Here is a 54,101-nt window from a genome sequence, read left to right as displayed (position 1 = left end):
TGACCATGGCCGCCGGCTGGACCCCCGACGAGAAGCGAACGCTCGCGCAGATCTGCGCCGCGCATTTCGTCAGCCACGTGCACTACCTGGTCATTCCGCCACTGTTCCCGCTGCTGCGCGAGAGCCTCGGCGTGTCCTATGTGGAACTCGGCCTGGCGCTCACGGCCTTCAACGTCGTGTCCTTCTTCACCCAGGCGCCGATGGGCTTCATCGTGGACCGCGCGGGGCCACGGCGGATGCTGGCGGCGGCGCTCACGCTGGGCGGGCTGTCCTTCATCCTGCTCGGACTCACGGGCACCTATGCCTGGCTCATCGCCGCCGCCGCCATGGCGGGGCTGGCGAACAGCGTCTACCACCCGGCCGACTACGCCATCCTGGGGTCGTCGATCGCCGAGGAACGGGTCGGGCGGGCCTTCTCGATCCATACTTTCGCGGGGTTCCTGGGCGGGGCGATCGCGCCGGCCTTCGTGCTCGGCACGGCAGCGGCCTTCGGCATGCCGGCGGCGCTGATCGCGGCCGGGGCGATCGGACCGATCGCCGCCATACCGCTGCTGTTGGGCCGCGCGCCGGTCGCCGCGCCGCGCCCTGCGGCCGCGAAAGCCGGGGCGGCAGCGGGCGGCGTGCGTGCGGTGCTCTCGCCCGCCGTGCTCGCGATGATGCTGTTCTTCGTGACGCTCGCGCTGTCGAACGGCGCGATCCAGAACTTCTCGGTCGCGGCGTGGGTCGATGGGCAGGGCCTGTCGCTGACCCTGGCCAATGCGGCGCTGACCGCCTTCCTGTTCGCCAGCGCCGGAGGCGTGCTGTTCGGCGGCGTTGTTGCGGACCGCACCCGCAACCACGGGTTGGTGGCCGCGGGTGGCTTCGGTTCCGCGGCCGCACTGGTGCTGCTGGTGGGCAGCGGCGCGGTGCCGGGGCTGGTCCTCGTGCCGGTCATGGCGGCGGCCGGGTTCCTGTCGGGCATGATCATGCCCTCCCGCGACATGCTGGTGCGCGCCGCGGCGCCGCCGGGCCAGGCGGGCGCCGTGTTCGGGATCGTCTCCACCGGCTTCAACCTGGGCGGCATGGTCGGGCCGGTGCTGTTCGGCTGGCTGCTCGATGGCGGGCAGGCGCGCCTGGTGTTCTTCGCCGCTGCCGGGTTCATGCTGCTGACGGCGCTGATGGCGCTCGCGCAGGAATGGCGGCTGCGGCGCCGGCGGCGCATCGCGGCGCTCCCGGCGGAGTGACGGGCCCCCAGCAAGGGCTTGATCCGCGCCTGCCGAATGCGGCAGCCTGATCCGTTGCCGCACGAGCCCGAAGGCCGGGCGGCAGCGACGGGCCGGCCAGGCGCGCCGCGGTGATCATACCGGCAGTGATCGTGCCGATCGCAGCGCAGGGCGCGCCCGCATGACACGCATCGCCGCAGGGGTCGAGGACAAGGGCGGTTGAGCAAAGGGGCATCATCGACCGGACGCAACAGGCCACCGCCGGTCTCCGCGGTGATCGTGTTCGTGCTCGCCGCCGCGATCCCCTTCGCGCTGATGGCCTTGCTGACCATGCAGGACCGCGCCCAGGTGCGCGAGGACGCGCAGCGCCGCGCCGTCGCCGCGGCGACCGTGGCGCGCGAGCAGGCGCTGCGCGTCGTGCAGTCCGGCAGCGCGGCGCTCGACCGGCTGGAGGACCTCACGGGCAGCCTGACCTGGGGCCAGATCCAGGCGCGGCGCGGCACGCTGCAGGCCGACCTTCGGCGGATCGAGAACCAGCAGCCGGACGAGATGACGCTGGTGCTGGTGCGCCCGGACGGTCGCGCGGTGGTTTCGGGCCGTGCGGAGCCGGCACCGCTCGCGGACCTGTCCGGCATCGACGGCATCCGCGCCCTGCGCGAGGGGCTGCGCGGCATGGCCTTCGATCCGGCACCGCGCGACCTGTTCGGCGACTCCGCCGGCGTGCTGATGGCGCGTGGCCGCGCGCCCGAGAGCCGGCCGTATGACGGCGTCCTGCTCGGCGTGCTGAAGGCCGACGCTTTCCTGGCGGAATGGGACCGCCTGCGCCGCGACGGCGGGCGCTTCGCGCTGCTGCGCTGGGACGGGCTGACGCTGCTGCGCCAGGGCGGCGGCCCCTTGCCCTTGCTTGGGCCGCGCGACCCGTTGCGCATCGCGATCGGACAAGGCGACCAGCGGGCCATCACGGCCGACCCATTCGGCGACGGCGCGCCGCAACTGGTCGCCTGGCAACGGGTGGGCGACCAGCCGCTGTTCGTCGCCTATGCCGTGCCGGTTGCGCAGGCCCAGCCGATCATGGGCCCGCAATTCGGGGTTCATGCTGCGCTGGCCGGCGGACTCGCGCTCGCGCTGATGTTCGCGGGCTGGCGGATCTGGCTCGGCTCGCGCAGCGCCACCGAGACGCTGGAGCGGCTGGAATCGAATGCGACGGAACTGCGCGACGAGATCGCGCGCCGCGAGGTGGCCGAGGAAAGCCTGCGCAATGCGCAGCGGATGGAAGGGCTCGGGCGCTTGACCGGCGGCGTCGCGCACGACTTCAACAACCTGCTGACCGCGATCCTGGGCACGGCGCGCGCGCTGGAACGCCACCTGGGCTCGCGCGCGGACGAACGCACCAAGCGGCTGCTCGCCGCGACCGTCACGGCGGTGGATCGCGGCGCGCGGCTGAACGCCAGCCTGCTGGCCTTCGCGCGGCGCCAGCCGCTGACGCTGACCAACGTGGACGCCAATGCCCTGCTGCGGGACTTCCTGCCGCTGCTGCGCCGCGCCCTGGATGAGAGCGTGACGGTCGAACTCGCGCTCGACCAGAAGCTGCCGGCCTGCAGCGCGGATGCCGCGCAGCTGGAAGCCGCGCTGCTCAACCTCGCGATCAATGCGCGCGACGCCATGCCGCGCGGCGGCAAACTGCGCGTGCTGACGCGCCGCGCCTGGCTGCAGGAACAGGCGCTGGCCGGCAATACCGAGGCACAGCCCGGCCCCTATGTGGCGATCGAGGTGCGCGACACCGGCACCGGCATGCCGCCCGAAGTGCGCGAGCGCGCCTTCGAACCCTTCTTCACCACCAAGGGCCCGGGCCAGGGGACGGGCCTGGGCCTGTCGCAGGTCTTCGGCTTCGTGCGCCAGATCGGCGGCCATGTGGCGATCCAGTCCGCGCCGGGGCGCGGCACCACGGTCACGCTGTACCTGCCGCTGGGGTCGGCCACCGACAATGCGGTGGGCGGTACCGCGGCGCCGCCGCGCGTGGCCGCACATTCGGGCATCGGCTGGTCGGTGCTGGTGGTCGAGGACGAACCGGCGGTGCGCGCCGTGGCGGTGGACATGCTGCAGGATGCCGGCTTCGCCGTGCTGGCCGCCCCGGACGGGCCGACCGCAATCGCCCTGCTGAAGGAAGGCGCGCAGGCCGACATCCTGTTCTCGGACGTGGTGATGCCCGGCGGGATGACCGGCGTGGACCTGGCACGCGAGGCGCGCAGGCTGCGGCCGACGATTGGCGTGCTGCTGGCGTCGGGCTACGCGGCCGAGGCGCTGGCCGAACACGGCGGCGCCGGCGAGTTCGAGATCATCGGCAAGCCTTATGACGTGGACACGGTGCTGACGCGGATTGCGGCGCAGCGGCCCAAGCGGGCGCTGCCGGCCGTGCCGGCGGCCTAGGGCGGAACACTCGACCGGGCCACGGCATGCCCGGCGCAGGTTCATCCCCTCGTGCAGGCTTGGGTCGATCGGCAGGCCGCAGCCTCGCCGATAAGCAATACGGCACGAGCAGACTGATACGTGCTGGTAGAAACCCGCCGTTTCCGCTAGAAATACAGTAATGGGAACGCCCAACGACAGATGCGATGGAATCGCGCCAATTCCCTCGGTTCGCTTCAGCAATCTGCATCTGCCGCCGGCGCAGCAGTTCGAAGCCTATCGCGCCGACGCGATCGGGTTTGCCGAACTGTTGCAGCGCACCAGTGGCACCGGTTGCCCTGCCACCTACACGGCCTGGTCGCTGGGACCGCTGGTGATGAAGCGCACCACCTCGCCCCCACTCGACCAGCGCCGCACACCGGCCATGGCACGGCGCGATGGGTTGGACCACTGGCTCATCAGCATTCCTGCGCACAGTCGGCAGCGCATGGAACTCGGCGGGTCGACGCTCGAAGTCTCGGCGGCGCGCCCCATCCTGATGTCCTGCGACCAGCCCTTCACGTTGGAACGCTCGGGCGCCGAACAGGATTGGAGCATCGCCTTCCTCGCGCGCGATGCGCTGCCGGGTCTCGACCTGCCGCGCGGCCTCGATGGCACGCAGGTGCTCGCCACGCCGATGGGCGGGCTGCTCATGGCATTCCTGCGTGAGATGGCCGCGCGGCTTCCCGATATGACGGCTGCGCAGGTGCCCGGCCTGCGCGACGCGACACTGGCACTGCTCCGCGCAGCACTGGTGCAAAGTCCCGACACCCTGGCCGCCGCCCGCCCGCATGCCGAGGTCGTCTTGCGCGCAAGGCTACGCGCCATGATCCGCGCGCGGTTGGGCTCGGCCACCCTCACGCCCGCGCGGCTGTGCCGGGAGGCGGGGCTGTCGCGCAGCGCGCTCTATCGGTTGTTCGAACGGCGTCTACGCGACCATCCAGGCGGAACGCCTGGCGCAGGCGCGGCGGCTGCTCGAGGACACGCGGGAGCGGCGTTCCGTCCGGGAGATCGCCGAGTCGGTGGGCTTCTTCGAACCCTCTGTGTTCAGCCGCGCCTTCCGTCGACGCTACGATGCGACGCCGAGCGACGTACGCGAGGCAGCGCGGGCTGGCCTGCCGCGCGCCACGGGCAGCATCGCCCGCGCCAGCGCGCGCGGCTTCCTGGACCTCGTGTCCCGCCTGGAGGGATAGCATGCGCGCCGCGTGCTTCGACTTGCGCGGCACATGCCATCGGCAAGCCGGATCTGTGCGCCCCGCTTCGACCGGTGCCGTGGGTTCCTGCCGATAGGCGAGCCTGCCGATGGGGAGACCGTGCTGACGCGTATGGTCCGGACGCCTGCCACCACCGGCGTGGGCCCCGGGGTCAGTCCAGGTCGATCGCGTGCGCTTCCAGATGCGCGCGCGTCGTCACCCGCAGCGCCGCCTCGTGCGTCGCCTCGAGCAGCACTGGCGGCGCGGCGCCGGCGCGGCGCGCTTCCTCCCAGCGCGCGGCGCACAGGCACCAGCGGTCGCCGGGCTGCAGACCGGCGAAGCCATATTCGGGCCGTGGCGTGGAAAGATCGTTGCCGGCCGCCTGGCTGAAGGCCAGGAACGCCGCGGTGACCTCGGCGCAGACCACGTGCAGGCCGTGGTCCTGCGGCCCGGTGTTGCAGCAGCCATCGCGGAAGAAGCCGGTCAGCGGCGCGACCGAACACGGCAGCAGCACGCCGCCCAGCACGTTGCGAGCCGCCGGCCTTTCGCCGCGGCCACCACCGCGTGGAATCACGTCATCCATGGCGCGATGATGCCGCGGCACGGGCGGGCACGACAGGCATTCTCATGCCCGCCGCGGCGGCTCGCGCGAGAGGCCGCGCGCGCCGAGTTCAGCGAGATACGTGGACCAGCGCGCCTCCTGCTCGACGCCCAGAGTCCGCAGATAGGCCCATGCGTAGATGCCGGTGTCGTGCAGGTCGTCGAAGACGATGCGCACCGCGTAGTTGCCGACCGGTTCCACGCGCAGGATGCCGACATGCCGCCGCCCGGCGACGATCACCTTCTGCCCTGGACCATGGCCCTGCACCTCGGCGCTCGGGCTCTCGACGCGCAGGTATTCCGCCGGCAGCCGGTACCGCGCACCATCGGGGAAGGCGACCTCCAGGGCCTGCTCGGCGCGCCTGAGGCGGATCTCGGTGGGCGCGGCGGACATGCGCTCAGCCGTCGATCTTGCGCGCCTCGTCCGGCAGCATGATCGGGATGCCGTCGCGGATCGGATAGGCCAGGCCGGCGCGCTCGCTGACCAGTTCGCCCGCGTCACGGTCGTAGCGCAGCGGCCCCTTGGTGACCGGGCAGACCAGGATCTCCAGCAGCCTGGGGTCGACGGCGCCGCCGACCGTAGTCCCTTGGGGCGATGTCTCGGACATGCGTCTTCGTCCTGCTTCGCGGGCCCACGCGGGGCCGGTTGTAGGTGCCGGGGCGGACCCCGGCAGGGTGTCAGCTCGGCCGTCCCTCGGACGAGGGGGCGTTGGCGGCGGCGCCCATGCGCATCAGCGCGACCAGCATCCGCGCGCGCTCGCCAGGGTCGGGTGCTTCCAGCAGCGCCTGCTTCTCAGGCACTTCGAAGGGGCAAACCATCGACAGGGTCGTGACCAGCATGTTGTCGGCGGTCTGTTCCACCGCATCCCAATTTGCCTCGATGCCGCGTGCGCGGAAATAGGGGCGCAGGGCGTCGAGCAGTTCGGTGCGATCCACCCCTGGCGGCGCGTCGCCCTCCTCGACCGCGAGGTCGGCCTGGAACCCGGCATAGTCGGCGCGCACCCGGCGGTAGCCGCCCGGTGCCAGCGGCAGTTCCTCCGCGATGCGGAAGCGCGCCACGCCGGTCAGGGTGATCAGCAGCCGCCCGTCATCCGTCTCGCTGAAGGACGACAGCCGCCCGAGGCAGCCGGTCCGGTACAGCCCCGGCCCGGTCGCGGATTTAGGCGCGCGCGCATCCGCCTGCACCATGCCGAACATGCGGCCATTGGCCAGGCTGTCCATGGTCATGGCCAGGTAGCGCGGTTCGAAGATATTGAGCGGCAGGCGCCCCTGCGGCAGCAGCAGCGCACCCGAGAGCGGGAAGACCGCGATCTCCCCGGGCAGGTCGGCCAGGCGTGGATGGAAGGGGGGCATCGACGCCTGGTGCCCCTTCAGCGGAACAACAGGCCGGCGAGCTTGCGCCGGCCGGCCTTGCTGGCCGGATCGTCGAAGCCCCAGGCCTCGAAGAACTTCAGCAGCTGCTTGCGGGCGGCTTCCTCGTTCCAGGCGCGGTCGCGGCGGATCGCCTCGATCAGCGCATCCACCGCCGCCTCGCGGTTGTCCGCGGCATTCAGTGCGATTGCGAGGTCGATGCGCGCGGCGTGGTCATCGGGGTCGGCGGCCAGGCGGTTCTCGAATTCGGCGAGCATCGACTTGGCGCGGCGGCCTTCGACCTCGAGCTCGATGGCGGAGCGGGCCGCTGTGAGCTCTGCGGCGTCCTTGATCTTGGCGGGGGCGCTGTCGAGCACGGCGATCGCCTGGTCTTCCTCGCCCAGCGCCAGCAGCGCGCGGGCGACGCCGGCCAGCGCCTTGGCGTTCTCGGGCTCCTGCTGGGACAGCGCGCCGAACAGTTCGAGCGCGGCGGCATGGTCGCCGGCGGCGACGGCGGCCTCGGCCTCGGCCATCAGGTCGGCACCCGGCATCTGGCCGCCGGCGGCCTTGAGCAGGCCCTCGACGAAGCGCTTCACCTCGGATTCCGGCAGAGCGCCCTGGAACAGGTCGAGGATCTGGCCCTGCCAGAAGGCGACGACCGTTGGCACGGACTGCAGCGGCAGGCCCATCTGGGTCAGTTGCGCGACCAGCTGGCGGTTCTTGTCGATGTCGATCTTGACCAGCCGGACGCGGCCGCCGGCGGCCTTGGTGACCTTCTCGAGCGCAGGGGTCAGCGTCTTGCAGGGGCCGCACCAGGTCGCCCAGAAGTCGACCAGCACCGGCACCTCGCGGGACGCCTCGACCACGTCCTGCATGAAGGTCTTCTGGTCGCCATCCTTGATGAGGCCATCGGCAGCGGCGCCGGGCCCGGCCTGGCGGGCGGGGTCGAACAGGACTTCCATGGCGGGCATTCCTCTAGTCTTGGCGCATACATGCGCCCTCCGGGGCGTGACGCAAGGCGTTGTGAACCGGCCCGGCCCGCCTGGGAAGCCCGAAGGTCAGCCGAGGTCGAGCAGCCGGGCCTCGTGGCCGCAGCCCGCCAGGAAGCGCAACAGGTCCCCCGGCGCCATGCCGGTGCTGGCGGCATTGGTCAAGGGGTGGACCCAGATTCGGTCGAAGCCCTCCAGCAAGTGCCGGTCCATCACGAAGCGGACCGCCCCGGGCGCCGCATTGACCAGGCCGAGCGGCGTGACCGAGCCCGGCGGCACGCCCAGGGTCGCGACCAGTTCCTCGGCGCTTGCCATGGTGACCTTGCCGGCCTCGGCCAGGCGCGCCAGGGCATTGACCGAGACCTGGCGTTCTTCTTCGAGCGTGGCGAGCAGGAAGGGGCCCTCCCCCTTTGCCGGGCGCAGGAACAGGTTCTTGGTGTGCCCGCCGGGCAGGCTGCCGCGCAGCGCACGGCTTTCCGCCACGGTGAAGACCGGCGGGTGGTGATGTGTCTCGGCCGCGATGCCGGCGGCCGCCAGGCGGGCGAGCAGCCCCTCGGGAGTCTCGGTCATTCAGCGGCGACCGATGGGCCGTGCGCGCCGGTGCGGGACCTTCGAGACACGCAGTCAGTCGAGGCGGATGTTGTTGGCGCGCACCACGCCGGCCCAGACCTCGATCTCCGCATCGAGCCAGGTGCGGAAGCTGTCCGGCCCCTCGGCCTTGTTCACCGCGCCCAGTGCCGTGATGCGTTCGGCCGTGGCCGGCACGGCCATCGCGGCGCGGATGTCGGTGGCCAGGCGGTTGACCATGGCCGGCGGCGTGGCCCCCTGCGCGAGCACGCCCTGCCAGGTGCCCGATTGCGCAGCGGGCCAGCCGAGTTCGGCGAAGGTCGGCACGTCGGGAAAGTCGGCCAGGCGGGCGGGGCCGGTCACGGCGATGGCGCGCAGCGTGCCCTGCTTGCAGAAGGGCGCGGTGGCCGTCGCGCCGTTGATGATCATCTGCGCTTCCCCGGCCGCCACGGCGGTGAGCGCCGCCGCACCGCCACGATAGGGCACCTGCGTGAGGTCCGCCCCCCAGTGCTGCGCCACCAGCAGCCCGGTGAGGTGGTTGCCCACGCCGATGCCGGCATGGCCGATATTGACCCGCTGCGGGTTGGCCTTGGCGTAGGCGACGAGTTCTGCCGCGTTGCGCGCCGGCACGGACGGATGCACCGCGAGGATGTAGGGCGCGTAGATCAGCATGGTGACCGGGGCGAGGTCCCGCTTCAGGTCGAAGGGCAGGCGCGCATAGAGCGAGGGCGCCGTCGCCAGGGTCGAGACGTCGATCAGCAGCAGCGTGTGCCCGTCGGGGGCGGATTTCGCGACCAGGTCCGCGCCGATGTTGCCGCCCGCACCGGTGCGATTTTCGACCACGACGTTGTGGCCGAAGGACTGGGTCAGCGTGGGGGCAAGCAGTCGAGCCAGGATGTCCGACGTGCCGCCCGGTGCAAAGGGCACGACGATGCGCACCGGGCGGTCCAGCGTCTGTGCGCGCGCGGGCAGGGCAAAGGCGCCGGCGGCGAGGCCGAGCAGGGTGCGGCGGTTCATGGTGTTGTCCTCCCGGCGGGGCCGATGGTCGCAGGATCGCCCTGCCCGGGCCGCGGTGTCGAGAGTGTTTCGGCGTCTGCGCCGGGGGTGACTTGCAATGCGCCGCGGGTCATGCCATTAGCGCGGCCCGCTCGGAGCGCGGGCGTAGCTCAGGGGTAGAGCACGACCTTGCCAAGGTCGGGGTCGAGGGTTCGAATCCCTTCGCCCGCTCCATTTCCGCCAATCCATACAGGGGGTTGGCACGATATAAGCTCCCGCATGCTGCGCTTACACGACCCGTCCAAGAGAGCATGTAAGCAGAATGTAGGCAGCTAGCCTCGCGGTGAGCTGCAGTGTTCCGTGCGGGCGGTAGGCGGCGACCCTGGCCCCGGTCCAGTTGCCGTCTCGGCCGTGCGCACCGCGACCCGCCCATCCGAATCGCGCGGAACGACGGCGCCCATCATCGAACCCCCACCCGATCGGTTATCCACAACCGGGATGTGGATAACCTGTGGACAAGTGCTGCCGGTCACGGGACTTCGGGCGCATCCGATATCGGGACTTCAGGCGCACCAGGCACGGGACTTCGGGCGCAGGAATCGCCCGATCCGGAAGCCAGATCAATGCGTTGCGGCAGCCGTAACTTCTCTAACTAGAGTCTAACCTTCATGGAGTGGTTTGGGCCGCACGCCGTCGAGAGTGCGGCCGGGACGAGGGGGCGGGCGCGGCGCCACGGCGCCGCTGGCACGCCACCGGCGCGCCGCCCCGTCGCGAAGGAAGAGCACTCCGCCTCGTGCCCGAGCGGATCGATCGGCCGGACCTCGACCCGTCGAGATCGTGCCGGCGGCGCGCATGACGACGCCTTCGGTGCGGTCGGCAACGTGACGCTGGGCGCCCATGTGCTCCGCCACAACTGCCCCTGGCCCAAGGACAACGGTTCGCTGCGCGCGGCGGACGAGGTCGAACCGACGGGGCTCGTGCCGCCGTATGCTTGCTGCGGCCGATACCGTCTCGCGACGAAGCACGCTGCGGCCGGCCAGCCGGTGGGCGCTTGAACGCGTGACTGTCGGCGAGCCCGCGGACCGCCATCGCGATCGACGTCGATGGCGCGGCTGGCCGCCGTCGCGAGCATCGCCAGGCGCCGACGTCGAGCAAACGTCATGCCCCAGGTCCGAATATGTCGTGCTCGGGGCGACCAGGCTCGACCGGCGCGACGCGCGCTGATCCGTGCCGCTCAAATGCGTGACCCGGGCGCTTCCGTGAACACGGTCCACCCATGGGTGCTGGAACGGGAGCACGACAAGCTCCATCTGCAGATCCCGCCTGGCACGGCACCGCAATGTGTGACTCGCGCCGGATGTGGTGCGCTTCGCCGACCCGGCTGTGGCTCGGCTGTCGCCAGCGCGGAAGCCTGATGACGTCGCGGCGTTGATGCGTCGGTGTCCTACGACGCGGTGCCCACCGTCGATGACCTGTGCGGGCGTGCATGACCCTGAAGCCACTGCCGTCGGGCACTTGGGAGACTACCAACGGCATGTTCCGCGTCACTGCGGCAGTCGGATTCGCGCTGCGCTCCCTACCAGCCCGTGACATGGACGGCGACGTGGCCAAGGTCGCGCCACGCCCTCAAGGTTCCAGCCAAGCATACGGCCGAACAGCATGCTCAGAAGCACGCGGTCGTGCCAGTTGCACGGAGCTCGCGGCGTTCACGCAACGCATCCGGATCAACGGCGGGCGCCCAGCACGAACATCTGAGCATCGGCCCCGTGGTGGCTCTGCCTCGGCGACATGGGTGCAGGCAAACGGCGGCGAGAGCGCCGTTCACACGACACGCCGGCGGCAGATCAACAGCAGGCACTTCGTAGCGCGACGGGAGAGCAACGGGCGAACAATGCGTGCCCAGAGAGCACGACTGACGACAGGGACCACTTGGCTTCGAAGTTCGCAGCACAGCGAAAGCCGTCGTGTCGCGGCGCAGTCTCTCGCGCGCATGGAGATGGTGGCCGGGATCAGGATGGTACCCCCGAATACGACTGCCAGATAAAAGCAGGGCTGGCGGTCGGTCGTAACTGCCTGATCCAGCATTGGAATTCGTGCCCCACGCCAAATAGTCGGCTGGCGCATTCCTACGAATTCCCAGGCAAATCAGGGCCTTTGCCGCCAGCCGGCGCGACGCGAAGCGCAAGAGCCCTTCCGACATGACACCGTCGCCAACCTCAGTTGTTCTGAGCCACACCGGCGCCGTCGTCGATCCTTCGGCACCTGTATCCGGCGCGCTCATCGGACCCGGCGTGCCGAAGACAATGGCTCGCCCCTTCCACAGCGGGCCCGTTCGGAGGCACGGTGCGGCCACGGCGACCGCTGTGTCAGTGGGAACGCGCAATCTCCCGCTCGGTCAGGCGGGTTCTGCCGTCCGCCGAGAAGGCGATGACTTCGCGCAGCCGCACGGAGCAGGCGGCACCCCGAACCACACGTCCGGCGCTTCCCGCAAGCATCGCATCGAGCGACACGCCCTCCCCTTCAAGCACCAAACGCGTACCACCGCGTTCCTCCCGGACCAGCACAACCCGCAATGCGCCCTCCTGCGAGGGCACAGGTGCCGCCACCAAATCCTCCGGGCGCACGAAGACCCGCACCGGCCCTTCGGGCCAGCCGACCTCGCGCGGCGGAACACCAAGGCCAGAAATCTCCAGCCGGCCATTGCGCACGACGCCATCGAGGCTGTTCGCATCCCCCACGAACCCCGCGACAAAGGCGTTCTGCGGCGCGTCCAGCAATTCCCGCGGCGTGCCGAACTGAAGCACCCGCCCGCGATCCATCACCGCGATGCGGTCGGCGAGCTCCATCGCCTCCTCCTGGTCATGCGTGACCAGGATAGAGGTGATGCCGAGCCGATCGTGCAGGCCGCGCACCCAGCGCCGCACATCCTTGCGCACCAGCGCATCAAGCGCACCGAAGGGTTCGTCGAGCAGCAGCAGCTTGGGCTCGATCGCCAGCGCACGGGCCAGCGCCACGCGCTGCCGCTGCCCGCCCGAGACCTGGCCCGGGTAGCGCCGCGCCAGTTCGGGGATCTGCACCAGCTCCAGCAGTTCCGCCACGCGCCGCGCGATCTCGGCCTCCGCCGGGCGGGTTCGGCGCGGGCGCACGCGCAGGCCAAAGGCGACGTTGTCCGCCACCGTCATGTGGCGGAACAGCGCGTAGTGCTGGAACACCACGCCCACGCCGCGCAGGCGGGCGGGGACATCCGCGACGTCCTCGCCCGCGATGCGCACGCTGCCGGCATCGGGGAAGTCGAGCCCCGCCAGGATACGCAGCAGCGTGGTCTTGCCCGATCCCGACGGCCCCAGCAGCGCGGCGAATTCGCCGGGCCGCAGCGACAGGCTCACCCCGTCCAGCGCGGCGGCGGTGCCGAAGCGACGCATCAGGCCATCGATCTCGACCGTCATGCCGCACCCCCGAGGCGCCGTTCGGTGAAGCCTTCGAGCAGCGTCTTGGCCGCCAGCGTCACCACGCCGAGCAGGGCCAGGAGTGCGGCCACCGCGAAGGCGCCGACGAACATGTATTCATTGTACAGGATCTCGACGTGCAGCGGCATCGTGTTGGTCTTGCCGCGCACGTGGCCCGACACGACCGAGACCGCGCCGAATTCCCCCATAGCCCGCGCGTTGCACAACAGCACGCCTGCCAGCAGCGCCCAGCGGATGTTGGGCAGCGTGACGCGACGGAAGGTCTGCCAGCCTGTCGCGCCCAGTGTGGCGGCGGCTTCCTCCTCCTCACGCCCCTGTTCCTGCATGAGTGGGATGAGCGTGCGCGCCACGAAAGGGAAGGTCACGAAGATGGTCGCGAGCACCAGGCCCGGCAGGGCGAAGATGATCTCGATATCGTTCGCGCGCAGCCACGGCCCCAGGTAGCCCTGCGCGCCGAACAGCAGCACGAAGACCAGCCCCGAGATGACCGGCGAGACCGAGAAGGGCAGTTCGATCAGCGTGACCAGCAGGCGCTTGCCGGGGAAGTCGTTCTTCGCGATGGCCCAGGCCGCTGCGATGCCGCCCAGCGTATTCACCGGCACCGAGATCGCGGCGACCAGCAGCGTGAGCCGCACGGCCGCCAGCGAATCCTCCTCCATGATCGCGGCAAGCGCGGGATCGAGGCCGCGGCGCAGCGCCTCGGCGAAGACCGCCACGACCGGCAACACGAAGATCACCACTGCCAGGACCAGCGCCAGCAGGATCAGGGCAACGCGCGCCGCCAGCGGATCACGCGTTGCCGGGCGCAGCGCGCCGCTCATTCATGCCCCCGCCGCAGCCGGCGCTGCCAGACGTTGAGCAGCAGCAGCACCACGAAGGACAGCGCCAGCATCGCCAGGCCAATCGCCGCCGCAGCCGCGTAATTGAACTGCTCAAGCTTTACCACGATCAACAGCGGCGCGATCTCGCTGACCATCGGCATGTTGCCGGCGATGAAGATGACGCTGCCGTACTCGCCGACCGCGCGCGCGAAGCCCAGGCCGAAGCCGGTGATGGTGGCGGGCGCGAGCGCCGGCAGCACCACGCGCAGGATGGTCTGCAGCCGTGTGGCACCCAGCGTGGCGGCGGCCTCCTCGGTATCGAGCGAAAGGTCGCGCAGCACCGGCTCCACCGTGCGCACCACGAAGGGGAGTGCCACGAAGAACAGCGCGACCACCACGCCGGTCGGGGTGTAGGCGACCTTCCACCCCGTCAGCGCCTCGATCGGCGCGCCGAGCCAGCCATTGGGCGCGAACAGCGCGGTCAGCGCGAGCCCCGCCACCGCCGTCGGCAGCGCGAAAGGCAGGTCGAGCACCGCGTCCAGCGCGCGCCGGCCGGGGAAGCGGTAGCGCGTGATCACCCAGGCGAACAGGATACCGATCGGCACGCTCGCCAGCGCCGCCACCGCCGCCCCGCCGAAGGACATGCGCAGGGCGGCGAGGACGCGCGGTTCCAGCAGGGTGTCCACCACGCCCGCCAGCCCGAGCTCCCACGGCTTGAGCGCCAGCGCCGCGAGCGGCACCAGCACGATCAACCCAAGCCACGCCAGCGTGATTCCGAGCGTCAGGCCGAGCCCCGGCAGGGCCTGGCGCGGCCATGTCCTGCCCGGGGCTGCGGCCAGTGTCGCCATGCCTCAGCGGCCCGGCCGATAGATGCGGTCGAACACGCCGCCATCGTCGAAATGCGTGCGCTGCGCCGTGGCCCAGCCGCCGAACACATCGTCGATGGTCACCAGGTCGATGCGCGGGAAGCGCTGCGCATTCGCCGCCAGTATCGCCGCGTCGCGCGGGCGGTAGAAGTGCTTCGCCGCCAGCCGCTGGCCGTCCTCGGAATAGAGGTGGTTGAGGTAGGCCTCGGCCAGCGCGCGGGTGCCGCGGCGCTCGACGTTCTGGTCCACCACCGTCACCGGCGGCTCGGCCAGGATCGAGAAGGACGGGTAGATGATCTCGAGCCCCGCCTGCGCGAATTCCTGGTTCGCCAGGTGCGCCTCGTTCTCCCAGGACAGGAACACGTCGCCTTGGCCACGCTGCACGAAGGTGGTGGTGGACCCGCGGGCACCGGTGTCGAGCACCGGCACCTGGCGAAACAGCTGCGCCACCGCCTGCTCGGCGGTGGCCGCGCTGCCACCCGGCTGACGCAACGCCCAGGCCCAGAAGGCCAGGTAGTTCCAGCGCGCCCCGCCCGAAGTCTTGGGGTTCGGCGTGATAACCGACACACCGGGTTTGATCAGGTCGCCCCAGTCGCGGATGGCCTTTGGGTTCCCGCGCCGCACCAGGAACACGATGGTGCTGATGTACGGGCTGCTGTTGTGCGGCAGGCGCCGCTGCCAGTCGCGCGCGATCAGCCCGCGCTCGGCGATCGCGTCGATGTCGTAGGCCAGCGCGAGGGTCACGACATCGGCGGCCAGCCCATCGATCACGCTGCGCGCCTGGCGGCCCGAGCCGCCATGCGAGGTGTTGATGCCCGGCCGCGGATTGCCGCGCGCCGTCCAGGTGGTGGCGAAGGCCGCGTTGAACTCGCGGTAGAATTCGCGCGTCGGATCGTAGGAGACGTTCAGCAGCGTCGGCGCCTGCTGCGCGCGGGCGGGGGCCACGGCAAGGGCGGCGGTTGCGGCAAGCGCGCTGCGGCGGGACAGGATGGTGGCGTTCATCGCATCAGGCCTCCAGGTCGGAACGATGCACCGGATCGCGGCATAGCGTCCGGCGGATCAAGGGAAGGTGAAGGTCAGGCATCGGCAGGGGTGATCCCGGCGGCCGCAACCACGGCCGCGAAGCGGGTGGCGGTGCCGGACAGCACCTGCGCGAAGCGGTCAGCCGGCGCGCCCACGACGCCGAAGCCCAGGCCAGCCAGGCGTTCACGCACAGTTGCGTCATCGAGGGCGGCGCGCGTGGCGGCGTGCAGGGCCTCCCGCACCGCAGGCGGCGTGCCGGCGGGCACCAGCACGCCCATCCAGGTCACCTGCTCGAAGCCTGGCGCGATGGTCTCGGCCACGGTCGGGATGGCAGGCGCGGAAGGGGCGCGCGCAGCCGAGGTGACCGCAAGGCCCACCAGCCGCCCGTCGCGGATCTGGTCGGCCGCCGCGCCCAGCGTGACCAGCGCCGCATCCACCGTGCCGGCCAGCAGGTCGGCCAGCAGCGGCCCGCCGCCGCGGTAGGAGACGTGCTCCGGCCGCGCGCCGATCGCCTGCGCGATCAGCTCACTGGTCAGGTGATGCGAGGTGCCCCAGCCCGGCACACCGACATTGACGCTGCCCGCACGCGCCTTCAGCCGAGCCGCATAGGCCTGGATATCAGCGATGCCCGATCGCGGATGCGTCACCAGCAGGTTCGGCGCATCGATTGCGAGGGTGACCGGTGCCAGGCCCGGCAGCAGCGGCGTGGCGCCACGCGGCGGCAGCGCCTCCACCGCCGCGAGCGTATCGTTGGTGACGAGCAGCGTGTGCCCGTCCGGTGCGGCGCGCAGCACCGCCTGGGTGCCGAGGCGCGAGGAGGCGCCGCCGATATTCTCGATCACCACCGGCTGGCCAAGCCGGGCCTGCAGCGCAGGCGCGACGGCGCGGGCGAAGACATCCACGCCCCCGCCCGGCGGGAAAGGCACGACGATGCGAACGGGCCGTATGGGGAAGGCCTGCGCCTGCGCCTGCGCGCGCGCCGCAGCAGCGGCGAGCATCGAGGCGACCAGCAGCGTACGACGACCATTCATGGCGTTCAGCCCCCGGCCTGGCGGATGCCGGCGGCGCGCACGACGCCGGCGAAGCGCTGGGTGGATTCCTCGGTCCGACGGGCAAATACATCCGGCCCGTCGGCGACCACCTCGAAGCCGAGGCCGGTCAGGCGGTCGCGCACCGCGGGTTCGCGCAGCGTCGCCGCGATCGCCTCGTGCAGCGTGCCCACCACCGGCGCCGGCACGCCGCGCGGCACCAGCAGCCCCTGCCAGGATTCGACGTCGAAGCCGGGGGCGACGGTCTCGGCCAGGGTCGGCACCTCGGGCAGCGCCCCATCGCGCGCGAGGGTTGTGACCGCGAGCGGCACGATGGCGCCCTGGCGCACCTGCTCGGTGATGGCGGGCAGGGTGATGACCAGCGCGTCGAGGTGCCGCGCGATCAGGTCCGCCGTGGCCGGCCCGCCGCCGCGATAGGTCACGTATTCCACGCGCAGCCCGCCGGTCGCCTGCGAGAGCAGTTCGTGCACCACATGCGCGATGCCGCCCCAAGCCGGCAGGCCGACGTTGAGCCGCCCGGGCCGCGCGCGCACGGCCTCGACATAGCCGGCGATGTCGCGGATGCCGGAGGACGGGTGCGTGGCCAGGATCTGCGCCGCGCGCACCGCCTGCGTCACCGGCGTGAAGGACCCGCGCACGGTGAAGCCGGGATTGGGCGCGATCAGTTCGGCCAGCACGATGGCGTCGCCAGTGACCAGCAGCGTGTGGCCGTCGGCCTCGGCGCGCGCGACCTGCTGCATGGCGATGAGGCCATTGGCGCCGCCCTGGTTCTCGACCAGCACGGTCTGGCCGAGGCGCTGCGACAGCACGGGGGCGAGCACGCGCGCCAGCGTATCGAGGCTCGCGGCGGGTGCGGAGGACACCACCAGGCGCACCGGGCGCGTGGGTGCCCAGGCGGTGGCGCGCGCGGCCGCGGCGGCGCCAAGGCTGGCAAGTGTGGCGCCGATCGCGGCGCGTCGATGGATGGTCATGGCATGGTCTCCGGTGAGGGGTCTGTCGCGGGCATCGCGCCGCGCCGTCAGGCCCCGCGGAGCGCCCCTGGTCAGGCGTCCGCGGGCGGCGCGGCGGGGCGACATCGGGCACCGTCACCAAGCGGCGCCCAGCCGGCCGTGGCGAGGTGGTCCTCGACACCACGGATGACCTCGCGCGGGCCAGCGCCCTGCGCGCGCAGCGTGGCGCGCAGGCTCGCCACTTCCTCGAGATGCGCGGCCCATTCCGGGCCGAAGGCATCCTCGAGCCAGCCGCGGATGGCGGCCGAGAGCGCGGGCGCACCGCCGGCGGTCGAGACCGTGAGCGTGAGACCGCCGCGCCGCACCATGGCCGGCACGTGGAAGTCGCACAGCGGCAGCACGTCCTCGACGTTGACCTGCACCCGATGCGCCCGCGCGGTCGCGGCGAACGCCGCGGAGGCCGCATCGTCGAGCCCGGCAACAAAGAGCAGCCGCGCTGCAGCGATCTCGTGCTCGCTCGGCAGCCAGGGGCGCAGCGCCTCGCCGAGGCTCGCCGCCAGCCCCGCCGACGGGTCGTCGGTATGCACGCGCAGGTCGGTCAGACCCGCAGCGTGCAGCAGGTGCAGGCGCTTCAGAAAGGCCGGCCCGCGCCCGGCGAGGAGCGTCGGCGTCTGCGGCAGGAAGACCAGCGGAAGCATCAGGCGGCCACCCGTGCGGCGAGCAGCGCGCGCGCCGCGTCGGCGCCGATGCGAGTGCAGAAATCACCGAAACCTTCGCCAGCCTGGCGGTCGCGCGCCCACGCGGCGACGACGGGTTCCAGCGTCGCGGCGATCGCCGCCTGCGGCACCTTGTCGGCGAGCTGGAAGGAGAGCCGCGTGCCCTCGAAATCGCCGCCGACGAACAGTGTGTAGAGGCCAGGCGCGCGGCCGACCACGCCGATATCCCCGGCATAGGGGCGCGCGCAGCCGTTCGGGCAGCCGGTCAGGCGCAGGCTGATGCGCTCGCCAGCCAGGCCGTGGCGCGCGAGCACCGCCTCGACATCGGCGACGATCGGCGCGCGCACGCGCTCGCCCTCGGCCAGGGACTGGCCGCAGGTCGGAAGGGCGACGCAGGCGAGCGCCCAGCGCGCCAGCGGGGTCAGGTCCTCGGCGAGCGTCACGCCATGGGCGCGCAGCGTCGCTTCCACTGTGCCGCGATCATCCGGCGCGATATCGGCGAGCAGAAGGTCCTGCTGCGCGGTGACGATGGGTCGCGCATCGAAGCGCCCGATCACATGGCGCAGCGCCACGCGCAGGTCGCCGGCGACGCGCCCGGCGGCGATGGGCAGGCCGAGCCACAGGCGGCCATTGCCCTGCGCGTGCCAGCCGAGCAGCTCGGGCACCTGCAGGCGCGGCAGCGCGGGTGCCGGCGGCAGCGCGCGGCCGAGATCGGCCGAGAGCCTGTCACGCACCCAGTCCACGCCGCGCTCGGCCACGACATACTTCAGCCGGGCATGCTTGCGGTCGGTCCGGTCGCCATGGTCGCGCGACAGGCGCACCACCGCCTTGGCGGTCTCCAGCACATCGTCCGGGCCGATGACGCAGATGGCATCCGCCAGGCGCGGGTAGGTGGCGGGCTTGTTGTGCGTCATGCCCATGCCGCCGCCGACCGTCACGATCCAGCCGGTAAGCGCATCGCCCTCGGTCAGGGCGAGAAAGCCGAGGTCATTGGCCAGCACATCGGGCGTGTTGTCCGACGGATGTGCCAGCGCGATCTTGAACTTACGCGGCAGGTAGGTGGGGCCGTAGAGCGGCTCCTCCTCGACCAGCGGGGATTCTTCCTCGCCCAGGAAGATCTGGTGGTGCGCGCGCGAGCGCGGCAGCAGCTCGGAGGACAGGCGGAAGGCCTCGGCCTCGAGCCGTGCATGGATGGCATCGACCCGCGGCGCGGCGGTGGTCACGACGTTGCGCACAACGTCGCCGCAGGCCGCCAGCGTGGTCAGCAGCGCGTGATGGATGGCGGCGATGCTGCCCTTCAGGTCGCGGCGCGCGATGCCGTGGAACTGCACGCCCTGGCGCGTGGTCAGCCGCAGCGTGCCATCGGCGTGGCTGTCGGCGAGCGCGTCGAGGGCGAGCCACTGGGCGGGCGTGAGACGACCAGCCGGCGCGCGCACGCGCACCATGAAGGACCAGTCCTTGTCCTCGCCGCGCTGCTTGCGCTCGGTCGCGGTGTCGCGGTCGAACTGCTCGTAGGTGCCGTGGAACTTCAGCAGCGTGTAGGTGCCTTCCGACACGCCGCCGCGAACTTCATCGGTGGCGATCTCCGCGGCGATGGAACCGCGCAGCGCGCGGCTGTCCGCTTTGATCGTCTCGGCTCCGCTGGGCTTCCCGGCCATGTCTGTCGAAGGCTCCGCAGCACGTTGTGCACCTGCGGGACGATATCCGGATCGAGAAGCACGATGTCAAACTGCAAATTGCTTGGATCTGCTGGATGGTGGCGCTGAGACGAGGGACTTGGCTGGCTGGCGAGGGAGATGACGATAGATTATTGCCAGTAATTCCCTCATTTTCGCGCTGGCTTCCTGCTGCGGAGGCTTCACAGAGGAAAGGATTTTTTCTGTCTACGAACCGCGTGGATTCCTCGTATTGCGATTGACATAACAACACATCGCGCTGTGTAAATAGACCGTCGATGAACGGAGCGACGCTCCGGGAGAAGCAGGATGATCAACGCCACGCGCCAGGATATGCCGCAGCGACGCGCCCGGGCCAGCGCCTGTCGCCGCTGTCCGCCGTGTCGAATGCGCCGGGGTGGCTGAGCCACCCGACCGCGCCTCCTGCCGCCTTCCCTTTCCGAATGTCATTCGACCCGGCGCCCTGCGCCGGCGGAGGTTCACCATGATCGTCTCACGACCCATCACCGAGAACGGCCAGATAGTCGGCGTCGCCACCACCGGCGACCACGGCTGGCTGTTCACCGCCATCGACCCGCGCGTCGAGGATCTGCACGGCGCGCATTTCCGCACCCCCGCCGATGCCGAGCGCGTCGCGCGGCTGGTTCTCGCGCGCGGCCGCGGTCCGGCCAGGGGGCTGGCATGATCTCGCTCGCATTGCGCACCGCCATCGCGGGTGCCGGCCTGCTCACCGTTCTGGCCGCCACCGGCCTACTGCAAGGGGGCCTGCCATGATCGGCCTGTTCGTGCTGCCCGCCTTCGATCCAGCGGCGCTGGCCTGGCTGCCGGCGGTCTTCGCGGCTGCCAGCGGTATCGCACTGCATCTCCTGCTCCCGCCGCCGCACCCGGATGTGGCGGAGGCGCTGCTCATCGCCGCGGTACATCCATGAGCGCGATGCACACGCCCACCGAATGGGCCATCACCGGCGCGCTGCATCCTACCTTCGGTGCCGAAGTCGAGGGTCCGCTGCTCGGTGCGGATACACCAGCAGCGACGCTCGAGGCGCTGCGCGGCCTGGTGAGGGGTCTCGGCCTCGTGGTGGTACGCAACCAGTCCCTGCCGCCCGCGACGCAGGCTGCGCTGACTCGCCGGCTCGGCCATCCCGAGGTCCACGCGCTGGCCCATGCGCGCCACGCCGATGTGCCGGAGATCGTGGTCGAGGGAAATGCGGGCACGCCCGAGGGTCTCGGCGATGCGGGCCTCGCCTGGCACGCCGACCTGTCCTGGCGGGCCGCGCCCTCGCGCCTGTCGCTGATGAGCGCCGCGCACCTGCCCGAGGCCGGCGGAGAGATCCTGTTCGCCCACCAGGGCGCGGCCTATGACCGGCTCGATCCCTGGCTGCGCTGGCGCATCGAGTACCTGGATGCCGAGCACGACCACGACCGCCGGAGGTCCGGCGCGCAAGCCGGCTGGCGTCCGCGCCCACCCCTGGCCGGCGCCGAGCGCGAGACAAACCCCACCGTCGTTCATCCGGTGGTGCGGATCGACCCCGCCACCGGCCAGCGCAGCCTGTTCGTGAACGAAGGCACCACGACGCGCCTGCTCGGCGCGCCGGAGGAGGAGGCCGCGCGATTGCTGCCACGCCTCCTCGCCGCCGCCACCGATCCCGCCGTGGTCTACCGGCATCGCTGGCAGGCCGGCGACCTGCTCCTGTGGGACAACGCCCTGCTGCTGCACCGTGTCGAGGCCGCGGCGTCGGGCGACGTGATCCGGCTCCATCGCAGCGCCGTCAGCGGCGAGCGGCCCGTCGGGCCGATCTCGGTGACGCAGCCCTGGGTGGTGGCTGGCTAGACCTCCGCCCGCCGCCGGCGGAGCGGCCTGCCCTCCGGCGGGCCGAGACTTGGCGGCCGAGTGACTGGACGTTTCCTCCCGAAGAAACGCCGGCCGGGATCCCTGCGGGTCCCGGTCGATTTTTCGTCAGAGACCGGCGAAGAGGCGCGTCGAGAGGTAGCGTTCGGCGAAGGACGGTGCGATCGCCACCACCAGGCGCCCGGCCATTGCGGGTTCGCGCGCCACGGCGATAGCCGTGGCCAGCGCAGCACCGGAAGAGATGCCGATCGGCAGCCCTTCCTCCCGCGCGCAGCGCCGCGCCGTGTCGAAGGCGTCGCGCTCGGGCACGCGCAGGATGGCGTCGATGCGGTCCAGTTCCAGCACGGCCGGCTTGAAGCCCGCGCCGATGCCCTGGATGTCGTGCGGGCCAGGTTCGTCGCCCGAGAGCACGGCGCTTTCGGCGGGTTCTACACCGATTACGCGCAAGCCCTTGCGGCGCGGCTTCAGCACGCGCGCGATGCCGGTCAGCGTGCCGCCTGTGCCGATGCCGCCGACGATGGCATCGACCTCGCCGCCGGTGTCGGTCCAGATCTCCTCGGCCGTGGTGGCGGCGTGGATGTCGGGGTTGGCCGGGTTGTCGAATTGCCGCGGCATCCAGGCGCCGGGGGTGGAGGCCAGGATCGCCTCGGCGCGGGCGATGGCGCCCGCCATGCCGCGCTTGGACGGCGTGAGTTCCAGCTCCGCGCCCATCAGACGCATCATGCGCCGGCGTTCGATCGAGGCACCGTCCGGCATCACCACGATCAGCCGATAGCCCTTGGCCGCGGCCACGAAGGCCAGCGCGATGCCGGTATTGCCGGAGGTCGGCTCCACCAGCACCGACCGCCCCGGCGCGATCAGGCCCTCGCGCTCGGCGGCCTCGACCATCGCCAACCCGATCCGATCCTTGACCGAGCCGAGCGGGTTGAAGAATTCGAGTTTGAGGGCGATCCGCGCCGCCAGGCCCTCGGCGGCGGCGATGCGCGGCAGGAGCACGAGCGGCGTTCCGCCGATCGTCTCGAGAACGCTGCCGAAGAGGCGCCCGCGCGGCGCCGCCAAGGTCGCGGCCGGCTCTGCGGGGGAGGATGTGCTGCGCCGGGTTCGGCGCGGAGGGACGTTTCCTTTGGCCATGCGCTGGCCTAACACGAATATGCCGGATGGTTCAGGGGGGAACGGCGGGAGCCCCTCGCATTCCACAGCGAGGGTGCGTAGAGAGGGGCATCAAGTCCGCGCCACCGAGGGGATTCGCCATGCTGCTGCGCCGGGACCGCGCGCTCACCGCCATCGCCATCATGCTGGACGTCGCCTTCCACGCCGGGCGCACGGGCGAATTCGCCGCCGGGGCGGAGGTGGCAGAACGCTTGGGGACCGCGCGACGCGGCGCGGAGCCGGTGTTCCAGGCGCTATCGCGCGGCGGGCTGCTCGAAAGCGTGCGCGGCCCGCGAGGCGGCTATCGGCTAGGGCGCCGGCCGCGCGAGTTGCGCCTGTCCGACATCGTCGCCTGCGTGCAGGAAGAGGCCGACGCACCGGCCGACCTGACCGGCCGCCTGCAGACCTCGGTTCTGCTGCCGATGTGGCGGGAACTTGATGCGGAACTGCGGACGCGCCTTGCCGGCATCACGATCGAGGATCTGCTGCGCCGCGCCCAGGCGGCCGGCCTTCGGCGCGCAGCGTCGGAACCGCTGAACTTCGCCATCTGAGCGTCAGCGCGCTACGGCGTCGCGCGGCGCGCGCGCAACCGCTGCGGCGCCCAGCACCCCGACGCCCGCGGCGACCTGGCCGATCACCACCAGCGCCGGCGTCGGCACGCCCGCCCGGCGCGCGGCCAGCGTGCAGGCGCCGAGCGTCGTGGTCAGTGTCGTCTCGGACGGCATCGAGGCGTGCGAGACGATCGCGACCGGCGTCCCGGGCGACATGCCGGCAGCGAGCAGGCGCACCGCGATCTCGTCCAGCGCCGTCAGCGCCATGAAGGCGACCAACGTCGCGCCGCTGCGCGCGAGCGCGTCCCAGTCGACCGACTCCGGCAAGCGCCCGGTCTCGTCATGACCGGTGACGAAGGTGACGGCGCTGGCCACGCCGCGATGCGTCACCGGAATGCCAGCCGCTGCCGGCGCGGCGGTGCCGGCGGTGACGCCGGGCACGATGCGCCAGGGAATACCGGCGGCGGTCAGGGCAATCGCCTCCTCCCCGCCACGGCCGAACAGGAAGGGATCGCCGCCCTTCAGGCGCACCACGCGTTGCCCGGCGCGCGCGCCGGCGATCATGCGACTGATGATGCTCGCCTGCGGCGTGGCCTGGACCGCCTTGCGCTTGCCGACCGCGATGATGGTCGCGCCCGGGCGCACCAGGCGCAGCACGTCGCGCCCCGGCAGGGCATCGTGCAGCACCAGGTCGGCCTGGCGCAGCGCCGTGGCGGCACGCAGCGTCAGCAGGTCGGGATCGCCGGGACCCGCGCCGACGAGCCAGACTTCCCCGGGCCGGGGCGCATCGGTGGCGGCAAGGTAACCCATGGGCGGGCGGCTTTCCTGCGTGGAACTCATCCTGCCGGTAGACCGGAAAACCACGCCTCTCAAGTGTGAGAATTCCTGCCTTCCTCCATGGTCACGGACGCCAAGGACTGCTCCGGATATACGCCGCGGGCAAAGGATGACCTCCTGGCCACGTCGCACTCGCTGAAGCTCCGACCGCGCCGCCGCCCGCCGCCTGGCGCGGACAGCCGCCTTCCGGAGAAGCCGCTGGCCGGAACCTGCCCGCTGGGACAAGGGCAACGCCGCGCCATCGGCGCAACTTGGTTAAACATTCTTTATTCGTGTTTTTATTGACTCCACATTCTGAGATGGTTTCTGCTTCCTGTCATGACGCCGAGCACTGTCCTCGCCGCACCGACCGCAGCGCCCCAACCGATGGCGCAGGCCGCACAGCTGCAGATGCGGATGGCAGGCACGCCCTGTCGGCGCTGGTGTCGCGACGCCTGACGTCTCCCCGTCCAGGCGGCGACCCAACCCCGCGCACCCTACGGCGGCCATCCGCCGGGCCAGCGCCGCCGCCTCCCGTTCCATCGCGATGCATAACGCCCGAGGGGCCCACGCCATGACCCACACCAATCCCGAGACGATCGCCCTGCATGCCGGCTGGCGGCGGGACCCGGCCACCAAGGCGGTGGCGGTGCCGATCTACCAGACCACCTCCTACCAGTTCGACGGGACCGACCACGCCTCGCGCCTGTTCGCGCTGGAGGAACTGGGCAACGTCTACACGCGCATCATGAACCCGACGACGGATGTGCTCGAACAGCGCATCGCGGCGCTCGAGGGCGGCGTCGCTGCCCTTGCCGTCGCCTCGGGCCAGGCGGCCTCGGCCTTCGCCGTGCAGAACATCGCCCATGCCGGGGACAACATCGTCAGCAGCACCGACCTGTATGGCGGCACCTGGAACCTGTTCGCCAACACGCTGAAGGACCAGGGCATCGAGGTGCGCTTCGTCGATCCATCCGACCCCGAGAACTTCCGCCGCGCCACCGATGCGCGCACCCGCGCCTACTACGCCGAGACGCTGCCCAACCCAAAGCTCGAGGTCTTCCCGATCGCCGAGGTCGCCGCCATCGGACGCCCGCTCGGCATCCCGCTGATCGTCGACAACACCGCCGCGCCGCTGCTGGTGCGCCCCTTCGACCACGGCGCCGCGGTCGTGGTGCATTCGCTCACCAAGTACATCGGGGGCCACGGCACCAGCATCGGCGGCATCATCATCGATGGCGGCAATTTCGACTGGGAGGCCCACAAGGACCGCCAGCTGGCGCTGCACCGCCCGGACCCATCCTACCACGGCGCGGTCTGGGTCGAGGCGGCCAAGCCGCTCGGCCCCATCGCCTACGTCCTGAAGGCGCGGGTGACGCTGCAGCGCGACCTCGGCGCCGCCTATTCGCCCTTCAACGCCTTCGTCACGCTGCAGGGCGTCGAGACGCTCCCGCTGCGCATCCGCGAGCACAGCCGCAACGCCGAGGAGGTCGCCGACTTCCTCGCGAACCGCCCCGGCGTGACGCGCGTGATCCACCCGAAGCACCTGACCGGGGAACCCGCCACGCGCACCGCGAAGTACCTCACGCGCGGCTTCGGTGGCCTGGTCGGCTTCGAGCTCGCCGGCGGCGCCGAGGCCGGGCGGCGACTCATCGACGCGCTCAAGCTGTTCTACCACGTAGCGAATATCGGCGATGCGCGCAGCCTCGCCATCCACCCGGCGAGCACCACCCATTCCCAGCTCTCACCCGAGGAACAGGCGCGCACCGGCGTCTCGCCGGGCTATGTGCGGCTGTCGGTGGGCATCGAGCATATCGAGGACATCCTGGCCGACCTCGACCAGGCGCTGGATGCGGCCGGGGCCGGTCGCCCGGTCCGTGCGGCGGCGGAGTAGCGCCATGACCGCCGCGAACGTCATCGCCTTCCAGACCGCGACGCAGGGCCGCCTCGCGAGCGTCGCCTCGCCCTCCCTCAGCGACCTCACGCCGATGCTGGCGGCGATCGCCGCCGCGGCACCGCTGCACGACCGCGAGGCGAGCTTCCCCTTCGACAGCATCGCCCGACTGCGCGAGGCCGGCATCCTCGCGTTGACCGTGCCCACGGCGCTTGGCGGCGGCGGCGCGGGCCTGGCGCTGGCAGCGGAGGCCGTCGCGCGCGTCGGTGCCGCCTGCCCCGCCACGGCGCTGGTCCTGGCCATGCAGCTGACCCGCCAGGCGGCGATCGCCCGCAGCGCGGCCTGGCCCTTCGAGCTGCGCCAGCGCATCGGCCGCGACGCGGTGACCGAGGGTGCGCTGATCAACGCGCTGCGCGTCGAACCCGAGCTCGGCTCGCCCACGCGCGGCGGCCTGCCGGCCACCGTCGCGAAGCTGCGCGCCGGCCACTGGTCGATCAGCGGGCACAAGCGCTACGCCACCGGCGCGCCGGGCCTGGCCTGGATGGAGGTGCTGGCCCGCACCGACGAACCGCAGCCGCGCATCGGCACCTTCCTGGTGCCGGCGGACGCCAGCGGCATCGAGGTCATCGAGACCTGGAACCACCTCGGCCTGCGTGGTTCGGGCAGCCATGACGTCGTGCTCACCAATGTCACGGTGCCGCTGGACCACGGCATTGGCCTGGTTCCGGCCGCGGAGTGGGGTAAGCCCGATCCGGCGCAGTCGGCCTGGACGGCGCTGCTCGTCTCCGCCGTCTACACCGGCGTGGCGCGCGCGGCGCGGGACTGGATCCTACGCTTTCTGCATGCCCGCGTGCCGAGCGGGCTCGGAACGCCGCTCGCGGAACTCCCGCGTGTCGCGGAGGCGGTGGGCGAGATCGAGCGCGCGCTCGCGGTGAATGCGCGCCTGACGGAAGCCATCGCCCTGGCCGTCGATGCTGGCTATCCGCCGCTGCCCTCCGAGAGCGGACTGGCGAAGGTCACGCTGACCGAGAATGCGGTGCAGGCGGTGGAGCGCGCCGTCTCGCTCGCCGGCAACCATGCGCATGACCGCGCGCATGCGCTGGAGCGCCATTGGCGCGACGTGCAATGCGCACGCGTGCACGTGCCCACCGCCGATGCCGCGCTGTCGGCCGCCGGTCGCGCAGCGCTCAACACCGCACGCCCGCAGGAGATCCGGCATTGATCACTTTCGACCGACGCACCCTGCTGCTCGGCGGGCTGGCGCTGCCCACCGTGGCGCGTGCCAGCGAGCCCTTCCCCTCGCGCCCCATCCGCTACGTGTGCCCCTTCCCGCCGGGTGCGACGAACGACAACGTCTCGCGCACCATGGCGCGGGCGCTGCAGGCGCGCCTCGGCGTGCCGGTGGTGGTGGAGAACCGCGCCGGCGCCGGCGGCGCGGTGGGCGCGCGCTTTGTCGCCGAGAGCCGGCCTGACGGCACCACGCTGCTCAACGCCTCAGCCGGCAACCTCACTATCGCGCCACATCTCGGCAATGTCGGCTACGACCCGCTGATCGCCTTCGCGGCCATCGCCTCGGCTGGGGAGAGCTACAGCCTGATCGCGGTGAACCCGTCGCTGCCGGTGCGCAGCCTGCGGGAGCTGACGGCCTACGGGCGCGCGAACCCGGGGCGGCTGAACTACGCCTCCGCCGGGATCGGCTCCGCCGGGCACCTGCGCGGCGCGCTTCTGGCCGACGCAGGCCGCTTCGAGGCCGTGCACGTGCCCTTTCCGGGCAGCGCGCCGGCGGCGACCAGCGTCGTCACCGGCGACTGCCACCTGATGATCGACCCGATCACCGCGCCGCACGTGACGGCAGAGCGGCTGCGCGCCCTCGCCACGCTGGGCGAGGACCGCTGGGACGCCTTCCCCGACCTGCCGACCGCGGCGGAGCTCGGCGTTGGGCGCGACTGGCCCGCGGGCGGTTGGTTCGCGCTGTTCGCGCCGGCCGGCACGCCGCAGTCGATCGTGGCACGACTCAACGCCGCCTTCAACGATGCGCTGGCCGAGGCCGAGGTGGCCGCCGCGCTGCGCCGCTTCGGCCTGCGCCCGGTGCCGATCTCGCCCGAGGAACTGGCGGCGCGCGTCGTCGCCGACCACGCCGCCACCGGGCAAGCACTCCGCCGCCTGTCCATTGCCTGATCGAAGGAACCCGCCATGTCCGCTGACGATATCGAATTCATCGGCATGATCTCGCATCGCCGGTCGTCCGAGATCCACCCGCCCTCCGGCCCGATCCTCGACCCCGACTACGTGGTGCGCTTCGCCCGCGCGCACGAGGAGGGCGGCTTCGACCGCGTGCTGGTCGCCTGGCATTCGACGCATCCCGACACGCTGCTGGTGGCGAGCCACGCCGCGGCGCACACGACCCGCATCGGCTTCATGGTGGCGCATCGGCCGGGCTTCATCGCGCCGACGCTGGCGGCGCGGCAGTTCGCCACCTTCGACCATCTCTCGGGCGGTCGCGCTGCGATCCACGTCATCAGCGGGGGCAATCCGGCCGAGCAGAAGCAGGATGGCGACTTCCTCGACCACGACCAGCGCTACGAGCGCAGCGACGAGTATGTCGGCATCCTGCGCCGCGTCTGGACCAGCAACGCGCCCTTCGACCACATCGGCAAGCACTACCGCCTGGTCGGCGCCTACTCCGAGATCAAGCCGGTGCAGCAGCCGCACATCCCGATCTATTTCGGCGGGTCCTCCCATGCGGCGATCGCGGCCGCGGGCCGGCACGCCGATGTCTACGCCTTCTGGGGCGAGACGCTGGACCAGGCGCGCGAGACCATCGCCCGCGTGCGCGACAGCGTCGCGCGCGCCGGACGCGACCCTGCGTCGATCCGCTTCAGCCTGTCGGTGCGCCCCGTGCTCGGCGCCACCGAGGACCAGGCCTGGGAGCGCGCGCGCGACATTCTCGAACGCATCCGCGCGCTGCGCGGCGACAGCTTCGGCAAGGCGAACCCGAAGCCGGAGAGCGAGGGCTCGCGCCGCCTGCTGGAAGCCGCGCGCGGCGGGCGCGTGCGCGACCGGCGCCTGTGGACCGAGGTCGCGGCCGCCGTCGGCGCCGGTGCGAACACCACCGCGCTGGTCGGCACGCCGGTGCAGGTGGCGGAGGCGCTGGCGGAATACCACGCGCTCGGCATCACCACCTTCCTGATCCGCGGCTTCGATCCGTTTGAAGACGCGATCGCCTATGGCCGGGAACTGCTGCCCGCGACGCGCGCGGTGATCTCGGCGCGCCGCCGCGCGGCGGCCGCCTGAGCGCCTCCAGGAGAGCATCCATGCCCGATCACATCCCCGCCGCCAATGTCGCCGTGCTGGCAGCCCTGAACTTCCTCGACCCCGCGGTGACCGCACCGCGGCGGTATGTCGGAACGCCGCCGCCAGGCGAGGCCGCCGACAATACGCGCAGCGTTCAGCACCTGGTGAGCGTCACCAATGGCCGCGGCTTCGAGCACCACTACACGCTGGACGGCACCGGCTTCGCGCTGGTGCATGCGCCGAGCGCGGTGTCCGACCTCTACGACGAAGCGGCGGTGCACGCGCTGTATCGCCCGGAAGTCGAGGCGATCGTGCGCCGCGCGACGGGTGCGACGCGCGTCGTGGCCTTCGACCACAATGTGCGCAACGCGGCGCGCGCCACGACGGACCCCGCACTGCGCGGCCCCGCCAAGCGCATCCACAACGACTATACGCCGGCCTCCGCGGCCCAGCGCGTGCGCGACATCCTGCCGGACCAGGCCGAATGGCTGCTCGCGCACCGCTTCGCCATCATCAACCTGTGGCGGCCGATCGCGCCGGTGCTGGAAAGCCCGCTGGCGCTCGCGGATGGCCGCAGCGTCGACCCGCGCGACCTGGTGCCGACGCGCCTGATCTATCCCGACCGGGTCGGCGAGACCCATGCGGTGCTGTTCAACCCGGGCCAGCGCTGGACCTATTTCCCCAACCTGCGGCCCGAGGAGGCGCTGCTGATCAAGTGCCACGACAGTGCGGATGGCGGCCGCGCCAGGCTGTCGGTGCATGGCGCCTTCGACGATCCAACCTCGCCGCCCAACGCCCCGCCGCGCGAGAGCATCGAGGTGCGCACGCTGGTCTTCTGGGCGCCGGAGCATCCGGCCGATGCGTGAGCACCACGGATCTGGCCCGGATGCGCTTCACACGCCCATCACCCTTGGCTCGCTCTCGCTTCGCAACCGGATCATCACCGCGCCCGATGCCGGATCCGATGTCGACCGCGGCGGGTCGCCCCTGCCGCGTGTCGGGCCGATCTATGCGCAGGCCGCGGCGGCGGCGGGGCTCGTCCTTGCAGCGCCGGCATGGATCGCGCCGGACGGGGCCGGCGCCTTGCGATCATCTGGCATCGCGCGCGAATCGCACGTCGCGGCCTGCTCCACCGTGACCACCGCCGTCCACGCGGCCGGGGGGCTGGTCGCGTTGCCGCTGTGGCATGCCGGGCGTCTGTCGCATCCGCGCGTCCAGCCGCATGGTGGCTGGCCCATCGCGCCATCCGCCATCGCAGCCCGCGGGGAGATCGTCACGCCGGAGGGCCCGAGGCCATACCCCGTGCCGCGGAGCCTCGATGCTTCGGAATTGCCGACGCTGGTGGCGTCCTATGCCACGGCCGCCGAATGGGCACGACGCGCCGGATTCGACGCGGTTGAAATCGTCGCCGCGCAGGGCGGGTTGCTGGAACAGTTCCTCCGGCCAGAGAGCAACCAGCGAATTGACGCGCATGGCGGCAGCGCCACGAACAGGGCGCGCCTGCTGGTCGAGATCGTCGAGGCAGTATCCGAACGGATCGGCGCGGACCGTGTCGCCGTCCGCCTGGGCGCCGGCGAGGCCGAGGTGGCGACGTGGCTCTCGGGCCGTGGCCTCGGATGGCTGCACCTGGTCCCGCCGGCTGGCTCCGACGACCTTGCCGAGTATGCCGCCGATCTCCGCAGCAGGGTCGACACTCCCGTGATGCTGGGCGGCGGTGTCGCCAGGGAGCCTGCGCGATACGCCATCGCAAGCGGGGCGGCCGATGCGGTCGTCGTCGCGTCGGATCACGACGACGCGGCCCTCACCGTCGTACCAAACATCGCATCTCCACTGCTCGGTCATCGCGACACCTGGGCCGCGAACGGGGCCGCGCCGCGAGACGCTGAGCCTGACGGGGGAACTGCGCATGCCTGATGACATCGCGCCGCGCCAGGCGGCCTCCTGGTTGCGCCTTCCTCCGCCGCCGGCACCGACGCAGAAGGTCGCCGACCTGCTCGCCGCCTCGGAGGCGAAGCTCGGCTACCGCCGCCACGGCCAGCGCGTGCAGGCGCATTGGCCTGCGCTACTGCTGGCGCTCGAATCCGTGTCGCAGGCGCTCAAGGCCGAAGGGAACGCGCTGCCGCCGCGGGAACGCGAACTGCTCGCCCTCGTCGTCAGCGTCGAGAACCGCTGCGAGCCCTGCGTCTTCAGCCATGCCGCGCAGCTGCGCCAGATCACCGGCGACGCGGTACTGGTCGGCACGATCGAGGTGAACTGGCGCCGCGCCGCACTCTCCGCGCGCGAGGCGGCGCTTGCCGCCTATGCAGAGAAGCTCACGCGGCACCCTGCCGAGGTTGAGCCCGCGGACCTCGATGCGCTGCGCGCCGCCGAGCTGTCGGAGGCAGCCATCCTGGAAGCCGCGGCGATCGTCGCCTACTTCAACCTGAGCAACCGCTTCCATAGCGGCCTCGGCGTTGCGGCAAACCACGAAGCCTATCTTTCGCATCGCACGGCTGCGCGGTGAGGCGCACGGGACGTCTTGTCGCGGTACCGCGACGTCCCGATCTCTCCGGCCAGATCATCGCCAATCTTGACGGCGTCGCACGCGACGGCGCCTGAAGGGGAGACTCTCGCCGTGCCCGCACAGCGTTGCCTGCATCTCGGCGCCTTCATGCGCCCTGTCTCGATCCACACCGGCGCTTGGCGCTACCCCGGCGCATGGCCAGACGCGAATTTCTCCTTCCCCCGCCTGAAGCACCTGATTCAGCGGCTCGAGGCCGGCAAGTTCGACGCCTTCTTCATGGCCGACCACCTGGCGCTGCTGAACATGCCGATCGAGGCACTGCGACGCAGCCACACCGTCACCTCCTTCGATCCGCTGACGCTGCTGCCGGCACTCGCCGCCGTGACCGATCGCATCGGCCTGATCGCCACGGCGTCGACCACCTACAACGACCCGTATCACGTGGCGCGGAAGTTCGCCTCGCTCGACCACATCTCGAACGGCCGAGCCGGGTGGAACGTGGTGACCACGGCAAACCCCGATGCCGCGCTCAACTTCGGCCAAGACGAACACATGGCGCACGGCGAACGCTACAAGCGCGCCCGCGAGTTCTACGACGTCGTCACCGGCCTGTGGGACAGCTTCGCCGACGACGCCTTCATCCGCGATGCCGAGAGCGGGATCTTCTGGGACCCGTCACGCATGCACGTGCTCAACCACGAGGGGCCGGAGCTGAAGGTGCGCGGTCCGCTCAACGTCGCCCGCCCCGTGCAGGGCTGGCCGCTGATCGTGCAGGCGGGGGCGTCGGAGGCCGGGCGGCAGCTCGCCGCCGAGACGGCGGAAATGGTCTTCGCCGCCGGTGGGCCCATCGCCGATGCGCGCGCCTTTTATGCCGACGTGAAGGGCCGCGCCGCCGCCTTCGGCCGCAACCCCGACCACATCAAGATCCTGCCCGGCGCGCTGGTCGTGGTCGGCACCACGGTCGAGGAAGCGCGGGAGAAGCGTGCATTGCTCGACAGCCTGGTGCACTACGAAAGCGCGATCGGCTCGCTCTCGATCGCACTCGGCGTCGATGCGCGGGCCTTCGACCCGGATGCGCCGCTGCCCGACATCCCGGACACCGAGGCCAGCAAGAGCGGGCGCGAACGTGCCATCGCGCTGGCGCGGCGCGAGAAGCTGACCGTGCGGCAGCTGGCCCAGCGCCTGGGTGGCTACGGGGGCGCGGCCATTGTGGGCACGCCCGCGACCATCGCGGACGAGATGCAGGAGTGGCTCGAGACCCGCGCCTGCGACGGCTTCAACGTGATGTTCCCCTACGTGCCGGGCGGGCTCGAGGATTTCGTCACCCAGGTCGTGCCCGAGCTCCAGCGCCGGGGCATCTTCCGCACCGAATACGAAGGCACCACGCTGCGCGAACACCTTGGACTGCCCCGTCCGGAGAACCGCTTTTTCCGGCTGGCCGCCCGCGCAGCAGAATGATCGCAGCCGAAGCGTATCGCTCAACTTGACGTGCTATCGTTGAATTCGCGTGACGCCTCTGTGCTATCGTCGACCCCCTGACGAGCATTCGGGGGCAGACGCATGACGCAGCAGACGATCGCGGTGATCGGGGCGGGGTTCAGCGGGACGCTGCTCGCCCTGCACCTGCTCCGCCGCTGTCCGCCCACAACCAGCGTGCTGCTGATCGAGCGCAACAGCAGCTTCGGCCGCGGCCAGGCCTATGCGACCGGCAACGCCAACCACCTGCTGAACGTGCCGGCCGGACGCATGAGCGCCTTCCGCGACCGCCCGGATGATTTCGTGCAGTGGCTGAAGCGCCAGCCCGCCGCCGATCCGTCGCTGCCCGTGGCCACGCCTGGCTGCTTCGTCTCGCGTGGGCTGTTCGGCGACTATGTTCGCCACCTGATCGATGCGGAGCACGACGTACCAGGCCGCGGCGAGCGGCTGCTGCTGCTGCAGGCGGATGTGGCGGCGCTGCGCAAGGAAGCCGACAGCCTGACCCTGCATCTGGCGGACGGGCGCGTTGTACGTGCCGGCCTTGCAGTGTTGGCCGTCGGCAACTTCCCGCCTGAGCTGCCGCCGGGCGTCGATCCAGCCGCCGTCGACGGCAGCTGGTACCGCCCCGATCCCTGGGGCTCCGACACCTTCACCGACCTCGATCCGGATGCCCCCGTGCTGCTGATAGGCACGGGCCTCACGGCGGTCGATGGCGTTGTCTCGCTGCGCGACCTTGGGCACCGTGGGCCGATCCATGCGCTTTCGCGCCGCGGACTGCTGCCGCGCCCGCACCCCGTACGCGCCGACGTGGTTCCACCTTCAGAGATGCCGCCTCTGCCGACCGGCTTCTCGACGCTACTGCGCCTGCTGCGCCGGGAAGCGGACCGCCGAGCGGAACAGGGCGGGTCATGGCATGCCGTGGTGGATGCGCTGCGCCCCTCGACGCAGGACCTGTGGCAGGCGCTCGCGCCGGACGAGAAGGCGCGGTTCCTGCGCCACCTGCGCCCCTGGTGGGACGTGCACCGCCACCGCATGGCGGCACCGGTTGCTGAGCTGATCGACGCCGCACGACAGTCCGGGCAGCTCGCGATCCATGTCGGGCGCATTCGCCGCATTGCGGATTCACCGGGTGGCGCAGCGGTCACCTATCGCCGCCGCCAGGGTGGCAGCGAGCAGACACTCGACGTCGCGCGCGTGGTGAACTGCGCTGGGCCGGGCTGCGACTACGATCGCATTGCCGATCCGCTGGTGCGCGACCCGCTCGCGACGGGCTATGCGCGACCGGATGCCTTCCGCCTCGGACTCGATGTCACGCCGGCCTCCGCGCTGCGCGATTCGACTGGCGCGATCTCGCGCAGGCTGTTCGCGGTAGGGCCGGTCACCAAGGCTGCCTTCTGGGAGATGACGGCGGTGCCGGACATCCGGCGCCAGTCGGAAATGCTGGCCGAACACCTGGCATCGCTGGTCGCGGTGGCGCCCCCGCTGCGCGCGCGCAGCGCTTAGAACATCGACTATCTGTTGAATTCGAAAAATACTTTTCCAGTCGTAGATTCACACTGGCGCACGGCGCGGGACGCGCCGATAAGAGGGTGCGCGCGGTGCCTCGGATCTGCCTGACGGGCCGCCTTCCGGAGCCGGCCCATGTCGTTCCTCGCATCCGCACCGCCCGTGTCGGCGGCCGATGAACTGACACCGCGCCGGAGCCTCGGCCTCGAGATGCTGCCCGCCGCGGCGGCCATCGCCGAAGTCGCGGAAACCTGGCGCGGGCGCATCGCCGTGGTGTCCTCCTTCGGCACGCAGTCGGCCGTGCTGCTTCACTTGGTCGCGCGTGCCGATCCGTCGATCCCGGTCATTTTCCTGGACACCGGAAAGCTGTTTGCCGAGACGCTGCAGCACCGCGACCGCCTGGTTGCGGCGCTCGGCTTGCGGGACGTACGCAGCATCGCACCTGACCCCGCCGCGCTCGCGGCACGCGACCCGATCGGCGCGCTGTGGATGCGCCACCCCGACGCCTGCTGCACCCTGCGCAAGGCCGAACCGCAGGCGCGCGCGCTGGCCGGATTCGACCTCGTGATCACCGGCCGCAAGCGCTACCAGACGGCCGAACGCCAGCGCCTGCCGCTGCTCGAGGCCGCGTCCGACGGGCGCTACCGTCTGAACCCGCTTGCTGCCTGGACCGAGGAGATGATCGAGGCGTATCGCGCACAGCATGGCCTGATCGCGCATCCGCTCGCGGCCGAAGGGTATCCGTCGATCGGCTGCCGCCACTGCACGGACCGCGTGGCCCCGGGCGAGGATCCGCGCGCCGGTCGATGGCGCGGGCGCGGCAAGGTCGAATGCGGAATGCATCCGCGAGGTGACGCGCGTAGGGCGACCGCATCGGAGTAGAACGCGCTGCGTATTTGTTGGGCTGGCGGATGCTCGCCGCTCGCGCGAAGAGTGTCTGAGCGCACGAGAGCCAGTTGCTTGCCGCACGGCGCCCAAAGGGAGATCGGAAATGCTGTGCAATCGCCGAAACAGCAACTGCATCGCTTCCGCCATCACACTAGGTGCAAACGTCGGCGGCCTGGGCGATCCTCTGCCCAACGAAGGCCCCATGGAGGACGCCCGCCCGTGATACCAGTATTTCATCGCCGCGGCCTGCTTGCAGCGATTGGCCTCGCGCCGCTCGCTCCCCAAGCGCTGCACGCCCAGCAGGACTGGCCGAACCGCCCGGTCCGCATCGTCATCCCCTCGGCTGCCGGCGGCGCGGCTGACTTCATCGGCCGCACGCTCGGACGCTTCTTCGAGGGTCCTTTGCGCCAGCCGGTGGTGATCGACAATCGGCCAGGCGCCGGCGGCATCCTCGGCACCGAGACCGTGAAGCAGGCCGCAGCCGACGGCTACACGCTGCTGGTATCGACCAATTCAACGCACGCGGCGAACGAGTTCCTCTACCGCCGCCTGCCCTACGATCCGGTGCGCGACTACGCGCATGTCGGATTGCTCGGAACCTATCCGACCATCGCGGTCGTCTCGGCCGAGGCGCCGTTCCGCACCATCCCGGCGCTGATCGACCATGCCCGAGCAAATCCCGGGCGCGTCTTCTTCGGCTACTACTCCTCCTCCTCGCAGGTGCCCTCCGCGTTGCTCAAGGCGCGCACCGGCATCGACGTGACCGGCGCGGCCTATCGCAACATCACGCAGATCGTGCCCGACCTGATCAGCGGGCAGATCCAATTCGCCTTCCTTGATGCGCTCTCGGCCGCACCGGCACTGCAGTCCGGGCGGGTCGTGCCGATCGCCGTATCGGCCACGCGGCGCACGGTGCAGAACCCGGAGCTGCCGACCGTCGCCGAGAGCATCCCCGGCTTCGTGGTCGAGGGCTGGTTCGGCCTGACCGCCCCGGCGGGCACGCCGCGGCCCATCCTCGACAGGCTGCAGGCCTTGCTGCGGGACGCGGTTCAAGATGATGCGGTCGCCGCCGCGCTGGTGCGGCAGGGGCTGACGCCGGGTTTCCTCACGGGCGAGGAGATGGACCGCTTCCTGGTCGCCGATCGCGCGCGCTGGCGGGAGTGGGTGGGGATCGCAGGGATTCAGCCGGAGTGATGACCTTGGCATTGTTGCCTGGTGCATCGCTGAACCGCTTCATGCTCACCCCGGCAGCGCAAGATACTCCTCGATCGTTGCGGAAACGCGGTCGGCCGCGAGGCGTACAGCTTCGTCCAGATGCACATAGCGTTGCGTCACGCCGCGCGACGCATGACCGAGCAGCGCCTGTATGGTGAGCTCGGAAAAGCCGAGGTCGCCCGCGACGCTCGCGAAGGTATGCCGGAGCGTGTGCGGCGTGACGTCAACGAGCCTCGCCGCCGAGCAAACGCGCGCCAGTGCGAGCCGCGTGCCGGTGTAGTGACCCTCCCCCCAGTCTGCCGGGAAGACGAACGGCGACTGCGGTCGCGGCGGCATACGGTCCAACAACACAAGCGCTGACTGACCGATCACCCTCACCTGAGGGCCCGACTTGGTATCGGGGAAGCGGATGCACTGGTGCTCGAAGTCAAGCCATTCATGCCTGAGGCCCAGCGCTTCCTGGCGACGGAAGCCGGTGAGAAGGAGGAGACGGATCGACGCGAGGCCGAGCGGATGTTCGGCCTGCGCGTCCGCTTCCCGAAGCGCGGCGCCCAACCGGCGGATCTCATCGCGACTCAGTCGGCGGTCCCTGGGAGCACAGGAAAGGCGGCGTACACCGCGAGCCGGATTTCCGTCGATCTGCCCATGTCGCGCGGCGTGCTCCAGAAGGCTGTGCAGCGTCGAGATCGTCCGCGCTGCAACGCCCGCCCCGCCCCGCGTCCGGCCACCGCGTCCTTCGCCCTTTGACTTGGCCGTCGCGCCAGCCGCAATGCTGGCCTGAGCCGCTTCGACGTCCTTGAGCGTCAAGGTTCGCACCTGGCGATGTCCGAGCAGCGGCTTGATGTGCATCTCGATTCTGCTGCGGTCCATGGCGAGCGTCGTGCGCTTGATCGGGCGGCGGCTGCGCCCGAGCAAGTGGCCAGCGGTGGCTGCCTCGAGATACCAATCACACAGGTCGTTCAGCCTGATGCCCGTGCGGAGTTGCGCGCGCGCCTGCGCAGGATCGCCGCCTCGTGCAACGTCCACGAGCTTTTCCCGGGCATCGTCGCGTGCCTGGTCGACCGTCAGGACGCCATGGCGCCCGAGAACCAGGCGCCTGCTTCGCCCGTCACGCGTTCTGTATTGCAGCACGAAGGTCTTCAGGCCGGACGGGAGCACGCGCAGTCCAAAGCCACGCATCTCTCCGTCCCACAAGAACGCCTGCCCGGCCTCCGGCAGGACAACGGAATCGATCAGCCGCTTTGTCAGTCGCGCCATCCTTCGGGTCCAACCGCCATCAGAACAGGACGTGCTTACAAGCGGGAGAGCCCGCACTCTTGTAAGCGATTAGTAAGCACCCGGGGGGCGAACTCCCGCGCACCCCTGAGTACGAGAGAGGCAGAAGGAGAGCCGAAAAATCAACAAAAACCGTGGTTCGTAGTGCAACGGGAAATCACCGGCTACGGTGGCGTAGGTCGTGGATGACGTTGCCAAGGTCGGGGTCGAGGGTTCGAATCTCTTCGCCCGCTCCATTCATCTCTCGCACAACCTTTATCTCCTCAGCAGTGCACCGCGCTGGGCTTAACTTTGGCCGGGTTCTGCGTGCAGGCCATTATGATGCGATTCCGCAACGGAAGCGCATTTTGTCCTCGAAAGAGCGCAGAGTCTCCGAACCTTGAGGGCGGGCCAATTTCACCCTTGATCTTAAGTCTCTGAACTTTGGTCTTTATTTCCGCGCCCGGTTCAAAGACAGCAAGCAATAGGCAGCGGATCGCCGCGAATTGCTGACCATTCCACGGCGCACAGGTGGTCCTGGCAGCAGAGTCGTCGAGGTCGTGCACGTCAGGTCTGATGGGGCGTCAAAGATCGGCCGCGACGCCTCGATACGACTGTTCGCGCGGCGTCCTGGGAGGCAGGCTTTCCGACGATGCTGTCGTCCCCAGCCGCATCGCCCTTCAAACACGCACTGCGCCACGTAGTATCGGTAATGCCGACCGTTCTTCCGAGCATGGGTCAGTGGCAGCAACCGGCCATCCACGCCAAAGATCAGCCACTTCAGCAGCGTCGGCGCGTGCGCCCGGGTTTGCTTGGCCCGAACGCGGTCCCCCGGGGCCCGCAGATGCACGCCGCTCCGGGTCGGGTTGAACCTGCTCACAATAACCCCATTTACCATCCAGATGGATGGCATGGGGATGGTTTTCTGATGATGAGCAATGTGCAGGAGCTTCGCCCCCGGACCGGTGGTGACACCGAGAAGATCACCATCAACCTGGGCTACGTGGACCTCGGTCACATCGATCTGCTTGTGCAGGACGGATTCTACTCGAACAGGACCGACTTCATTCGCACTGCCATCCGCAACCAGGTCGAACGGCACGCCGAAGCCGCGAAGCAGTCCGTCGCGCGCAAGAATCTCGATCTCGGCCTGAGACACTTCACGCGGGCTGATCTCGAGGCTCTGCGCGCTGCGGGCCAGCAGGTCGATATCCGCGTACTCGGTCTGGCCAGCATCGGCACGGACGTCCCGGCGGAACTCGCGAGGGCGACGATCGCCTCCATCTCGGTTCTCGGAGCGCTGCAAGCGAGCGCCGAGGTCAAGGCTGCGCTCGCCGATCGCATGCGCTGACCGCACGCAGCATCACCGCACGCCGCAGCCCTGCCCGGGGTGCGAGACGCACGGCGACACTCACCGACGGCTCACAACGCGATGCAGAACGATCCTCCCTCCGGTGAGGAAACCGATCTGCCTGCGCTCAACGGAAGGCATCCACCATGAACGCGATCCGCCCTGAGGCCATGCTCGAAGCCACGCGCCTGACCCGCGAAGGCAAGCTGACCGAAGCTACAGCGATGCTGCAGCGTCTGCTCAGCGGGGTGGCGGCGCCGGATGCCGCACGTGCCCCTTCACCAGACGTGAATCCCGCGGACGCCAACCATGCGTCACGGATCATCGACATTGATCCGGCGACGGGCGAACTGCTTGGCGCAACGCCACCGCCGCCGAACGCGGGATCGAACGACGGTCACGGCGATGCGGCAACCGACGATAGCCCTGACCGCACTCCGCCGCGAAGGCGCTCCATGCTGCACGGTTTCATGGACCGCTTGACGCAAGGCGACCTGACGCGTGACGCGCGTGTGGGCTCTTGGGGGAATCCCTTGCGTGAGCCGGCGCCTTTGCCGGATGGCGCCGAGTTCGTGCATCGATCCTTCCGTGCTCCGGAAGGTCGTCTCGACTACAAGCTCTACATACCTGCCAGGCGCGCAGACCGGCCGCTGCCGATGCTCGTGATGCTCCACGGGTGCACGCAGACGCCGGACGACTTCGCCGCCGGGACGCGCATGAACGCGCTGGCGGAGGAGCATGGTCTGCTCATCGTCTACCCTGAGCAGACGAAGGCCGCGAATGCCCAGAAGTGCTGGAACTGGTTCAAGCCTGCCGATCAGCAGCGCGACCAGGGCGAACCAGCCCTCATCGCCGGCCTCACGCAGCAGGTGTTGCGCGATCTCGCCGCTGACCGGGGGCGGGTTTACGTCGCAGGCCTGTCAGCGGGCGGCGCAGCCGCGGCGATCATGGCGCAGGCCTATCCCGATATTTATGCCGCAGTCGGCGTGCATTCGGGACTTCCGTGCGGGGCCGCCCGCGACATCCCGACCGCGTTCGCCGCAATGCGGCAGGGCGCGGGCGTCGGATTAGCCAACGGCACGTCCAGTAGGGGCGGCGCCAGTCTCGGTCGCGTCCCGACCATCGTGTTTCACGCCGATCAGGACAGCACCGTACACCCGCGCAATGGTGACCTCGTCGTCGCGCAGGCTGGTGCGATCGGCGGAGTGACGTTCGAGACGTTCACCGGCCAGGTACCAGGTGGACACGCCTACAGTCGGACCAGCCATATGACGGCCTCCGGCACGACAGTCCTTGAGCATTGGCTCGTTCACGGCGCGGGGCACGCTTGGTCGGGCGGTAGCAGCCGCGGGTCCTATACGGATCCGAAAGGCCCTGACGCGTCGCGCGAGATGCTAAGGTTCTTCCTCCAGCATTCTCGACCTCACTGAGATCGCAGGCCGCGGCTGCGCGGCGGCCTAAGATCCTGTCCTGAGCAGCGTGCGGCTGACCGTCGTATGTGTCCAAACCGTCGAGCCGCGGGGCGTCCGAACCCCGCGGCTGGTCAACGCACGGGCCAATGCCGCACATCCTGCAATGCCCTCTGCACGCAGACGGTACAGTTCCAGCCCGAGCCGATGCGCGGTGCGTTCCGCAGCCTCGCGCCGGCGGCTGGTGGATAACCGCGGTCGCAGCCCATGACCTTCTCGCGCACCTTGGCCGCCACCATCGGCCGCTCGCTGCTCAGCTCACGCTCCTTCTGTGCCATCGCGGCATAGATCCGCAGCAGCAGATCGCCAGCACCCGGCATGTCCGCCGTGCGGATCGAGATGCCGTCTTCCAGCCGTTGCGACAACATGTGCCACGTCTTGCTCCTCCTCGAGCTCCGCAGGGGTCAGCCCGCCGAGTTCGACATCGGCCACATCCATTGCCCCCTCCGGCGCACCACCGATCGCGACCAGCCCGGCAGGAGTAATGCGCAGGGTGTTCCAAGCCCCGTCCTCGTCCTGACACCAGCCGAGCCCGATGGCCTCGCGCGGCGCCGACACATCCTCAAGCAGGCGCTTCGCGATCATGCTGCGCAGGACGGCCTGGCACACGGCGACAAGGAGCTTCGCGGGCGGGGTGGCGAGCAGCGCCTCGTGCTGCGCGGCGCGGCTGAGGATCACGCGCTAGGCGTCAGAAAGCTTGGTCATCGTCGGGCTCCTGGTCCGCACCCGATGATCCGGATGCTACCAGCCCGAATCCCTCAGCGGGGCTGCGCGGTATTGTGCGCGCGACTGACCATTCGCTCTGTCTGCGCGCGAAGCGAAGCGGGACGTGCGATGATATGTTTGCTGCCTACGCATCGTGCCGTTCATGGCGAGCACCGTCGGTCCAGAACACGTCCGTCCGGCGAGACGGGGTCACCGCTGCTCGCGGCGGAAGCGAGCAGGCGTTGTTCCTGTTACGCGTACGAAGCTTGTCGTGAGGTGCGATTGGTCGGAGAAGCCGCAAACCTGCGCGATCGTTGCGACCGGCATCTGCGTCTCCACAAGCAGATGGCGCGCCCGCTCGATCCGGCAGGCCTGCGCAAAAGCCCGCGGAGAAAGTCCGGTGGCAGCCTTGAAGCTGCGGCTGAAATGGTAGGGCGACAGGCAAGCGACCGCTGCCAGATCGGCCAGGCCGAAGGGCTCTCCCAAGTGTGTCATAACCCAATCGCGCACACGCGCGACACGAAGCGCGGACAAGGCACCCTGCCCACCGCGGCGCGGCTGCGGCTGGCCGGCCAGCCCCATCAGGACGCCGATCAGTGCCAGCATCGCGCCCTCGGCAATGATGCGGCCATGCGCGCTGTCCGGTGCGGCCTCGCTCCACAAAAGATCGAGTATCCGGGCCGCAGCCGGCGCGCGGAAGGCATCCGCGTGCAGCGCATCGAAATCCCGCACCACCGCGCCCGATTCAGCCAGAACGCCATCGACCATCCCCGCCGGTAGGGACACGAAGCATTTCTGGTGGGGCTGGTCTGCGCCAAACGAGGTCGCGACGCCGGGCGGCTTCAGCACCAGCTGGCCCGGCACAAAGGCGAGTTCGCGTCGCCCGCATCCGATGTCGAACCACATCCGCCCAGCGCCGCGCTCGTTGAGCGCCAGCGTATAGTCCGCAGTTGGCGGATCAGGATATTCGCCAGCAGGCTGGGCGAAACGAACAAGCGCCGCGGCCGGACCGAGGCCGAGCCGCGCAGCGCGCGTGTAGGGCGCGTAGCGGCCGCGGCTGTAGACCTCGGCGAGGCTGGCCAGCGGCTCGGCAATCTCGATCAATCGAAGCCTCCGTCTGCGCACGCAGCGTCCTTGTGCAGCGCAGCAATGCAGGATTCCCGGCACGGCCGGCGCACGTCAACGCAAACCTTTGTGGCGCTCGGGACCGCAAGCCTGCGCCAGACAACGGCAATATCTCCAAAGACCTGCAACGAACGGCATTCCAGCCTGACCGGGCATGGAGCACACGTTTCCCGACTGCGCACCCGCCGTCACGCCACCTCGTGACGCGCTGCGGCATTTGCTCTGCGCGGCACAGCGCGGTGACGCGACTGGCTACCAGGCCCTCCTGCGCTGGGCCGCGCAGCGAGGTCGAGACAACCATGCACCGGAGGCCGAGCTGCAGCGCGCGCTGATTCTGCTCGACCACCTGCGGCACACCTACGACCCACGGCGCTGCCCGTTGCGGTGGGTCGACGCGATCCTGCATCAGGCCACCCGACTGCATGCGCGACGAGCGTAACCGGGCGTCGTGCCCGGTCGAAGCCCATCACGACCCGACACGTCGAAGGGACACCGCCGTGACCGAGCCCAGCATCCCGCCGCGTCCGGCCGGCTACGACAAGAAGGTCGCGCTCGTACTGCAGGGTGGTGGCGCGCTAGGCAGCTACCAGGCCGGCGTCTATGGTGCACTCTCGACGACCGATTACCTGCCGGACTGGGTGGCCGGCATTTCAATTGGTGCGATCAACGCCGCCATCATCGCCGGCAATCCGCCCGACCGACGCGTCGATCAGCTGCGACGCTTCTGGCAGACTGTGACCACGCCACCAGCCTGGCAGCGATGGATGGGCGGCACGGCCTGGATCACGCCCGAGACGCGTCGCTACCTGGGGTCGACCGCGGCCATGATGTTCGGCCAGGCCGGCTTCTTCGCACCGCATCCACCGGCCGCCTGGATGCTCGCAGGCCCGAAGACCAGCGACTACGACACGGGTGCTCTCAAGGGCACGCTGGAATCGCTGGTCGATTTCGATCGCATCAATGCTGGCGCGGGCCCGCGACTGAGCGTGGGTGCGGTGAACGTGCGGACGGGGAACTTCGCCTATTTCGACAGCGCTGAGAGTCCGCTGCGCGTCGAGCACATCATGGCAAGCGGCGCCCTGCCGCCCGGTTTTCCTGGCGTGGAGATTGATGGCGAGCTGTATTGGGATGGCGGGCTCGTGTCCAATACGCCGCTGCAATACGTAATTACGAAAATCCCGCGCAGCTCACGCCTCACCTTCCAGGTCGATGTTTTCCCGGCACGCGGCAGCCTCCCCCGCACGCTCGAGGACGTGGCCGAGCGCGAGAAGGACATACGCTATAGCAGCCGCACCCGCGCCGCGACGGACGCGATCCGCACCAGCCACGATCTGCGCCACAACATCAACACGCTGTGGGACAAGCTTCCGGCCGACCTGAAGGACACGCCGGAGGGCCGGTTCCTGTACAGCTACGGCTGCGTCACCACGATGGACATCGCGCAGCTGATCTACCGCCCCGAGGATGGGCAGGGCCACACGAAGGACTACGAATTCAGCCGCGCCACAATGGAGGAGCGCTGGGCGCAGGGGCACCGGGATGCCACCGCGACGCTGGTGGCTTCCCCCTGGCTCGCGCCCATGCGGTCGGATCTTGGCGCGCGCACCTTCGACGTGGTGCTGAACCAACGCCAGGCCGCGACGAATGTCTGATGGAGACGCACGACGTACGGTCCGGTGCCTTCCACATGGTGCTGGGCGAGGTGATGCACGACGACCCGGCGTCCCGGTGATCGAACCATTGGAGGACCATGCATGCAACGCCTGCAGGACCAGGTCGCCATTGTCACAGGCGCAGCCAGCGGCATCGGCCGCGGCATCGCGCATCTGATGGCACGTGAGGGTGCCCGGATCGCGATCGCCGACCTGGCACTGCCTGCCGCCGAGGCGACCGTCGCGGACTTCGCCGCCGAGGGGCTCATGGCCATGCCGGTCGCCATAGACGTGAGCGACGAGGCGGCGGTCGAGGCCGGCGTTGCGGCCGTGCTCGCAGCCTGGGGGCGCATCGACATCCTGGTGAGCAATGCCGGCATCCAGATCGTGCATCCGCTGCACGAATTCCCGCTGGCCGAATGGCGGAAGATGCTGGCGATTCACCTCGACGGCGCCTTCCTGGCCACGCGGGCCTGCTTGAAGCCGATGTACGCGGCGGGACGCGGCAGTATCGTCTATATCGGTTCGGTGCATTCCAAGGAGGCATCGGTGCTGAAGGCGCCCTATGTCACCGCGAAGCACGGGCTGGTCGGCCTGTCCAAGGTGGTGGCGAAGGAAGGTGCCGCCCATGGCGTTCGGGCCAACGTGGTCTGCCCCGGCTTCGTGCGCACGCCGCTCGTCGAGAAGCAGATCCCCGAACAGGCCAAGGCGCTCGGCATCACCGAGGAGCAGGTGATCCGCGACGTCATGCTGAAGGAGACCGTGGATGGTGAGTTCACCACCTTCGAGGATGTTGCCGAGGCCGTGCTGTTCTTTGCCGCCGCCGGCAGCAACGCGATGACCGGGCAGTCGCTGATCGTCAGCCATGGCTGGTGCATGGAATAGCCATGTTGACCGTCGCCGCCGCGCATTGGGTGGTCGAGGCTGTGCTGCTCTATGCGGCGATAGGCCTGGGCATCGGCATCGGGTTCCTGGTGGCCGGGATCGAGCGCATCGACCCCGCCGCGCGCGACGCCTACGCCTTCCGGCCACTGCTGCTGCCGGGCCTTGTGGCGCTGTGGCCGTTGGTGGCCTGGCGCTGGTTGCGGGCGCTGCGATGAGGATGCGCCACCGCCATGCGCATCTGCTCGCCTGGTGCGCGTTTGGATTTTTGCTGCCGGCGATCATGCTGGGCGCGATCGCGCTGCGGCTCTCCGCGCCGCCGGCGGAAGCACCCGTGCGGCTATCCGCGCCATGAGCGCGCGCCACCAGCCGGTCTCCTGGACGCGCGCCAAGAAGGTCTATGACCTGGTGCTGGTCGCGGGGGTGCTGCTCTACCTCTCGGCCTTCCTGGACATCGGCCAGCGGCTGCGCGACCCGGCGACGGTGCTCGACGCCCAGAGCCTGGCGATGAAGGCGTATGGCTCCTGCGCCTTCATCCTGCTGACCATCGCGCTGTGCATCGGGCCGCTGGCGCGGCTCGACCGGCGCTTCCTGCCGCTGCTGTACAACCGCCGGCACCTGGGCGTCGTCACCTTCCTAGTGGCGCTGTCCCATGCGCTCGAGGTGCTGGGCTGGCATTTCGACTTCAGCCCGACGCCGCGGCTGGTGGCGATGCTGTCCTCGGAACCGGCGATCGGTGCGGCGCCGGGGCTGCCCTTCGTGCCGATGGGTGTCGCGGCGCTGCTGATCCTGTTCGTGCTGGCGGCCACCAGCCACGATTTCTGGCTCGGCTTCCTCACGCCGGCGGTGTGGAAGTGGCTGCACATGGCGATCTACCCCGCCTATGCGCTGGTGGTGGCGCATGTCGCTTTCGGGCAGCTGCAGTCCGCGACCAATCCGGCGCTGGCGCTGCTCGTGGGCGGCGGGGCGGCGCTGGTGCTGGGCCTGCATGTCGCCGCCGGCGTGAAGACCTGGCGCGAGGATTCCGCCATTGCCGCCGCGGCGTCCGAGCCGCCCTGGCTGCTGGTCGGCGCCGCCGACGCCATCCCCGACGGCCGCGGCATGACCATCCGCCCGCCGCAGGGCGACAAGATCGCGATCTTCCGCGACGGCAACCGGGTTTCGGCCGTCACCAACCTGTGTGCGCACCAGAACGGTCCGCTCGGCGAGGGGCTCGTGGTCGATGGCTGCATCACCTGCCCCTGGCACGGCTTCCAGTACCGGCTGGAGGATGGCTGCGCACCGCCGCCCTTCACCGAGAAACTCGCCACCTACAATCTCCGCCGGGTCGGCGACGCGCTGTGGCTCGACCCGCGCCCCAACCCGCCGGGCACGCCTGTCGCGCCGGTGATCCTGCCGTGAGCGCGCCGGAGCCGTTCTTCATCGGCTGGGCGAAGCGGCCCGGGCCGGGGCTCGGGCGTTTCCTCGCTGTCGCCGCGCTCGCGGTGCTGGCCGGGCTGCCGCTGGCGGGCCTCGTGCTGGGCGGGCTCGCAGACGACCCGGCGGATGCGCGCTTCGCCACCATGCCGGGCGCCGTGACGCTCGCCGACCTGCCGCAGCCCGCCGCGCTGCGTGGCCTGCTGCTGGAAGGCCCCACGCCGCTGCTGCACCTGCCCGCCGATGCCGCGCATCCACGCGGCCGCACGCTGCTGCTCTCGGGCGATGGCAAGGTGGGCGGCCCCTTCGACACCGCCGCCGCGCACGGGCGCATGGTGGCGGTGGACGGGTTCGTGCTGCGCCGCGGGTCGATCGAGATGCTGGTCTCGGGAACGCCGCCGGTGCTGCTCGACGAACCGGCGCCTTCGCCGCCCGCAGCCGAACCGCTTGGGCGCTGGCGCATCACTGGCGAGATCTGCGACGGCAAATGCGCCGCCGGCGGCATGCGCCCAGGCATCGGCCTGGCGCATCGGGCCTGCGCGACGCTGTGCCTCGATGGCGAGATCCCCGCGATCTTTGTCGCGACGCAACCGATCGCCGGGCATGCCGTCCTGGTGCTGGCAGACGCCCGCGGCGGGGCGCCGCTACCGGCCTTCCGCGATCTGGTTGGCCGCCGCGTCACGCTCGAGGGCGCCGTGGAACGGCGCGCCGACATCCTGGTGTTCCGGGCGGAGCTGCCGTGACCGCGCGCGGGACTCTCGCAGCGGGCACCACCATGTTGGCGGCTTGGGGCGCCTGGATCGCAGCGGGCTGGATCGTTGCAGACATTGGGCTGCCCTTCGCCGTCCTGCTGCAGCAGGCACTACTGTTCATCCTCGTGCTGTCCGTTGCCGAGCGTGTCCTGGCCCGCTTCGCACCATCAGGAGAGTTCCATGGCTGATATCGCCCTCGTCACCGGCGCCGCCGGCAATCTCGGCCGCGCCGTCGCCGTGGCGCTGGCCGCGCAAGGCTGGCGCCTCGCGCTGCTGGATCGCGACGGCGCGGCGCTCGCCATGCTCGCCGCGGCGCTGCCCGGCGAAGGACATCTCGTGCTGGCCGGCGTAGACCTCACGGATGCGGCGGCCTGCACGTCGGCCGTGGCCGATACCGGCGCCGCACTCGCCGGGGTGGTCCACACAGTCGGCGGCTTTGCCGCAGGTGCCATGGCCGAAGGGGGGCTCACGGCCTTCGAGCCGATGTTCCGGCTGAACCTGTTGACCACCGCGAACCTGTTCGCCGCCGCGCTGGCGCCGATGCGCGCGGCGGGGCGTGGCAGCCTGGTCGCGATCGGCGCCATGGCGGCACTGCGCGCGCCGGGCGGGCTTGCCGCCTATGCCGCCGCCAAGTCCGGCGTGTTGCGCCTGGTGGAGGCAACGGCGGAGGAGGTAAAGGCCGAGGGCATCCGCGTGAATGCGCTGCTGCCCGGCACCATCGACACGCCGCAGAACCGCGCGGCGATGCCCAATGCCGACACGTCGCGCTGGGTGGCCCCGGCGGAACTTGCCGAGGCCGCCGCCTTCCTGCTGTCGCCAGCGGCCTCCGGCGTCACTGGCGCGCTGCTGCCGGTGACGGGGCGCGGCTGAGAGAGAGTCCGGTGCCGGCCTTCGAAAGTCGCCGTTCGGAGACTTTGGAGTCAGGCTCTGACGCGTTCAGCGCAGCAGCCGGACCAGCCCCACCGCCAGGGCCAGCCCCGCCACCACCAGCGCCAAGCCAGTCAGCTGCAGGGTGGTCGGCCATTCACCGGCAACCGGGATACCGATCAGCATCGCCGTCACCGGCACCATGGCCGGGAAGACCGCCGCCCGCGATGCCCCAAGCCACTTCACCGCGCTGGTGAAGGCGAGCACTGCGACCACGCCGGACAGCACACCCTGCACGACGACCTGCGCCGCGAGGTCCGGCACTGGCAAGGCGAGGATGCGCCCGAAGCCCGCCGTGACGGCCACGACCGGCACCAGCACGGCACCCGACAGGACACAGACCAGCACCGTGGCCTCGACCGGATCCGCACCCCAGCGCTTCCCCAGGATGCTGAAGCCCGCCCACATCAGTCCCGCGGCCAGGAACATCGCATCGCCGACCGGTGTCATCGCGCCGCCGGCAAAGAGCCCGGGCCCCGCCACCACGGCGAGGCCGCCGAGGATCACGGCGACTCCCGCCAGGCGTTCGCGCGTGGGCCGGTCGCGCAGCAACCAAGCGGCCAGCGCGATGCTGCCGATGGTCACCGCCGCGGGCTGGATCAGCGCGCCATGCGCGAGCGGGGCGAAGGCGTAGCCCCCTACGCCCGCCAGCACGAAGGGCGGGCCGGCCAGCGTTGCCAGCACGCCGGCACGCCACCAGCCGATGCGCCGCGCCAGCGGCAGCCCGCGCGTGACGACGAACGGCAGGGTCACGAGGCCCGCGACGCCGTAGCGAATTACCGCGATGTCGACGGCAGCGAGGCCACCAACCACCCCGGCGCGCGAGAGTGCGAGATACAGCCCCCACAGCACGGCGGCGACGACGCCCGCGGCAAGGCCCTTCATCACCGGGCTGGCGGGGGCGGCGACAGGCGCGGAGGGAAGCACGATGCTCGACATGGTGTCTCTCCGTCAGGCTGCCATCGGGGACAGCATGTCGAGTGCGGCGCGCGGGTCGACCCGGCGCCGGTAGTCGGGCTCGATGAAGGCCGCGCGGATGCGCCCGCCGCGCTCGACCACGAAGGTCGCGGGCATCGGCAGCGCCCAGCTGCCGTCGCCGTTGCGTTCGGGCAGCGCGTGGCCGGCCTTTTCGTAGAATGGCCGCACCGTGTCGGACAGCGTGAAGCGGATGCCGAGCGCGGAGGCGAGCGCGCCCCCGGTATCGCTGAGCACCGTAAACGCCAAGTCGTTCTTCTCAGCGGTTGAGAGCGCGTGGTCGGGGCGCTCGAAGGACACCGCCACCAGTTCGGCGCCCGCCGCGCGGATCGCCGGCAGCGCCTGCTGGTAGGCCCGGAGTTCGAGGTTGCAGTACGGGCACCAGCCACCGCGGTAGAAGGTCACAATCACGGGCTTCGCGGCGACCAGCGCGGCGAGGTCGAAAGGCCGGCCGCGCTGGTCGATCAGCGCGGTGCCGGTCGGCAGTGCGTCGCCGGCCCGCGCGGCGCGCTCAAGAATTCCGCTGCTGCGGAGATCCTCGATGTCGCCGGCGATCATGCGCGCGATGGTCTCGCCCACGCGGGATTCCCAGCCGGTGCGCTGGGCGTCGAGGTCGGTCTGCAGGGTCATGGCACGATGTCCTTCGTCGAGGGCGGGGCGTCAGGCGGCGGCGGCGACGCGGTTGCGCGGCGCGGTCCAGGCCAGCGACGGATCAGCCATAAAGGCCTCGTACGGCGTGTGCGTGAGGTGGTTGGTGTAGTTGCTGATGGTCTTGGTCGCGACGACCGTCACCACCTCGAGCACATTGGCGCGGGTGAAGCCGGCGGCGATGAAGGCATCGACCGCGGCGTCACCGACCAGCCCGCGCGCGCGCACCACGGCTTCCGCGAAGGCGCGCAGCGCCTGCAGGCGCGGATCCGCGATGGGCGTGCCCTCGCGCAGCGCCTGCACCGCGTCCTCGGCCATGCCGGCCTTGCGCGAGAGGAAGGTATGCCCGGCGGTGCAGTATTCGCAGCCGTGGAAGACGTTGACCGCCTGGTAGGCGACCTGCTGCTCGACCGGGGTGAGGGTGGACTTCGCGACCAGGCCGAACAGCGTGTCATAGGCGGCGAGCGCCACGGGGCTCTCGGCGAGCGTCGCATGCAGCGTGGGCACAAAGCCCCAGGCCGCCTTGGTCTGCGCAAGCAGCTGCCTGCTGCCTTCGGGCGCGGTATCGGCGGTGTGCAGGTCGAAGCGGGTCATCGGTGGTCTCCTGGACCGTCGGGCGGCGGGGATGTCGTCCGTGGCGGCAGTGATGCGCCGATACGCGCGGTGACAGAACGCGTCTTGCGCACACCATTCTCATACGCATGATGTATGAATGAGCGACGCCCTGCCGCTGTTCCGCACCTTCCTCCGCGTCGTCGAGACCGGGTCCTTCAGCGCGGCGGCGCGGGAGGCGAACACCTCGCAGCCCACCATCTCGCGCCAGGTCGCCGCGCTCGAGCAGCATCTGGGCTGCCTGCTGCTGCAACGCACGACGCGCACGCTGGCGCTGACCGAGGAGGGCCGCGCCTTCTACGAGGCCGCGCGCCGGGCCGTGGAAGCGGTGACCGAGGCCGAGACCAGCGTGGGCCGGCGCAAGGGGCGCGCCACCGGCACGCTGCGCCTCGCGGTGGCCGAGGTGATGGGCCGGCTGCACCTGCTGCCGCGCCTGCCGCGCTTCCTCGATCGCCATCCGGATCTCTCGGTGGACCTGGTGTTGTCGGACGGCTTCACCGACCTGGTCGAGGAAGGCATCGACATGGCGCTGCGCGTGGGCGAGTTGTCCGACCCCTCGCTGGTCGCGCGGCGGATCGGGCTGACGCGGCGCGTGGTGGTCGCCACGCCCGACTATCTCGCGCGGCGCGGCGTGCCGGCGACGCCAGGCGATCTGCGCGGGCATGACTGCGTCCTGTACAGCGGGCTCGCCTCGGGGGCCGCCTGGCTGTTCGACGGGCCGGAGGGGCCGCTGAGCGTGCCGGTCGCGGGCCGCGTGCGGGTGAGCACGACCGAGGCGGTGCGCGCCGCCGTTCTCGGCGGGCTTGGCATCGGGATGGTGCCGGTCTGGCACTTCGTCGGTCGCGAGTTCGAGGAAGGGCGGCTGGTCCGCCTGCTGCAGGCCTGGGAACCGAAGCCACAGCCGATCCATGCAGTATGGTCGACACGCCGCTACCTCGCGCCGAAGGTGCGCGCGATGATCGACTTCCTGGCCGAGGAATTCGACGCCGACCCGCGCCTGAGCGGGCGCGGCTGAACACGCGGCGGCCCTGGCGCCGTCAGCCCTGTGTGGGCAGGCGCCGCGCCAGTTCCGCCTCGAGCTCGGCGATGCGCGCATCGCGCTTCGCCAGGGCGGCGGCGACGTCGGCGGCCTCGAAGCGCTGCGGGATGTGCTGCGGGCAGTTCGCGTCCCACGCGCCGAGGTCGAACAGGATGGCCTGCTCCGGGATGGCGGAATACCCGTCGGGGCGCAGCGCCTGCAGCAGGGCTGCGTCATCCTCCACCACGCGCGCCGTTCCCCAGAGCTTGATGCGCCTCCGGTTTGCGTAATCCATCAGGAACAGGAAGGCCTTGGGGTTGTCGGCCAGATTTCCCAGCGTGATGTACTGACGGTTGCCCCGGAAATCCGCGAAGCCAAGCTGCGTCGGCGAGAGCACGTGCAGGAAGCCCGCCGGGCCGCCGCGATGCTGGATATAGGGCTGCCCATCGGCACTGGCGGTGGCTAGGAACACGCTTGTCTGCGCACCGATGAATTCCGCGAGATCGGGCGTGATCCGGCTGCGGAACTCCATCTCGCGGTGGCGCGGCCGGGCGGTCTTGCGGTCCTGGACCGCACGCACGCTGGGGCTGAAGGGAAGCTGGTTCACAGGCCCATCTCCGAAAGGCCCGGATGCGCGTCCGGGCGGCGACCTTGCGGCCAGTGGAACAGGCGTTGATCCGCGCGGATCGGGAGGTCGTTGATCGAGGCCATGCGGGTGCGCATCAGCCCCGTATCGTCGAATTCCCAGCTCTCGTTGCCGTAGCTGCGGAACCAGTGGCCGCTGTCGTCATGCCATTCATAGGCGAAGCGCACCGCGATGCGGTCGCCCTGGAAGGCCCAGACCTCCTTGATGAGGCGGTAGTCGAGTTCCCGCGCCCATTTGCGCGCGAGGAAGGCCTCGATCGCCGCGCGCCCCTGCAGGAACTCGGCGCGGTTCCGCCAGCGGCTGTCCGGCGTATAGGCGAGGGCCACGCGGGTGGGGTCCCGCCCGTTCCACGCATCCTCGGCCATGCGGGCTTTCTGGGCGGCGGTTTCGGCGGTGAAGGGCGGGACCGGCGGGCGGTACATTATGGGTTTCCCTGTCTTCGGGCGGGACGGACGGCAACGCCTGTGCGGCGACGCCAATCGCTTTTCAGGCGGCGCGCGACACGACGGGGAAGTCCACCACCGTCTGGGCCACCTCGTTGAGGTAGTTGGTCCAGGTGTTCAGCGCGACGTGAAGGATGATCTCGACGATCTGCGCATCGGAATAGCCGGAGAGCTTCACCAGGCGCAGCGCATCGTCATCCACGTGGCCGCGCTCCCGCGCCACCTTGGCGGCGAAGCGCACGGCGGCATCGGCCCTTGGGTCGTTGGAGAAGCCGGCGCGATTGGCGGCGATCTCGGCGGCATCGAGCTTCGCCGCCGTACTGCCGAGGTAGGTGTGGGCGGCGAGGCAGTAGTCACAGCCATTGATCTCGGCGACGGCCAGCGCGATGCGCTCGCGGGTCTGGGCGGGCAGACTGCCCTTGGCCAGGGCGGCGCTGAGGCCGAGATAGCCCTCCAGCGCAGCCGAGCTGCTGGCGACGGTGCGGAACAGGTTGGGCACGGAGCCCAGCTGCTTCTGCACGGCGGCGAGGAAGGGGCGCGAGGCCTCAGGGGCGGCTTCGATCGAGGCGTGGGTGGCAAGGCGGGTCATCTGAAGTCTCCTGCTTGGGCGGTCGGAGGATCCAGCCGCGACAGGGCGGATATGCTTCATTGCTCCGCAGACGATAATTCTCATTCCTGGAACTTCATCATTGCTTGTGATGCAATGATGTATGGATCGCTTCGCCGCCATCTCCGCCTTCATCGCCGTGGTGGACCGCCACGGGTTCGCCCCTGCCGCGCGGCATCTGGGCCTCGTGCCCTCCGCCGTGACGCGGCATGTGGCGGCACTCGAGGCGCATCTCGGCGTGCGCCTGCTGGCCCGCACCACGCGCTCGGTCACGCTGACCGAGGCCGGCGCGCATTACCTTGAGAGTGCCCGCCGCATCATGGCCGAACTGGCGGAGGCGGAGGAATTCGCACAGTCGGAGCGGTTGACGCCGGTGGGGCGTCTGGTGGTGTCAGCCCCCGCCGTATTCGGCCGCCTGCATGTGGCGCCGCTGATGGCCGAGTACCTCCGGCGCCATGATGGCGTGCAGGGGCAGCTCCAACTCTCCGACCGCTGGGTGAACATGGTGGAGGAGGGGGTGGACTGCGCCATCCGCATCGGCCACCTGCCCGATTCCGGCCTCGTTGCA

58 protein-coding genes, 1 tRNA gene and 1 pseudogene (2 of these 60 only partly in view) are annotated in these 54,101 nt (G+C 70.5%); 33 read left to right on the top strand and 27 right to left on the bottom strand.

Annotation, left to right across the window (positions count from 1 at the left end):
- From polA to MWM08_RS02415, 4 genes are all read left to right on the top strand, one after another.
- Positions 1-3, top strand: the final stretch of a protein-coding gene (polA, locus tag MWM08_RS02430; protein ID WP_244457885.1) for a DNA polymerase I. Its footprint begins 2,832 nt before the window's first position; only the last 3 of its 2,835 coding nucleotides appear in the window; its start codon lies beyond the left edge, outside the window; its stop codon occupies positions 1-3.
- A gap of 2 nt (positions 4-5) precedes the next feature.
- A complete protein-coding gene (locus tag MWM08_RS02425) occupies positions 6-1,223 on the top strand; it encodes an MFS transporter (protein ID WP_244457884.1) in 1,218 nt (405 codons plus the stop codon).
- Positions 1,224-1,487: 264 nt separating this feature from the next.
- Positions 1,488-3,629, top strand: a complete 2,142-nt coding sequence (locus tag MWM08_RS02420) for a hybrid sensor histidine kinase/response regulator (RefSeq protein WP_244457883.1) — start codon at positions 1,488-1,490, stop codon at positions 3,627-3,629.
- Between the two features lie 926 nt (positions 3,630-4,555).
- Positions 4,556-4,840, top strand: coding sequence for a helix-turn-helix domain-containing protein (locus MWM08_RS02415; protein WP_341482875.1), 285 nt, complete (start codon positions 4,556-4,558; stop codon positions 4,838-4,840).
- 172 nt (positions 4,841-5,012) lie between these two features.
- On the opposite strand, the gene MWM08_RS02410 is transcribed toward MWM08_RS02415, so the two are convergent.
- The 7 genes from MWM08_RS02410 to MWM08_RS02380 form a co-directional block, all read right to left on the bottom strand.
- Entirely contained in the window at positions 5,013-5,423 is a 411-nt protein-coding gene (locus MWM08_RS02410; protein WP_244457882.1) for a DUF2237 family protein, read from the bottom strand.
- Between the two features lie 42 nt (positions 5,424-5,465).
- On the bottom strand, positions 5,466-5,834 hold the full coding sequence (locus MWM08_RS02405) for a gamma-butyrobetaine hydroxylase family protein (RefSeq protein WP_244457881.1): 369 nt from the start codon (positions 5,832-5,834) through the stop codon (positions 5,466-5,468).
- 4 nt (positions 5,835-5,838) lie between these two features.
- Positions 5,839-6,048, bottom strand: a complete 210-nt coding sequence (locus tag MWM08_RS02400) for a Trm112 family protein (RefSeq protein WP_244457880.1) — start codon at positions 6,046-6,048, stop codon at positions 5,839-5,841.
- 70 nt (positions 6,049-6,118) lie between these two features.
- The gene (locus MWM08_RS02395; protein ID WP_244457879.1) at positions 6,119-6,793 is read right to left on the bottom strand and encodes an LON peptidase substrate-binding domain-containing protein; all 675 of its coding nucleotides are present in this window, start codon (positions 6,791-6,793) and stop codon (positions 6,119-6,121) included.
- A 17-nt stretch (positions 6,794-6,810) separates the two neighbouring features.
- The gene (locus MWM08_RS02390; protein ID WP_244457878.1) at positions 6,811-7,752 is read right to left on the bottom strand and encodes a tetratricopeptide repeat protein; all 942 of its coding nucleotides are present in this window, start codon (positions 7,750-7,752) and stop codon (positions 6,811-6,813) included.
- Between the two features lie 96 nt (positions 7,753-7,848).
- Positions 7,849-8,349, bottom strand: a complete 501-nt coding sequence (locus tag MWM08_RS02385; protein WP_244457877.1) for a prolyl-tRNA synthetase associated domain-containing protein — start codon at positions 8,347-8,349, stop codon at positions 7,849-7,851.
- 54 nt (positions 8,350-8,403) lie between these two features.
- A complete protein-coding gene (locus MWM08_RS02380; RefSeq protein ID WP_244457876.1) occupies positions 8,404-9,363 on the bottom strand; it encodes a Bug family tripartite tricarboxylate transporter substrate binding protein in 960 nt (319 codons plus the stop codon).
- 138 nt (positions 9,364-9,501) lie between these two features.
- On the opposite strand from MWM08_RS02380, the gene MWM08_RS02375 reads away from it, so the two are divergent.
- Positions 9,502-9,576 (top strand) — tRNA-Gly (locus MWM08_RS02375).
- Positions 9,577-10,010: 434 nt separating this feature from the next.
- Positions 10,011-10,397 (top strand): hypothetical protein, encoded by a 387-nt coding sequence (locus MWM08_RS02370; protein ID WP_244457875.1) that lies wholly within the window; start codon positions 10,011-10,013, stop codon positions 10,395-10,397.
- A 1,311-nt stretch (positions 10,398-11,708) separates the two neighbouring features.
- Here MWM08_RS02370 and MWM08_RS02365 read toward each other — a convergent pair.
- The 8 genes and pseudogenes from MWM08_RS02365 to MWM08_RS02330 all read right to left on the bottom strand — a co-directional run.
- A complete protein-coding gene (locus MWM08_RS02365; RefSeq protein WP_244457874.1) occupies positions 11,709-12,788 on the bottom strand; it encodes a sulfate/molybdate ABC transporter ATP-binding protein in 1,080 nt (359 codons plus the stop codon).
- Positions 12,785-13,630 (bottom strand): sulfate ABC transporter permease subunit CysW, encoded by an 846-nt coding sequence (gene cysW, locus MWM08_RS02360; protein WP_244457873.1) that lies wholly within the window; start codon positions 13,628-13,630, stop codon positions 12,785-12,787. The genes MWM08_RS02365 and cysW overlap by 4 nt, the downstream gene beginning before the upstream one ends.
- A complete protein-coding gene (gene cysT / locus MWM08_RS02355) occupies positions 13,627-14,478 on the bottom strand; it encodes a sulfate ABC transporter permease subunit CysT (RefSeq protein ID WP_244457872.1) in 852 nt (283 codons plus the stop codon). Before cysT ends, cysW begins: the two co-directional genes overlap by 4 nt.
- A 3-nt stretch (positions 14,479-14,481) precedes the next feature.
- Positions 14,482-15,498, bottom strand: coding sequence for a sulfate ABC transporter substrate-binding protein (locus tag MWM08_RS02350; RefSeq protein ID WP_244457871.1), 1,017 nt, complete (start codon positions 15,496-15,498; stop codon positions 14,482-14,484).
- Between the two features lie 74 nt (positions 15,499-15,572).
- Positions 15,573-16,550 (bottom strand): Bug family tripartite tricarboxylate transporter substrate binding protein, encoded by a 978-nt coding sequence (locus tag MWM08_RS02345; RefSeq protein ID WP_244457870.1) that lies wholly within the window; start codon positions 16,548-16,550, stop codon positions 15,573-15,575.
- A gap of 5 nt (positions 16,551-16,555) precedes the next feature.
- Positions 16,556-17,539, bottom strand: a complete 984-nt coding sequence (locus MWM08_RS02340; protein WP_244457869.1) for a Bug family tripartite tricarboxylate transporter substrate binding protein — start codon at positions 17,537-17,539, stop codon at positions 16,556-16,558.
- 71 nt (positions 17,540-17,610) lie between these two features.
- Positions 17,611-18,216 carry a precorrin-2 dehydrogenase/sirohydrochlorin ferrochelatase family protein gene (locus MWM08_RS02335; RefSeq protein WP_244457868.1) on the bottom strand — a complete coding sequence of 202 codons (606 nt, stop codon included), beginning with the start codon at positions 18,214-18,216 and terminating at the stop codon, positions 17,611-17,613.
- Positions 18,216-19,895, bottom strand: a pseudogene (locus MWM08_RS02330) (NADPH-dependent assimilatory sulfite reductase hemoprotein subunit); the annotation flags it as partial. The gene MWM08_RS02335 and the pseudogene MWM08_RS02330, both read right to left, overlap by 1 nt.
- A 499-nt stretch (positions 19,896-20,394) precedes the next feature.
- Here MWM08_RS02330 and MWM08_RS02325 point away from each other — a divergent pair.
- The 3 genes from MWM08_RS02325 to MWM08_RS02315 all read left to right on the top strand — a co-directional run bounded on the left by MWM08_RS02325 (position 20,395) and on the right by MWM08_RS02315 (position 21,741).
- Positions 20,395-20,595 carry a hypothetical protein gene (locus tag MWM08_RS02325; protein ID WP_244457866.1) on the top strand — a complete coding sequence of 67 codons (201 nt, stop codon included), beginning with the start codon at positions 20,395-20,397 and terminating at the stop codon, positions 20,593-20,595.
- An 85-nt stretch (positions 20,596-20,680) separates the two neighbouring features.
- Positions 20,681-20,839: a hypothetical protein gene (locus MWM08_RS02320; protein WP_244457865.1), complete on the top strand. Its 159-nt coding sequence runs from the start codon at positions 20,681-20,683 to the stop codon at positions 20,837-20,839.
- Positions 20,836-21,741, top strand: a complete 906-nt coding sequence (locus tag MWM08_RS02315) for a TauD/TfdA dioxygenase family protein (protein ID WP_244457864.1) — start codon at positions 20,836-20,838, stop codon at positions 21,739-21,741. Before MWM08_RS02320 ends, MWM08_RS02315 begins: the two co-directional genes overlap by 4 nt.
- A 126-nt stretch (positions 21,742-21,867) precedes the next feature.
- On the opposite strand, the gene cysK is transcribed toward MWM08_RS02315, so the two are convergent.
- Positions 21,868-22,890, bottom strand: coding sequence for a cysteine synthase A (gene cysK / locus MWM08_RS02310; RefSeq protein WP_423816006.1), 1,023 nt, complete (start codon positions 22,888-22,890; stop codon positions 21,868-21,870).
- 119 nt (positions 22,891-23,009) lie between these two features.
- On the opposite strand from cysK, the gene MWM08_RS02305 reads away from it, so the two are divergent.
- Entirely contained in the window at positions 23,010-23,459 is a 450-nt protein-coding gene (locus MWM08_RS02305; protein ID WP_244457862.1) for an RrF2 family transcriptional regulator, read from the top strand.
- A gap of 3 nt (positions 23,460-23,462) precedes the next feature.
- Here the strand turns inward: MWM08_RS02305 and cobA are convergent, their stop codons facing one another.
- Positions 23,463-24,269: a uroporphyrinogen-III C-methyltransferase gene (gene cobA, locus MWM08_RS02300; RefSeq protein WP_244457861.1), complete on the bottom strand. Its 807-nt coding sequence runs from the start codon at positions 24,267-24,269 to the stop codon at positions 23,463-23,465.
- 580 nt (positions 24,270-24,849) lie between these two features.
- Here cobA and MWM08_RS02295 point away from each other — a divergent pair.
- From MWM08_RS02295 to MWM08_RS02245, 11 genes are all read left to right on the top strand, one after another.
- Entirely contained in the window at positions 24,850-26,169 is a 1,320-nt protein-coding gene (locus MWM08_RS02295) for an O-acetylhomoserine aminocarboxypropyltransferase/cysteine synthase family protein (protein WP_244457860.1), read from the top strand.
- A gap of 4 nt (positions 26,170-26,173) precedes the next feature.
- Positions 26,174-27,391, top strand: a complete 1,218-nt coding sequence (locus MWM08_RS02290) for an acyl-CoA dehydrogenase family protein (protein WP_244457859.1) — start codon at positions 26,174-26,176, stop codon at positions 27,389-27,391.
- Positions 27,388-28,347 (top strand): Bug family tripartite tricarboxylate transporter substrate binding protein, encoded by a 960-nt coding sequence (locus MWM08_RS02285; protein WP_244457858.1) that lies wholly within the window; start codon positions 27,388-27,390, stop codon positions 28,345-28,347. The genes MWM08_RS02290 and MWM08_RS02285 overlap by 4 nt, the downstream gene beginning before the upstream one ends.
- Positions 28,348-28,362: 15 nt before the next feature.
- The gene (locus MWM08_RS02280) at positions 28,363-29,463 is read left to right on the top strand and encodes an LLM class flavin-dependent oxidoreductase (RefSeq protein ID WP_244457857.1); all 1,101 of its coding nucleotides are present in this window, start codon (positions 28,363-28,365) and stop codon (positions 29,461-29,463) included.
- A gap of 20 nt (positions 29,464-29,483) precedes the next feature.
- On the top strand, positions 29,484-30,329 hold the full coding sequence (locus MWM08_RS02275) for a CmcJ/NvfI family oxidoreductase (RefSeq protein ID WP_244457856.1): 846 nt from the start codon (positions 29,484-29,486) through the stop codon (positions 30,327-30,329).
- Complete coding sequence (locus MWM08_RS02270) at positions 30,223-31,377, top strand: oxidoreductase (RefSeq protein WP_341482851.1); 1,155 nt, start codon at positions 30,223-30,225, stop codon at positions 31,375-31,377. Before MWM08_RS02275 ends, MWM08_RS02270 begins: the two co-directional genes overlap by 107 nt.
- Positions 31,370-31,966 (top strand): peroxidase-related enzyme, encoded by a 597-nt coding sequence (locus tag MWM08_RS02265; RefSeq protein ID WP_244457855.1) that lies wholly within the window; start codon positions 31,370-31,372, stop codon positions 31,964-31,966. Before MWM08_RS02270 ends, MWM08_RS02265 begins: the two co-directional genes overlap by 8 nt.
- A gap of 111 nt (positions 31,967-32,077) precedes the next feature.
- Entirely contained in the window at positions 32,078-33,424 is a 1,347-nt protein-coding gene (locus MWM08_RS02260; RefSeq protein ID WP_244457854.1) for an LLM class flavin-dependent oxidoreductase, read from the top strand.
- Between the two features lie 102 nt (positions 33,425-33,526).
- A complete protein-coding gene (locus tag MWM08_RS02255; RefSeq protein ID WP_244457853.1) occupies positions 33,527-34,945 on the top strand; it encodes an FAD/NAD(P)-binding protein in 1,419 nt (472 codons plus the stop codon).
- Between the two features lie 138 nt (positions 34,946-35,083).
- A complete protein-coding gene (locus tag MWM08_RS02250) occupies positions 35,084-35,830 on the top strand; it encodes a phosphoadenylyl-sulfate reductase (protein WP_244457852.1) in 747 nt (248 codons plus the stop codon).
- Positions 35,831-36,055: 225 nt separating this feature from the next.
- On the top strand, positions 36,056-37,030 hold the full coding sequence (locus MWM08_RS02245) for a Bug family tripartite tricarboxylate transporter substrate binding protein (RefSeq protein WP_244457851.1): 975 nt from the start codon (positions 36,056-36,058) through the stop codon (positions 37,028-37,030).
- 45 nt (positions 37,031-37,075) lie between these two features.
- Here MWM08_RS02245 and MWM08_RS02240 read toward each other — a convergent pair whose 3' ends face one another.
- Positions 37,076-38,308, bottom strand: coding sequence for a site-specific integrase (locus tag MWM08_RS02240; protein WP_244457850.1), 1,233 nt, complete (start codon positions 38,306-38,308; stop codon positions 37,076-37,078).
- 925 nt (positions 38,309-39,233) lie between these two features.
- On the opposite strand from MWM08_RS02240, the gene MWM08_RS02235 reads away from it, so the two are divergent.
- Both MWM08_RS02235 and MWM08_RS02230 read left to right on the top strand, forming a co-directional pair.
- Positions 39,234-39,656 carry a CopG family transcriptional regulator gene (locus MWM08_RS02235; RefSeq protein ID WP_244457849.1) on the top strand — a complete coding sequence of 141 codons (423 nt, stop codon included), beginning with the start codon at positions 39,234-39,236 and terminating at the stop codon, positions 39,654-39,656.
- 146 nt (positions 39,657-39,802) lie between these two features.
- A complete protein-coding gene (locus tag MWM08_RS02230) occupies positions 39,803-41,086 on the top strand; it encodes an extracellular catalytic domain type 1 short-chain-length polyhydroxyalkanoate depolymerase (RefSeq protein WP_244457848.1) in 1,284 nt (427 codons plus the stop codon).
- Positions 41,087-41,199: 113 nt separating this feature from the next.
- Here MWM08_RS02230 and MWM08_RS02225 read toward each other — a convergent pair whose 3' ends face one another.
- From MWM08_RS02225 to MWM08_RS02215, 3 genes are all read right to left on the bottom strand, one after another.
- Positions 41,200-41,403 carry a hypothetical protein gene (locus tag MWM08_RS02225; RefSeq protein WP_244457847.1) on the bottom strand — a complete coding sequence of 68 codons (204 nt, stop codon included), beginning with the start codon at positions 41,401-41,403 and terminating at the stop codon, positions 41,200-41,202.
- Positions 41,384-41,803, bottom strand: coding sequence for a hypothetical protein (locus MWM08_RS02220; RefSeq protein WP_244457846.1), 420 nt, complete (start codon positions 41,801-41,803; stop codon positions 41,384-41,386). The genes MWM08_RS02225 and MWM08_RS02220 overlap by 20 nt, the downstream gene beginning before the upstream one ends.
- Before the next feature lie 237 nt (positions 41,804-42,040).
- Positions 42,041-42,934: a helix-turn-helix domain-containing protein gene (locus MWM08_RS02215; RefSeq protein WP_244457845.1), complete on the bottom strand. Its 894-nt coding sequence runs from the start codon at positions 42,932-42,934 to the stop codon at positions 42,041-42,043.
- Positions 42,935-43,109: 175 nt separating this feature from the next.
- Between MWM08_RS02215 and MWM08_RS02210 the strand changes: the two genes are divergently transcribed.
- From MWM08_RS02210 to MWM08_RS02175, 8 genes are all read left to right on the top strand, one after another.
- On the top strand, positions 43,110-43,394 hold the full coding sequence (locus tag MWM08_RS02210) for a hypothetical protein (RefSeq protein WP_244457844.1): 285 nt from the start codon (positions 43,110-43,112) through the stop codon (positions 43,392-43,394).
- Positions 43,395-43,452: 58 nt separating this feature from the next.
- The gene (locus tag MWM08_RS02205) at positions 43,453-44,607 is read left to right on the top strand and encodes a DUF3734 domain-containing protein (protein WP_244457843.1); all 1,155 of its coding nucleotides are present in this window, start codon (positions 43,453-43,455) and stop codon (positions 44,605-44,607) included.
- Positions 44,608-44,709: 102 nt separating this feature from the next.
- The gene (locus MWM08_RS02200; protein WP_244457842.1) at positions 44,710-45,492 is read left to right on the top strand and encodes a 3-hydroxybutyrate dehydrogenase; all 783 of its coding nucleotides are present in this window, start codon (positions 44,710-44,712) and stop codon (positions 45,490-45,492) included.
- 2 nt (positions 45,493-45,494) lie between these two features.
- Positions 45,495-45,707, top strand: a complete 213-nt coding sequence (locus tag MWM08_RS02195) for a hypothetical protein (RefSeq protein WP_244457841.1) — start codon at positions 45,495-45,497, stop codon at positions 45,705-45,707.
- A 133-nt stretch (positions 45,708-45,840) separates the two neighbouring features.
- Positions 45,841-46,890: a Rieske 2Fe-2S domain-containing protein gene (locus tag MWM08_RS02190; RefSeq protein ID WP_244457840.1), complete on the top strand. Its 1,050-nt coding sequence runs from the start codon at positions 45,841-45,843 to the stop codon at positions 46,888-46,890.
- A complete protein-coding gene (locus tag MWM08_RS02185; RefSeq protein WP_244457839.1) occupies positions 46,887-47,648 on the top strand; it encodes a hypothetical protein in 762 nt (253 codons plus the stop codon). The genes MWM08_RS02190 and MWM08_RS02185 overlap by 4 nt, the downstream gene beginning before the upstream one ends.
- Positions 47,645-47,845 (top strand): hypothetical protein, encoded by a 201-nt coding sequence (locus tag MWM08_RS02180; RefSeq protein WP_244457838.1) that lies wholly within the window; start codon positions 47,645-47,647, stop codon positions 47,843-47,845. The genes MWM08_RS02185 and MWM08_RS02180 overlap by 4 nt, the downstream gene beginning before the upstream one ends.
- Positions 47,838-48,527 (top strand): SDR family oxidoreductase, encoded by a 690-nt coding sequence (locus MWM08_RS02175; RefSeq protein ID WP_244457837.1) that lies wholly within the window; start codon positions 47,838-47,840, stop codon positions 48,525-48,527. The genes MWM08_RS02180 and MWM08_RS02175 overlap by 8 nt, the downstream gene beginning before the upstream one ends.
- Before the next feature lie 66 nt (positions 48,528-48,593).
- Here MWM08_RS02175 and MWM08_RS02170 read toward each other — a convergent pair whose 3' ends face one another.
- Genes MWM08_RS02170 through MWM08_RS02160 form a run of 3 tightly spaced genes read right to left on the bottom strand, consistent with a single transcriptional unit; the run spans position 48,594 to position 50,801 of the window.
- Positions 48,594-49,523 (bottom strand): DMT family transporter, encoded by a 930-nt coding sequence (locus MWM08_RS02170; protein WP_244457836.1) that lies wholly within the window; start codon positions 49,521-49,523, stop codon positions 48,594-48,596.
- Positions 49,524-49,535: 12 nt separating this feature from the next.
- A complete protein-coding gene (locus MWM08_RS02165) occupies positions 49,536-50,189 on the bottom strand; it encodes a peroxiredoxin-like family protein (protein ID WP_244457835.1) in 654 nt (217 codons plus the stop codon).
- A gap of 30 nt (positions 50,190-50,219) precedes the next feature.
- Complete coding sequence (locus tag MWM08_RS02160) at positions 50,220-50,801, bottom strand: carboxymuconolactone decarboxylase family protein (RefSeq protein ID WP_244457834.1); 582 nt, start codon at positions 50,799-50,801, stop codon at positions 50,220-50,222.
- Between the two features lie 118 nt (positions 50,802-50,919).
- Between MWM08_RS02160 and MWM08_RS02155 the strand changes: the two genes are divergently transcribed.
- Positions 50,920-51,834 (top strand): LysR family transcriptional regulator, encoded by a 915-nt coding sequence (locus MWM08_RS02155; protein WP_244457833.1) that lies wholly within the window; start codon positions 50,920-50,922, stop codon positions 51,832-51,834.
- A gap of 22 nt (positions 51,835-51,856) precedes the next feature.
- On the opposite strand, the gene MWM08_RS02150 is transcribed toward MWM08_RS02155, so the two are convergent.
- The 3 genes from MWM08_RS02150 to MWM08_RS02140 all read right to left on the bottom strand — a co-directional run bounded on the left by MWM08_RS02150 (position 51,857) and on the right by MWM08_RS02140 (position 53,515).
- Positions 51,857-52,444, bottom strand: a complete 588-nt coding sequence (locus MWM08_RS02150; protein WP_244457832.1) for a pyridoxamine 5'-phosphate oxidase family protein — start codon at positions 52,442-52,444, stop codon at positions 51,857-51,859.
- Positions 52,441-52,905 carry a nuclear transport factor 2 family protein gene (locus MWM08_RS02145; RefSeq protein ID WP_244457831.1) on the bottom strand — a complete coding sequence of 155 codons (465 nt, stop codon included), beginning with the start codon at positions 52,903-52,905 and terminating at the stop codon, positions 52,441-52,443. The genes MWM08_RS02150 and MWM08_RS02145 overlap by 4 nt, the downstream gene beginning before the upstream one ends.
- 64 nt (positions 52,906-52,969) lie before the next feature.
- Complete coding sequence (locus MWM08_RS02140) at positions 52,970-53,515, bottom strand: carboxymuconolactone decarboxylase family protein (RefSeq protein WP_244457830.1); 546 nt, start codon at positions 53,513-53,515, stop codon at positions 52,970-52,972.
- Between the two features lie 121 nt (positions 53,516-53,636).
- On the opposite strand from MWM08_RS02140, the gene MWM08_RS02135 reads away from it, so the two are divergent.
- Positions 53,637-54,101 carry the 5' portion of a LysR family transcriptional regulator gene (locus MWM08_RS02135; protein WP_244457829.1) on the top strand. 429 nt of this gene lie beyond the right edge of the window, so the window shows 465 of its 894 coding nt (coding positions 1-465); the start codon lies at positions 53,637-53,639; its stop codon lies beyond the right edge, outside the window.

The organism is Roseomonas fluvialis (assembly GCF_022846615.1).
Classification (GTDB): domain Bacteria; phylum Pseudomonadota; class Alphaproteobacteria; order Acetobacterales; family Acetobacteraceae; genus Neoroseomonas; species Neoroseomonas fluvialis.
This window is presented reverse-complemented; position numbering and strand designations above follow the sequence as displayed.

What these genes read in the sequence shown, in the direction of transcription:
- MWM08_RS02190 (WP_244457840.1), top strand. Translation starts at nt 45,841, where the DNA reads ATGAGCGCGCGCCACCAGCCGGTCTCCTGGACGCGCGCCAAGAAGGTC.
- cobA (WP_244457861.1), bottom strand. Translation starts at nt 24,269, where the DNA reads ATGGGTTACCTTGCCGCCACCGATGCGCCCCGGCCCGGGGAAGTCTGG.
- MWM08_RS02350 (WP_244457871.1), bottom strand. Translation starts at nt 15,498, where the DNA reads ATGAACGCCACCATCCTGTCCCGCCGCAGCGCGCTTGCCGCAACCGCC.
- MWM08_RS02145 (WP_244457831.1), bottom strand. Translation starts at nt 52,905, where the DNA reads ATGTACCGCCCGCCGGTCCCGCCCTTCACCGCCGAAACCGCCGCCCAG.
- MWM08_RS02160 (WP_244457834.1), bottom strand. Translation starts at nt 50,801, where the DNA reads ATGACCCGCTTCGACCTGCACACCGCCGATACCGCGCCCGAAGGCAGC.
- MWM08_RS02335 (WP_244457868.1), bottom strand. Translation starts at nt 18,216, where the DNA reads ATGCTTCCGCTGGTCTTCCTGCCGCAGACGCCGACGCTCCTCGCCGGG.
- MWM08_RS02410 (WP_244457882.1), bottom strand. Translation starts at nt 5,423, where the DNA reads ATGGATGACGTGATTCCACGCGGTGGTGGCCGCGGCGAAAGGCCGGCG.
- MWM08_RS02200 (WP_244457842.1), top strand. Translation starts at nt 44,710, where the DNA reads ATGCAACGCCTGCAGGACCAGGTCGCCATTGTCACAGGCGCAGCCAGC.
- MWM08_RS02325 (WP_244457866.1), top strand. Translation starts at nt 20,395, where the DNA reads ATGATCGTCTCACGACCCATCACCGAGAACGGCCAGATAGTCGGCGTC.
- MWM08_RS02305 (WP_244457862.1), top strand. Translation starts at nt 23,010, where the DNA reads ATGCTGCTGCGCCGGGACCGCGCGCTCACCGCCATCGCCATCATGCTG.
- MWM08_RS02315 (WP_244457864.1), top strand. Translation starts at nt 20,836, where the DNA reads ATGAGCGCGATGCACACGCCCACCGAATGGGCCATCACCGGCGCGCTG.
- MWM08_RS02140 (WP_244457830.1), bottom strand. Translation starts at nt 53,515, where the DNA reads ATGACCCGCCTTGCCACCCACGCCTCGATCGAAGCCGCCCCTGAGGCC.
- MWM08_RS02195 (WP_244457841.1), top strand. Translation starts at nt 45,495, where the DNA reads ATGTTGACCGTCGCCGCCGCGCATTGGGTGGTCGAGGCTGTGCTGCTC.
- MWM08_RS02405 (WP_244457881.1), bottom strand. Translation starts at nt 5,834, where the DNA reads ATGTCCGCCGCGCCCACCGAGATCCGCCTCAGGCGCGCCGAGCAGGCC.
- MWM08_RS02165 (WP_244457835.1), bottom strand. Translation starts at nt 50,189, where the DNA reads ATGACCCTGCAGACCGACCTCGACGCCCAGCGCACCGGCTGGGAATCC.
- MWM08_RS02380 (WP_244457876.1), bottom strand. Translation starts at nt 9,363, where the DNA reads ATGAACCGCCGCACCCTGCTCGGCCTCGCCGCCGGCGCCTTTGCCCTG.
- cysK (WP_423816006.1), bottom strand. Translation starts at nt 22,890, where the DNA reads ATGGCCAAAGGAAACGTCCCTCCGCGCCGAACCCGGCGCAGCACATCC.
- cysW (WP_244457873.1), bottom strand. Translation starts at nt 13,630, where the DNA reads ATGAGCGGCGCGCTGCGCCCGGCAACGCGTGATCCGCTGGCGGCGCGC.
- MWM08_RS02235 (WP_244457849.1), top strand. Translation starts at nt 39,234, where the DNA reads ATGATGAGCAATGTGCAGGAGCTTCGCCCCCGGACCGGTGGTGACACC.
- MWM08_RS02265 (WP_244457855.1), top strand. Translation starts at nt 31,370, where the DNA reads ATGCCTGATGACATCGCGCCGCGCCAGGCGGCCTCCTGGTTGCGCCTT.
- MWM08_RS02175 (WP_244457837.1), top strand. Translation starts at nt 47,838, where the DNA reads ATGGCTGATATCGCCCTCGTCACCGGCGCCGCCGGCAATCTCGGCCGC.
- MWM08_RS02385 (WP_244457877.1), bottom strand. Translation starts at nt 8,349, where the DNA reads ATGACCGAGACTCCCGAGGGGCTGCTCGCCCGCCTGGCGGCCGCCGGC.
- MWM08_RS02270 (WP_341482851.1), top strand. Translation starts at nt 30,223, where the DNA reads ATGGCGCCTTCGACGATCCAACCTCGCCGCCCAACGCCCCGCCGCGCG.
- MWM08_RS02210 (WP_244457844.1), top strand. Translation starts at nt 43,110, where the DNA reads ATGGAGCACACGTTTCCCGACTGCGCACCCGCCGTCACGCCACCTCGT.
- MWM08_RS02295 (WP_244457860.1), top strand. Translation starts at nt 24,850, where the DNA reads ATGACCCACACCAATCCCGAGACGATCGCCCTGCATGCCGGCTGGCGG.
- MWM08_RS02365 (WP_244457874.1), bottom strand. Translation starts at nt 12,788, where the DNA reads ATGACGGTCGAGATCGATGGCCTGATGCGTCGCTTCGGCACCGCCGCC.
- MWM08_RS02395 (WP_244457879.1), bottom strand. Translation starts at nt 6,793, where the DNA reads ATGCCCCCCTTCCATCCACGCCTGGCCGACCTGCCCGGGGAGATCGCG.
- MWM08_RS02390 (WP_244457878.1), bottom strand. Translation starts at nt 7,752, where the DNA reads ATGGAAGTCCTGTTCGACCCCGCCCGCCAGGCCGGGCCCGGCGCCGCT.
- MWM08_RS02275 (WP_244457856.1), top strand. Translation starts at nt 29,484, where the DNA reads ATGCCCGATCACATCCCCGCCGCCAATGTCGCCGTGCTGGCAGCCCTG.
- MWM08_RS02370 (WP_244457875.1), top strand. Translation starts at nt 10,011, where the DNA reads ATGGAGTGGTTTGGGCCGCACGCCGTCGAGAGTGCGGCCGGGACGAGG.
- MWM08_RS02280 (WP_244457857.1), top strand. Translation starts at nt 28,363, where the DNA reads ATGTCCGCTGACGATATCGAATTCATCGGCATGATCTCGCATCGCCGG.
- MWM08_RS02340 (WP_244457869.1), bottom strand. Translation starts at nt 17,539, where the DNA reads ATGACCATCCATCGACGCGCCGCGATCGGCGCCACACTTGCCAGCCTT.
- MWM08_RS02170 (WP_244457836.1), bottom strand. Translation starts at nt 49,523, where the DNA reads ATGTCGAGCATCGTGCTTCCCTCCGCGCCTGTCGCCGCCCCCGCCAGC.
- MWM08_RS02230 (WP_244457848.1), top strand. Translation starts at nt 39,803, where the DNA reads ATGAACGCGATCCGCCCTGAGGCCATGCTCGAAGCCACGCGCCTGACC.
- MWM08_RS02250 (WP_244457852.1), top strand. Translation starts at nt 35,084, where the DNA reads ATGTCGTTCCTCGCATCCGCACCGCCCGTGTCGGCGGCCGATGAACTG.
- MWM08_RS02290 (WP_244457859.1), top strand. Translation starts at nt 26,174, where the DNA reads ATGACCGCCGCGAACGTCATCGCCTTCCAGACCGCGACGCAGGGCCGC.
- MWM08_RS02240 (WP_244457850.1), bottom strand. Translation starts at nt 38,308, where the DNA reads ATGGCGCGACTGACAAAGCGGCTGATCGATTCCGTTGTCCTGCCGGAG.
- MWM08_RS02400 (WP_244457880.1), bottom strand. Translation starts at nt 6,048, where the DNA reads ATGTCCGAGACATCGCCCCAAGGGACTACGGTCGGCGGCGCCGTCGAC.
- MWM08_RS02320 (WP_244457865.1), top strand. Translation starts at nt 20,681, where the DNA reads ATGATCGGCCTGTTCGTGCTGCCCGCCTTCGATCCAGCGGCGCTGGCC.
- MWM08_RS02225 (WP_244457847.1), bottom strand. Translation starts at nt 41,403, where the DNA reads ATGGCACAGAAGGAGCGTGAGCTGAGCAGCGAGCGGCCGATGGTGGCG.
- MWM08_RS02425 (WP_244457884.1), top strand. Translation starts at nt 6, where the DNA reads ATGGCCGCCGGCTGGACCCCCGACGAGAAGCGAACGCTCGCGCAGATC.
- MWM08_RS02155 (WP_244457833.1), top strand. Translation starts at nt 50,920, where the DNA reads ATGAGCGACGCCCTGCCGCTGTTCCGCACCTTCCTCCGCGTCGTCGAG.
- cysT (WP_244457872.1), bottom strand. Translation starts at nt 14,478, where the DNA reads ATGGCGACACTGGCCGCAGCCCCGGGCAGGACATGGCCGCGCCAGGCC.
- MWM08_RS02255 (WP_244457853.1), top strand. Translation starts at nt 33,527, where the DNA reads ATGACGCAGCAGACGATCGCGGTGATCGGGGCGGGGTTCAGCGGGACG.
- MWM08_RS02345 (WP_244457870.1), bottom strand. Translation starts at nt 16,550, where the DNA reads ATGAATGGTCGTCGTACGCTGCTGGTCGCCTCGATGCTCGCCGCTGCT.